Origin of the sequence: Shewanella sp. WXL01 (assembly GCF_012263345.1) — a bacterium.
Lineage (GTDB): Bacteria > Pseudomonadota > Gammaproteobacteria > Enterobacterales > Shewanellaceae > Shewanella > Shewanella maritima.
On record NZ_JAAIKQ010000007.1, the window covers coordinates 115,344 to 166,698 of the forward strand.

The 51,355-nt window shown below is 45.1% G+C and carries 42 protein-coding genes; 24 read left to right on the forward strand and 18 right to left on the reverse strand.

Translation table 11 applies throughout. From position 1 onward, the window contains the following. Nucleotides 1–89: 89 nt before the first annotated feature. From G3R49_RS15290 to G3R49_RS15345, 12 genes are all read left to right on the forward strand, one after another. Nucleotides 90–2,114: a cytochrome c3 family protein gene (locus G3R49_RS15290; RefSeq protein WP_130599689.1), complete on the forward strand. Its 2,025-nt coding sequence runs from the start codon at nucleotides 90–92 to the stop codon at nucleotides 2,112–2,114. 287 nt (nucleotides 2,115–2,401) lie between these two features. Further along, complete coding sequence (locus G3R49_RS15295; RefSeq protein WP_130599687.1) at nucleotides 2,402–2,827, forward strand: rhodanese-like domain-containing protein; 426 nt, start codon at nucleotides 2,402–2,404, stop codon at nucleotides 2,825–2,827. Nucleotides 2,828–2,994: 167 nt separating this feature from the next. After that, on the forward strand, nucleotides 2,995–3,762 hold the full coding sequence (locus G3R49_RS15300; RefSeq protein WP_130599685.1) for an FKBP-type peptidyl-prolyl cis-trans isomerase: 768 nt from the start codon (nucleotides 2,995–2,997) through the stop codon (nucleotides 3,760–3,762). A 148-nt stretch (nucleotides 3,763–3,910) separates the two neighbouring features. Next, the gene (locus tag G3R49_RS15305) at nucleotides 3,911–4,612 is read left to right on the forward strand and encodes a nitrite reductase (protein ID WP_167870270.1); all 702 of its coding nucleotides are present in this window, start codon (nucleotides 3,911–3,913) and stop codon (nucleotides 4,610–4,612) included. A gap of 53 nt (nucleotides 4,613–4,665) precedes the next feature. After that, a complete protein-coding gene (locus tag G3R49_RS15310; RefSeq protein ID WP_130599681.1) occupies nucleotides 4,666–5,370 on the forward strand; it encodes a 4Fe-4S dicluster domain-containing protein in 705 nt (234 codons plus the stop codon). A gap of 3 nt (nucleotides 5,371–5,373) precedes the next feature. Beyond that, nucleotides 5,374–6,321 (forward strand): NrfD/PsrC family molybdoenzyme membrane anchor subunit, encoded by a 948-nt coding sequence (gene nrfD / locus G3R49_RS15315; protein WP_167870271.1) that lies wholly within the window; start codon nucleotides 5,374–5,376, stop codon nucleotides 6,319–6,321. 83 nt (nucleotides 6,322–6,404) lie between these two features. Further along, nucleotides 6,405–6,896 (forward strand): nitrous oxide reductase accessory protein NosL, encoded by a 492-nt coding sequence (locus G3R49_RS15320; protein ID WP_167870272.1) that lies wholly within the window; start codon nucleotides 6,405–6,407, stop codon nucleotides 6,894–6,896. Nucleotides 6,897–6,945: 49 nt separating this feature from the next. Continuing rightward, entirely contained in the window at nucleotides 6,946–8,391 is a 1,446-nt protein-coding gene (gene nosD / locus G3R49_RS15325) for a nitrous oxide reductase family maturation protein NosD (protein WP_167870273.1), read from the forward strand. A 10-nt stretch (nucleotides 8,392–8,401) separates the two neighbouring features. Continuing rightward, complete coding sequence (locus G3R49_RS15330; RefSeq protein ID WP_167870274.1) at nucleotides 8,402–9,424, forward strand: ABC transporter ATP-binding protein; 1,023 nt, start codon at nucleotides 8,402–8,404, stop codon at nucleotides 9,422–9,424. Further along, on the forward strand, nucleotides 9,421–10,266 hold the full coding sequence (locus tag G3R49_RS15335) for an ABC transporter permease (RefSeq protein ID WP_130599671.1): 846 nt from the start codon (nucleotides 9,421–9,423) through the stop codon (nucleotides 10,264–10,266). The genes G3R49_RS15330 and G3R49_RS15335 overlap by 4 nt, the downstream gene beginning before the upstream one ends. Before the next feature lie 194 nt (nucleotides 10,267–10,460). Further along, on the forward strand, nucleotides 10,461–11,744 hold the full coding sequence (locus G3R49_RS15340; protein ID WP_167870275.1) for a winged helix-turn-helix domain-containing protein: 1,284 nt from the start codon (nucleotides 10,461–10,463) through the stop codon (nucleotides 11,742–11,744). A gap of 533 nt (nucleotides 11,745–12,277) precedes the next feature. Beyond that, the gene (locus G3R49_RS15345) at nucleotides 12,278–14,056 is read left to right on the forward strand and encodes a sodium:solute symporter family protein (RefSeq protein WP_167870276.1); all 1,779 of its coding nucleotides are present in this window, start codon (nucleotides 12,278–12,280) and stop codon (nucleotides 14,054–14,056) included. A 655-nt stretch (nucleotides 14,057–14,711) separates the two neighbouring features. On the opposite strand, the gene G3R49_RS15350 is transcribed toward G3R49_RS15345, so the two are convergent. The 3 genes from G3R49_RS15350 to G3R49_RS15360 form a co-directional block, all read right to left on the reverse strand. Next, on the reverse strand, nucleotides 14,712–15,782 hold the full coding sequence (locus G3R49_RS15350; protein ID WP_167870277.1) for a polysaccharide lyase family 7 protein: 1,071 nt from the start codon (nucleotides 15,780–15,782) through the stop codon (nucleotides 14,712–14,714). A 105-nt stretch (nucleotides 15,783–15,887) separates the two neighbouring features. Then, nucleotides 15,888–17,138, reverse strand: a complete 1,251-nt coding sequence (locus G3R49_RS15355; protein WP_167870297.1) for an alginate lyase family protein — start codon at nucleotides 17,136–17,138, stop codon at nucleotides 15,888–15,890. A 94-nt stretch (nucleotides 17,139–17,232) separates the two neighbouring features. Next, nucleotides 17,233–18,171 (reverse strand): polysaccharide lyase family 7 protein, encoded by a 939-nt coding sequence (locus tag G3R49_RS15360; protein ID WP_167870278.1) that lies wholly within the window; start codon nucleotides 18,169–18,171, stop codon nucleotides 17,233–17,235. A 288-nt stretch (nucleotides 18,172–18,459) separates the two neighbouring features. Here G3R49_RS15360 and G3R49_RS15365 point away from each other — a divergent pair, with 288 nt between their 5' ends. From G3R49_RS15365 to G3R49_RS15380, 4 genes are all read left to right on the forward strand, one after another. Continuing rightward, nucleotides 18,460–20,022 (forward strand): polysaccharide lyase 6 family protein, encoded by a 1,563-nt coding sequence (locus G3R49_RS15365; RefSeq protein ID WP_130599661.1) that lies wholly within the window; start codon nucleotides 18,460–18,462, stop codon nucleotides 20,020–20,022. 35 nt (nucleotides 20,023–20,057) lie between these two features. Then, entirely contained in the window at nucleotides 20,058–21,650 is a 1,593-nt protein-coding gene (locus G3R49_RS15370; protein ID WP_130599659.1) for a chondroitinase-B domain-containing protein, read from the forward strand. A gap of 46 nt (nucleotides 21,651–21,696) precedes the next feature. Continuing rightward, nucleotides 21,697–22,521, forward strand: a complete 825-nt coding sequence (locus tag G3R49_RS15375; protein ID WP_130599657.1) for a hypothetical protein — start codon at nucleotides 21,697–21,699, stop codon at nucleotides 22,519–22,521. Nucleotides 22,522–23,162: 641 nt separating this feature from the next. After that, nucleotides 23,163–23,876 carry a FadR/GntR family transcriptional regulator gene (locus G3R49_RS15380; protein ID WP_130599655.1) on the forward strand — a complete coding sequence of 238 codons (714 nt, stop codon included), beginning with the start codon at nucleotides 23,163–23,165 and terminating at the stop codon, nucleotides 23,874–23,876. A gap of 675 nt (nucleotides 23,877–24,551) precedes the next feature. Here the strand turns inward: G3R49_RS15380 and G3R49_RS15385 are convergent. From G3R49_RS15385 to G3R49_RS15395, 3 genes are all read right to left on the reverse strand, one after another. Next, on the reverse strand, nucleotides 24,552–25,178 hold the full coding sequence (locus G3R49_RS15385; RefSeq protein ID WP_130599653.1) for a bifunctional 4-hydroxy-2-oxoglutarate aldolase/2-dehydro-3-deoxy-phosphogluconate aldolase: 627 nt from the start codon (nucleotides 25,176–25,178) through the stop codon (nucleotides 24,552–24,554). 73 nt (nucleotides 25,179–25,251) lie between these two features. Continuing rightward, nucleotides 25,252–26,175, reverse strand: coding sequence for a sugar kinase (locus G3R49_RS15390; protein ID WP_167870279.1), 924 nt, complete (start codon nucleotides 26,173–26,175; stop codon nucleotides 25,252–25,254). Between the two features lie 16 nt (nucleotides 26,176–26,191). Next, on the reverse strand, nucleotides 26,192–26,524 hold the full coding sequence (locus G3R49_RS15395) for a cupin domain-containing protein (protein WP_130599649.1): 333 nt from the start codon (nucleotides 26,522–26,524) through the stop codon (nucleotides 26,192–26,194). A 501-nt stretch (nucleotides 26,525–27,025) separates the two neighbouring features. Between G3R49_RS15395 and G3R49_RS15400 the strand changes: the two genes are divergently transcribed. From G3R49_RS15400 to G3R49_RS15410, 3 genes are all read left to right on the forward strand, one after another. After that, nucleotides 27,026–29,170 (forward strand): heparinase II/III family protein, encoded by a 2,145-nt coding sequence (locus G3R49_RS15400; RefSeq protein ID WP_167870280.1) that lies wholly within the window; start codon nucleotides 27,026–27,028, stop codon nucleotides 29,168–29,170. 4 nt (nucleotides 29,171–29,174) lie between these two features. Continuing rightward, complete coding sequence (locus G3R49_RS15405; protein ID WP_167870281.1) at nucleotides 29,175–31,319, forward strand: heparinase II/III family protein; 2,145 nt, start codon at nucleotides 29,175–29,177, stop codon at nucleotides 31,317–31,319. A 207-nt stretch (nucleotides 31,320–31,526) separates the two neighbouring features. Next, nucleotides 31,527–32,912 carry an MATE family efflux transporter gene (locus G3R49_RS15410; RefSeq protein WP_167870282.1) on the forward strand — a complete coding sequence of 462 codons (1,386 nt, stop codon included), beginning with the start codon at nucleotides 31,527–31,529 and terminating at the stop codon, nucleotides 32,910–32,912. Between the two features lie 732 nt (nucleotides 32,913–33,644). Here G3R49_RS15410 and G3R49_RS15415 read toward each other — a convergent pair. From G3R49_RS15415 to G3R49_RS15425, 3 genes are all read right to left on the reverse strand, one after another. Beyond that, nucleotides 33,645–34,448 (reverse strand): phytochelatin synthase family protein, encoded by an 804-nt coding sequence (locus G3R49_RS15415; protein WP_167870283.1) that lies wholly within the window; start codon nucleotides 34,446–34,448, stop codon nucleotides 33,645–33,647. Between the two features lie 58 nt (nucleotides 34,449–34,506). Continuing rightward, entirely contained in the window at nucleotides 34,507–34,860 is a 354-nt protein-coding gene (locus G3R49_RS15420) for a VOC family protein (protein WP_130599639.1), read from the reverse strand. Between the two features lie 176 nt (nucleotides 34,861–35,036). Continuing rightward, nucleotides 35,037–35,327, reverse strand: coding sequence for a hypothetical protein (locus tag G3R49_RS15425; RefSeq protein WP_167870284.1), 291 nt, complete (start codon nucleotides 35,325–35,327; stop codon nucleotides 35,037–35,039). A gap of 151 nt (nucleotides 35,328–35,478) precedes the next feature. Here G3R49_RS15425 and G3R49_RS15430 point away from each other — a divergent pair, with 151 nt between their 5' ends. The 3 genes from G3R49_RS15430 (at nucleotide 35,479) to G3R49_RS15440 (ending at nucleotide 40,426) form a co-directional block, all read left to right on the forward strand. Next, nucleotides 35,479–37,623, forward strand: a complete 2,145-nt coding sequence (locus G3R49_RS15430) for a TonB-dependent siderophore receptor (protein ID WP_245335382.1) — start codon at nucleotides 35,479–35,481, stop codon at nucleotides 37,621–37,623. Nucleotides 37,624–37,840: 217 nt separating this feature from the next. After that, complete coding sequence (locus G3R49_RS15435) at nucleotides 37,841–39,706, forward strand: putative nucleotidyltransferase substrate binding domain-containing protein (RefSeq protein WP_167870285.1); 1,866 nt, start codon at nucleotides 37,841–37,843, stop codon at nucleotides 39,704–39,706. A gap of 9 nt (nucleotides 39,707–39,715) precedes the next feature. Next, the gene (locus tag G3R49_RS15440) at nucleotides 39,716–40,426 is read left to right on the forward strand and encodes an exonuclease domain-containing protein (protein ID WP_167870286.1); all 711 of its coding nucleotides are present in this window, start codon (nucleotides 39,716–39,718) and stop codon (nucleotides 40,424–40,426) included. Between the two features lie 142 nt (nucleotides 40,427–40,568). On the opposite strand, the gene G3R49_RS15445 is transcribed toward G3R49_RS15440, so the two are convergent. From G3R49_RS15445 to G3R49_RS15470, 6 genes are all read right to left on the reverse strand, one after another. Continuing rightward, nucleotides 40,569–40,895 carry an SMR family transporter gene (locus G3R49_RS15445; protein WP_130599633.1) on the reverse strand — a complete coding sequence of 109 codons (327 nt, stop codon included), beginning with the start codon at nucleotides 40,893–40,895 and terminating at the stop codon, nucleotides 40,569–40,571. 298 nt (nucleotides 40,896–41,193) lie between these two features. Then, complete coding sequence (locus tag G3R49_RS15450) at nucleotides 41,194–41,844, reverse strand: hypothetical protein (protein WP_130599631.1); 651 nt, start codon at nucleotides 41,842–41,844, stop codon at nucleotides 41,194–41,196. A gap of 640 nt (nucleotides 41,845–42,484) precedes the next feature. Then, a complete protein-coding gene (gene pstB, locus G3R49_RS15455) occupies nucleotides 42,485–43,234 on the reverse strand; it encodes a phosphate ABC transporter ATP-binding protein PstB (RefSeq protein ID WP_130599629.1) in 750 nt (249 codons plus the stop codon). 11 nt (nucleotides 43,235–43,245) lie between these two features. Continuing rightward, nucleotides 43,246–44,181, reverse strand: a complete 936-nt coding sequence (gene pstA / locus G3R49_RS15460; protein ID WP_130599627.1) for a phosphate ABC transporter permease PstA — start codon at nucleotides 44,179–44,181, stop codon at nucleotides 43,246–43,248. A 2-nt stretch (nucleotides 44,182–44,183) separates the two neighbouring features. Continuing rightward, a complete protein-coding gene (pstC, locus tag G3R49_RS15465; RefSeq protein WP_167870287.1) occupies nucleotides 44,184–45,089 on the reverse strand; it encodes a phosphate ABC transporter permease subunit PstC in 906 nt (301 codons plus the stop codon). An 80-nt stretch (nucleotides 45,090–45,169) separates the two neighbouring features. Continuing rightward, nucleotides 45,170–45,979, reverse strand: a complete 810-nt coding sequence (locus tag G3R49_RS15470; RefSeq protein ID WP_130599623.1) for a phosphate ABC transporter substrate-binding protein — start codon at nucleotides 45,977–45,979, stop codon at nucleotides 45,170–45,172. 544 nt (nucleotides 45,980–46,523) lie between these two features. Between G3R49_RS15470 and G3R49_RS15475 the strand changes: the two genes are divergently transcribed. Further along, the gene (locus G3R49_RS15475) at nucleotides 46,524–47,720 is read left to right on the forward strand and encodes a potassium/proton antiporter (RefSeq protein ID WP_167870288.1); all 1,197 of its coding nucleotides are present in this window, start codon (nucleotides 46,524–46,526) and stop codon (nucleotides 47,718–47,720) included. Nucleotides 47,721–47,728: 8 nt separating this feature from the next. On the opposite strand, the gene G3R49_RS15480 is transcribed toward G3R49_RS15475, so the two are convergent. The 3 genes from G3R49_RS15480 to G3R49_RS15490 form a co-directional block, all read right to left on the reverse strand. Further along, a complete protein-coding gene (locus tag G3R49_RS15480) occupies nucleotides 47,729–47,920 on the reverse strand; it encodes a DUF2061 domain-containing protein (protein WP_130599619.1) in 192 nt (63 codons plus the stop codon). Nucleotides 47,921–48,100: 180 nt separating this feature from the next. Further along, nucleotides 48,101–49,003: a 1,4-dihydroxy-2-naphthoyl-CoA synthase gene (locus tag G3R49_RS15485; protein ID WP_130599617.1), complete on the reverse strand. Its 903-nt coding sequence runs from the start codon at nucleotides 49,001–49,003 to the stop codon at nucleotides 48,101–48,103. A gap of 118 nt (nucleotides 49,004–49,121) precedes the next feature. Continuing rightward, the gene (locus G3R49_RS15490; protein ID WP_167870289.1) at nucleotides 49,122–49,472 is read right to left on the reverse strand and encodes a hypothetical protein; all 351 of its coding nucleotides are present in this window, start codon (nucleotides 49,470–49,472) and stop codon (nucleotides 49,122–49,124) included. Nucleotides 49,473–49,549: 77 nt separating this feature from the next. Here G3R49_RS15490 and ccoG point away from each other — a divergent pair, with 77 nt between their 5' ends. Further along, entirely contained in the window at nucleotides 49,550–50,977 is a 1,428-nt protein-coding gene (gene ccoG / locus G3R49_RS15495; protein ID WP_167870290.1) for a cytochrome c oxidase accessory protein CcoG, read from the forward strand. Nucleotides 50,978–51,355 lie beyond the last annotated feature (378 nt).

Sequence of the window (51,355 nt, forward strand, 5' to 3'; positions counted from 1 at the left end):
TAGGTTTAGTTATTCCAACAAGTAACAACACAAAGGATGGGTTGTTAGTTAACGGAACAAAAACCAAATAAAAATTTTAGGAGTGAATGATGAAACAATGGAAACACAAGGTAGCTTTAAGCGCGCTATTTTGTTTCGGTGCCATTGCTAACGTAAACGCTGCTGGTGGTAAATATAACAGTATCCCTGAGATGGGTGAGTCAGCCAAAAAAGCGATTGCGGAATATAACGGGACTGAACGCATTAACGGCGTTAAAACCTTACAAGATTATATCGTTCAAGAAGAAGAGTTATTTGACTTCTTATTCGAAAATCACCCGATGTTTAAATACCAACAGTCAGGCAACTTAGTGGGTGATTACCACATCAGTGACCGTGGTGAAGAGTATTTAGATACAGGTAAAAGCCCTGCATATAGTAAGTTAGACGGTAAACCTCGTTCGGTTCAGTACCGTTTAGGTGCTAAGTCTATTCTTGATTACCCAAACAACTTCGTCGGCCCAGAAAAATGTGCCGAGTGTCACGCGACTCAGTATGAGAAGTGGAAACGCTCACGTCACGCTAAAACGATTCGTTTCCCTGGTGAACACCCAGAGGTTGATAACGATATCGAACGTACTATGTACGATACCAAAGATACCTCTATCTTACCTGACGGTATCACTCCAGATGCAATTTACGCGACTGTAGGTACACCTCGTACTAAGTATGGTTTCATTGACGCGTATCTTGTACGTGGTACATACCACATTGAAGGCGGTTTGCTACGTGACGGCACGGGTAAAATGGTTGCCGGCGCTAACCAGTTCTCTCGCGGCTGGGCTGAGTGGTTAACCCCTGAAATGTCGAAAAAAATTAACGATGCTATTCCTGAATTCCCACTAACCATTGAAGACTTCGGTTACTCAGGTTCGCATCAACAAGGTATGAGCTCATACGGTGCTAAATACCGCAAAGAAATGCTGTTCCAACCTGCATCTTCTTACTGTGAAATCTGTCATACCTTTAAGTTTGATTTCCAATCTAAGCAAGAGTTCTTTGACGCACTTGGCGATCCTAAGAAGCTTCAAGAGCACACTATTTCTAAAGGTATTGCTTGTGAAGAATGTCACGGCGCTGGTGGTCACTTAGATGGTGGTACCGGTGGTATTCAATCTAACTGTGAACGTTGTCACCAACGTTTCCAATACGACCCAACCAAGACTGAATACGCAGCTGAAAAAGGCAAGCCTGAGCTAGCATTCGGCGTGAAGATGAAGTCGCTATGCCCTTCTTGTGGTACTGAAGGTTCGCAAATGTATGGTTCTGCTCACTACGAGAAAGGCATGCGTTGTACGACTTGTCACGATCCGCACGAAGTAACAGACGGCTCTTGGATGTCTGGCATTACTAAGCCTAAGTTGAAGAAGCAATGTACTGATTGTCACGAAGCGCAAACCCTAATTGCTAGCAACACCGACACTCACTCAGAGCAAACTTGTCAAAGCTGTCACATGCCTAACATGGGTAGCTGTGAGAACTTCAAAGCAATGCAGTTCCCAGACCATGCTGGTTTCGACGCTGTACGTAAGTCTCACATGTGGAAGATTGACGTAGACCCAGAGCGCAAGACGCTTAACCCACCAGAAGGTGAGCCTCGTACTCAAGGCCCTGACGCTGGTAAAGGTTGGACTGTTGCCAAAGACGAAGATGGTCGCCCATACCTTGACTTAATGTGGTCTTGTGCACGTACCGCGATTTCTGACCACGACGTGGTAGAGAACAAAGGTTGTCACAGCCAATTCCAGTCAGAGCTTGAAACTGGTCTGCACTACAAAGACCAAGTTCAAATCTACGGCGAAGTCATGAAGTGGCAAAAACCAATCAAAGAAGTGTACGAAGAAGTTAGCCAATCAATTGTACGTATCGAGAAACTACTAGAAGTCACTAAGTTAGCGACTGAAGACAAGACTCAAGTACTACTACTGATTGAGAAAGCACAAGACGCAGTTGACCTAATCAAGGCTGACGGTTCTTGGGGTGTACACGGATTCCGCTACAGTCAAAAACGTCTTGATGCTGCGCAAACATACGTAACGCAAGCGCAAAACATCATTGACCAAAACGGCTACTAATTGGGAGTGAAAAAGGACACTGCGCTTAATACCAATCGGGGTAAATAAGTGAGCAGAGATTACGCAGAAAAAATCGCTTAGAACAAGGCAGAAACTGCAGCGAGTTAGTTGTTCTACCTTCAAAGTTTCTAACGAAGTTATAAGCGATTTTAACCAGTAAGAATGTTCACATGCTTATGCTGATTGGTATTACAACTCACCTTGTTGAGCGCACTTGTCAAGGATGATACCCACAACTACCCGGTGCATTGCCACTATGGAATGTATCGGGATTATTGGAGGCAAGTATGAAAAACACTATCAGCATATTACTCGCAAGTTTACTGAGTGTCTGTGGTTTTAGTGTTAGCGCTGGTGGCGGCGGAGATATGCAGCCAGTTCATCAATATGAACACGAATTACAGCACATAGGTCTGCGCCATGCAGAGCTGTTACTAGAAGACCCAAATGTGATGTTTTTTGATGTAAATACCCTAGAACTTTGGGGAGAAGGATATATCCCTGGCGCGATTTTTTTCAATGTATCCGACTGGAAAGCACTGCTGCCAGAAAAGAAAGACACACCTATGGTGTTCTACTGCGCAAACCGCTTATGTAATGCCAGTGAAATTGCCGCACATGAAGCGCTGAAACTCGGCTACACCCAGGTAATGCGGATGCACGAAGGTATTTATGGTTGGCGTTTATCAGGCAGGCCTATTGAGAAGCCTTAAAGCCTAGAACGAAAACCTTAGGACGAAAGCAACAGCCGTGGTGAAAACCACAATAAACATAATAACAACAAGAATATATCCAAACTCCTAAAGCAAAAGTGTTTAGTAAAAAACCATAGAAAAGCTTTAGCAAAAACATTTAGCAAGATTTGTAGAGAGAGCAACTAATGAAAACCTTAATCAAAAACACCTTTAAGTTAACTTGTGTCGCTGCGTTATGTGGCAGCAGCCTATTTGTTCAAGCTAACGAAGTGGATGATGCGTCATACGCTTTGGGCGCATCAGTAGGTAAATACATCTCTAGCCGTATCTATAGTCAGGTTGATCTAGGCGCAGAAGTGAAAGTCGACACTGTGATTGCTGGTGTAGTCGATGCACTTAAAAACGAAACCAAGATGACCGACGAAGAAATTCTGACCCACCTTAATGCTCGTGCCGAAGTGTTAAACGCTGCGAAAGAAGCGCGTACAGCTAAAATCGCCGCAGATAATCTAGAGCAAGGTAAGGCGTTCCTAGCTGACAACAAGTCAAAAGATGGCGTCAACGAAACCGCTACTGGCTTGCAATATGAAGTGATCACCAAAGGCGAGGGTAAAACCCCGCTAGAGTCAGACATTGTCACTGTGCACTACAAAGGCCAGCTAATCGACGGCACTGTGTTTGATGATTCTTTTGAACGTGACGAGCCAAACCGCTTCCCACTAATGACGGTAATTGAAGGTTGGAAAGAAGGTTTAGGTTTAATGCCTGAAGGCTCTAAATACCGTTTAACCATTCCTGCTGAGCTAGCGTATGGCGAAAAAGAGGTCGGCATTATTCCACCTAACTCAACGCTGATTTTTGAAGTAGAGCTAGTAAAGGTTGAAGAGCCTGGTAGCACCCACCACAGCATGGGTGGAATGGGCATGGGCGGTATGGGTTCATTCCACAAGTAAGCAGCAAAACTAGCTTTCTATAAATTAACAAGTGCTGCTAGCGAAACATTGGCACCTCCTCAACTATCCAGCCAATTGTCGCTAGCGAGACACTTCCGCACTGCCTGATGCAGTGCGCCACTTTCACAGGAACAAGCAGGAGATTGGTATGAGTTTACTGGCTATTGCGATGGCAATCACCCTGCTTTGCTTTATTGCTCCACTTTGGGCACACCGTTTCTCCGTGGTGGAACAACAAGATAATGAAGGCCAATCTATCCCTATCCTCCCTTCGCTATCTTGGTTAGAACTGCCGAGTATGCTCACCTTAGTGTTGCTGCTTGTTCCTCTTTTTATTTATGGGCAATTAGGGCGTTTTAGCGAATGGAATCAAGGGTTTGTAGATGAAAATATTGATTACCTTATCGCTGCCGACATTAACAAGAACGCCCGCGAAGTTAGCGAGCAGCCACTAAACAAAGTGGCGCTGCTGAATCTTGCCCATGCCTATGCCGAAGGCGGTAAGTACGGTGAATCGGTCGACACCTTAAACAAATTACTGGCAATAGAGCAGGACGCAGAAGTATTAGGTATGAAAGCCAATGCACTCTATTACCGTGATGGTCGAGATATGAGTATTGAGGTCAAGCTGGTCTTGGCGCAAGCACTCGCACTCGATCCAAATGAAGTTCAATCTTTGCTGCTAATCGCTACTGATGCCTTTTTGAATAAGGATTTTCACAGAGCCATTAGCCATTGGCAGCAATTATTGGACAGCAACAACCTAAGCATTAACCGCGCATCAATTGAAAATGCAATCTTGAAAGCTGAGCAAAATATAGCTAACCAAACCGTGACTGCATCTGAGTAGAGTCATCAAAAAGGTTACAAGAAGTCAGCATTAGCTGACAGATGGAGGATGCTGTGAGTGAAAATTTAGAGAGACGACGGTTCCTAAAATTTTTAGGTGCTGGCTCGTTGATCGTTGCACCCCTAGGGTGTAGCTCTGTCGACGAGGACAAAAACAGCAACCAACCACATTACATAATGGTGTTTGACCAAAATAAATGTGTTGGTTGTGGCGACTGTAAAGTTGCCTGTAATCAAGCAAACAATCTACCCGAAGGTAAATCTCGGGTAATGATGGAGCAGCAAAGTGGCGGCGTTGAAGGGCAGGTTTGTCCACAATGTGGCAAAACTAGCTGCGAGTGTGAACGCAAATATGTTCGTGTGTCATGTCAGCAATGTCAAAACGCACCATGTGTGACAGTCTGCCCAACAGGCGCGGCGCACCGTGATGCTAAGACTGGCATTGTGACTATGGACAAAGCTAAATGTGCGGGTTGTAAGTACTGTATTGCTGCTTGCCCATACGATGCGCGTTACATCAACAAAGAAACTGATGTAGCTGATAACTGTGACTTCTGCCTTGAAAGCAAACTGGCAAAAGGCGAGTTACCAGCCTGTGTGCAGAGCTGTCGTTACGATGCCCTTATCTTTGGTGACGCTAACGATCCAACTTCTTATGTAAACAAGCTTCTTGCTGTAAAAGACTCGGTGCGGATTAAGTCGCACTTTGGTACTCAGCCTAGCCTGCGTTACATCCCAATTGTTAAACAGGGAGTATAAGAAATGGACGGAACTATTGAATTCACTATGGGGTTATCTGATGGCATCGCTTGGCCTTGGCCAATTGCTGTGTACCTGTTCTTTGCGGGTATTTCAGGTGGTGCTTTAGCAGTCGCATTATTTATCCGCTTTTATAAGCAGCAAACCACTAATACGCCATTTTTAAAAGCGGCGTCGTTAGTGTCATTTGCCACGATTGCTTTGGGTATGCTTTGTCTGGTTTTAGACTTAACAAACCCACTGTTCTTCTGGCGTATTTTGGTTTACTACAACCTAAATTCGGTGATGTCTGTCGGTGTAATCGCGCTAACTGCGTATATTCCGCTTACAGCATTAATGGCGCTGTTTGCGCTGGAAGAAGAAATTAAGCAAATACCTTTGCTGCGCCCGTTGGTGCCAGTGATTGAAAAGCTTAAAGGCATTCGTCGCCCATGTGAGTATGCGGTATTAGCACTTGCATTAGCGGTTTGTGCATACACCGGCTTCTTAATCTCGGCGCTAGTTCGCTTCCCGATCATCAATACTTCGGTATTGCCTGCACTGTTTGTGGCCTCTGGTTTATCAGCGGGTGCAGCGGCAGCGAAAATGCTAGCGGTAGGTATCTTCAAAGAAGACTTACACAGTCAAGATATGAAGATCTTACATGGCGCTGAATGGCCAATCATGTTTGCCGAAGCACTGTTCCTATTCATGATCATCATGTCGTTAGCGACTGGTAATGCGGGTGCACAAAGTGCATTTGAAGCATTCCATACTGGTACCTGGTCGATGGTGTTCTGGTTAGGCGTGGTGGGCTTAGGTTTTGGTGGTCCTTTGCTACTGAACTTTGCAACGGGTAAGCAATTTAGTCACTCGTCGCAAGCCTTCTACCTATCTGGCCTATGTGCTGTAGGTGGCATGATGTGCCTGCGTATGTTCATTCTTTACGCAGGGCAAAACTTCGCTATCTAGGTAGTGAGTTAAATGCGTCCCCTCTCACTTTTTAGCCGCTAATTTTGGTGTAAAAAGTGAGAGGTTTTCAACGAGATTTTACTATGAAACACATATTGTTAAGTCTGATGCTGCTATTTACCATCAGCGCCTGCAGTGCAGAGCAGCCACACGAACATGACCATCACCATGTCGGTGCAATAGGTGATCATGAGCGTTGCCATATGTGTGGCATGATGATCACTAAGTATCCGGGCCCAAAAGGCCAAATCATGTTTAACGACTCTGCAAAAAATCCAAAATTCTGCTCAACTCGTGACATGTTCAACTTTGCGCTGCAGCCAGAAAACAAGCGTAAGATTGGTCATTTATATGTACATGATATGGCGAAAACCAGTTGGGAAAAGCCAAGCGATGAGCACTTTATTGATGCAAAAACTGCCTGGTATGTCTATGGCACTAGCCGCAAAGCGGTGATGGGTAGCGCTGTAGCAACTTTTTCTACTGAGCAAGCAGCTACCGAGTTTGCTAGAGAGTTTGGTGGTGTCGTGTTGCGTTATGACGACATTAGCCTAGAGCTATTGGCGGGCAACTAGTCATGTTGGCTGTTTGTGGGGGCCATTCTATGCACGCAAGAGTAGAGCCATGCTTGCAAGAGTAAAACCGTGCCTGCATGAGAGGTCAAATATTAAACTGCAAGCCGTGCTGTGCATTGCCATGCTGGTTTGTGGCTGCCTGCTGTTCACCAGTAAGCTGCATGCTAGCGATTTTTCAACTACAGCAAGCGTAAGTCATAACAAAGCTAACATTAGTGACTATGAACACCAGCCACATCAGCTGCAAGACGATACAACTAAACCATCTGAGCCTAGCTTGAATCCGAGTTGGCAGGTTTGGGTTTCAACTACCGCGCAATTTATCGATGCCCTTGCTAGTGCACCTGATTATAGTGAAATCCACCTCAACAAGGGGTTGTATCTTGGGCAATTTACTATCTCCAGGCCGCTAACCCTGATTGGTCATTTAGCTGAAGTCGATGCCCAGGGCAGCGGCAGCGCCATTACCGTTGCAGCGAGTAAGGTGTCGATTTCTGGTTTAAGCATTCGCAATTGGGGCAATGATTTATATACCAAGAATGCAGGTATTTTAGTACGTGAGGGGAGCGACAACCTTAAGGTTTTTGACAACCAACTCAGTGGTCCAGGCTTTGGGGTATATGCCGAAAAGGTCGCCAAAATTCGTGTGTGTCATAACCGAATTGAGGGCGATGATAGTGCATTTATGCTCGATAGAGGCGATGGCGTACACCTACTTAGGGCAACAGATCCTAAAGTGCAGCACAATCATATTACTCATGTGCGCGATGGTGTGTATCTGGAGTCGGGAACAGGCAGCCTGGTTAATCACAACTATTTCGCGGCGCTTCAATATGGCGTGCATTACATGTATACCCAGGATGATGTCGGCCGTGATAACACCGCAAAAGATGTGGTGGGCGGTTATGCATTAATGAGTTCAAAGCAAATCAAACTGCACCACAACAAAGTCAGCCGAGCCAGTGAGTTTGGGGTGCTACTGAATATGACTAACGACGCCTATATTGAATACAACTCGATAGCGCAAATTATGCCTAAAGACCCTAGTGACGATGACTTATTCTCTCAGGGCAAGGGCATGTTTATTTATGCCAGTCAGAATAATCACATTAAAGCCAACAAGATAGCCGATAGCCAGGTGGGTATTGCGCTTGCACTTGGTGGCGAGAGCAACAAGGTTTATCTGAACCAGTTTTTACATAATCAAACTCAGGTACGTTACATCGGCGAAAGCCGCGTTGAGTGGAGCGAGGACCACCAAGGTAATTATTGGAGTGATTACAGAGGGCTCGATCTTAATGGCGATGGTATTGGCGATACAGCTCATGTACCAAACGACAAACTTGATCGCCTATTTTGGCTTTATCCAGAGGCCCAGTTTTTGATGGGCAGCCCAGTGGTGCAGGTATTGAAGTGGTTAGATAGCCAATTTCAAAACCTGGATAACAACGGCGTAGTAGACAGATACCCGCTGCTAAATGCTGGTCTGCAATAGAGAAATCACTATGAAGCAATCATCCCACGTCAGTCTTAATCAGGTGAGTCATCACTATGGCGAGCGCGCAGTGCTTAGCGATATTGATCTAACCCTAGAAGCGGGTAATACCCTAGCACTGCTTGGTCACAATGGTGCCGGCAAATCGACGCTAATTAAAATCATTTTAGGACTAGTTAGCCCTGTTGCAGGTATGGTTAATGTACTTGGCTGCGAGTTAAACCAAAAACCATCGGCCGCAGCGCTGCAGGCATATCGTGCGCAAATTGGTTACCTGCCAGAAAACATCAGCTTTTATGACAAAATGACAGGTCGAGAGGTGCTGGAATACTTTGCTGCACTTAAAGGTGTGAGTGCCAGTAAAGTCGCGCACATTATCGACGAGTTTGGTCTTGGTTACGCCAAAGATCAGCCAATTAAAACCTATTCTAAAGGCATGAAGCAGCGTCTTGGTTTTGCTCAGGCGATTGTCGCTGAGCCTAAATTGCTGCTTCTAGATGAGCCAACGGTTGGGTTAGACCCACAGGCATCGCAGTTTTTGTATAGCAAGGTGGCAGAGCTGTCTAAAGCGGGCTGCAGTATTATTGTGTGTACCCATGAGCTAAACCTGATCGAGCCACACCTGGATGTCGCCATGTTAATGGGGCGAGGGCGCTGTCTAGCTGTGGGTGACTTACCTAGCTTGATGGCAACCGAGCAACTGCCAGTAATTATTCGCGTGCCAGGTATCGGGCACTGGATTAACGCCCATCCGCAATTGCAGCCGTTTTATTATCAAGGTGAACTGCGTTGTCAGCTTGAGCAAAAAACCGAGCTGGTGGCCTATTTAGCTAGCATCAATCAGTTTGAATTTACCGTGAAGCAGCCTAGTTTAACTGATCTTTACCACAACAAGGTGTCACAACTGCAGCAGTGTAATGATGATGGTATCAGCTTTATTGAAAGTGACAGCAATGCTTTAGTCGATCGGTCTAATGCGAGCTATGGGCATACAAAAGCGAATGGTTCGTTGACTCTAGGAGGCGCAGTATGAGTGTGCAATTACCAAGTCGTTTAGGGCTTATCGCTACCGTTGCTCGCAAAGAGCTAATGGACTGCATCCGCAACCGTTGGCTGCTGGTGATTTTTTGCCTATTTACGTTAATGTCTCTGAGCGTGTCTTTTACTGGCAGCGTGGTGACCGGCAGTTTGGCAATTCCACCGCTTAATAGCGTGATCACTAGCTTATCGACTTTGTCGGTATTCATTATTCCGCTAGCCGCAATCATGCTGAGTTACGATGCTTTTGTGGGTGAAGAAGAGGCTGGCACTATGTTGTTGCTGCTAAGCCTGCCGATTAACCGCACTGACTTATTGTTAGGTAAGCTCGTTGCCCATGGCGGCGTATTGTCAGTAGCCATAATGCAAAGTTTTATGCTGTGTGCAGGTTTATTGCTGGCATTTAGCGACAGTTATCAACTCGCGCCAACATTTACTGCCTTTGCCATGTTGGCACTATCGAGCAGCTTGCTAGCAATTACGTACAGTTTAATGAGCTTTGTGGTGAGTCTTATTTTTACCGAAAAAGCAAAGGTCATCGCCAGCTTGCTGATCATCTGGTTTTGCTTTGCGATGATTTATGACCTCGTGCTACTGACCTTGCTGGTGGCTGATGCAGGTGCAATGTCGCAGTGGTTAGTGAATGTGATGATGCTACTCAACCCTACCGATCTATATCGCGCAATTAACCTGGTAAACATAGATACTTCAGGCTCATTAATGCAGCGCTTACCCTTGTTTAATTGGCATGTTGGTGTGCTAGTTGGCATGTTGCTGGTGTGGCCAATAGTGCTGTCTGGTATTGCTAAGCGGCTATTTAACCGCAAAGCCTTGTAAAACTGTACCATGTTGTAACTAGCTTCATGTTTTTTAAGGAAAGTTTTACCGTATAGACAGTGACGAAGATCACGCGGCCTAATTAATGTAACCGCATATGCCTATAATTGGGTAGGTTGTCACAGCAACTAGCAGCACACTTTACTAATATGCACGGTGGAGATGAGAGTGTGCGCTGTGATGAAGGGTGAGCTGTGATTAAAGTAACGCCATATTTAGACTTTGACCAAGATACCAAAGTACTAAAAGATCGAACGAATAACGCGGTCGTCGAGCTGAGTTATTCAGAGGCTGCTATTTTTGCGTATTTACTGGAGACACGCGACGAAATTGTAACTAAAGAAAAGTTGCTAGAAGTAGGTTGGCCTGATCGCGTTGTTGCTGCCACCTCATTACCTCAATGCATTAGTACCTTGCGTAAAAAGCTTGACCCCTATACTGAAGTTCAACTAAAAACCATCGCTCGCCGCGGTTATCAACTGCATGTTACTGAAAAATCTCACGTTACCATGGTCAGCATGTCTGATCCTAAGTCGATTAAAGCGGCGTTGATAGACGTATCTTTACTAGTTAAGGTGATGGGGATACTGGTGCTATTGGCGATAGTTGCCTGGGTTTGGTACCACAGTGACTATCATAGCGTGGTGAAAAAATCCGCCGTTTGGGATACGTCATCAACTGTGCCGATTACCTTACGTGAGGTAGAAGAGAAATTACCGCTATTTCATACTGGCGCCGAGCAAAATTTACACCCGTCTATGTGGCAAAAGCACATTGCCCCAGAAGCTAATGTAAAAGGCTTGTTTGAGTCGTTTGATGGCTTTGCGCTTGCCGATAATCAGCTGTATTCGTTTGCTGCTTGTTTAGATGTTGAAGACGGCAAGTGTGTTGGCAAGCAACTAATGAATATGGCAATGATTGCACAGGATCCAGCTGGCCTTAACATGATTGAGTTTGATCAGCTAAGACAAATCATGGAAGAGCGTATTCGCTATAACCGTGAGTTGATCCCCGCCGGTAGTGTCGATGATGGGGAGATTGAAGAACATCACTACCACGCGGATGTCTACTTCCCTGTTGCTAATAAGCTGCTGGTACGCGCTGACTTAGGCATTTCTCTGGTGTATGAGCAGCCACTTGGCGGCAAGTTCTATTACTCAGCATGTATTACCGATCAAGACTGTTTAACCACACCGATTAAATATAAGGTTCGCGGTGAGTTTCAACAGTATCGTCAAACTCTAGGTGATTATGAAGTGGATGTGTTCCACGTTAAGTCGCTGCAGAAAAACCTGATCCGCCCTGAGAATGTCAGTGACTCCGCCATGTATTTTTATCGCGAAATCCGCAAACATAACGTGCGCGATGAAGAGATGTTCTTCTATCGGGTAAGCCATACTCACAACTCAGCGGTGTGGATTATGCCATTGTTTGAGAATGTGGTGACCTGGACCCACTACGAGAAAGTCATGCTTTAAACTGTCGTTGGTATTCGATTTTATAGTAAAGCAGTGGTGAAATACCGCTGCTTTGTTGTTTCTGAGCTTAGCTAATCTGCAATGTAAGTTTGTTAGGTATTAATCGCTTTCAATATTCCCACACTATCAGCAACAAAATCAGCGCTTTATGTCTGTTATGTTAATTTGGCGGGCTAAAATTCTGTCGATTATTCTCGACGTCGATTTATAAATACTACAATTAACCTCTTTTTAACTTGCTCGATTTAAGGCATTATTAATTCCAACGTTTTTATTTACAAACCGTACAGCCAACCAAAGCTGTATCTTATTCAATTTTTGTTTGTTTTAATTCGTTGATTTTTATGGTTTTTATTATTTTGCTTGTGATGCTGTTCTGTAGCTGAATCTGGGCTAGAAAATCCAAACTGTGGCAGAGATAGTTTTGGTAAGTATCTGTTATGCGTTTGATCACACAATTGCTATATTGTAGTACAATTGAAAGCCTGTTTTGGATTATAGTCCACTAAAGCATCAAAGATTAAGGTTGAACGATGGAACTTAACACGATTGTTGTAGGGGTATACTTCTTATTCCTCGTGGGTATTGGTTGGATGTTTAGATCATTCACCACCAATACCAGTGACTACTTCCGTGGCGGCGGTAACATGCTGTGGTGGATGGTAGGTGCAACTGCGTTTATGACGCAGTTTAGTGCTTGGACCTTTACTGGTGCGGCTGGTAAAGCTTATACAGATGGCTTTGCCGTCGCTATCTTGTTCTTAGCCAACGCCTTTGGCTACTTCATGAACTATGTTTACTTCGCCCCTAAGTTCCGTCAATTACGCGTAGTAACCGTTATCGAAGCCATTCGTATGCGCTTTGGTAAAGCCAACGAGCAGGTATTTACCTGGACTGGCATGCCAAACAGCGTTATCAGCGCGGGCATCTGGCTAAATGGTCTCGCAATTATCGCTTCAGGAATCTTTGGTTTTGATATGACCACCACCATTATCCTTACTGGTTTAGTGGTGCTTGTGATGTCGGTAACTGGTGGCTCATGGGCGGTTATCGCATCTGACTTCCTACAAATGCTAGTGATTATGGCGGTAACCATTACCTGTGCGGTTGCGGCTGTCATTCACGGTGGCGGTGTTGATAATATCATCGAAAACTTCCCTGCTGAGTCATTCATTACCGGTAACGACCTGAACTACCTAAGCATTTTTGCGCTTTGGGGTGTGTTCATCTTCCTTAAGCAGTTCAGCATTACTAATAACATGCTTAACTCATACCGTTACTTAGCTGCAAAAGACTCTAAAAACGCTCGTAAAGCAGCATTGCTTGCTTGTGTGCTAATGACTATGGGTCCAATCATTTGGTTTATGCCAAGCTGGTTTATTGCTGGTGAAGGAGTGAATTTAGCCGCTGCATATCCTGATGCAGGTAGTAAAGCCGGTGACTTCGCTTATTTATACTTCGTAGAGAAATACATGCCTGCAGGTATGGTTGGTCTACTTATTGCGGCTATGTTCGCTGCGACCATGTCATCAATGGATTCAGGCTTAAACAAGAACTCGGGTATCTTTGTTAAGAACTTCTACGAGCCAATTCTACGCCCTCAAGCGGCAGAAAAAGAGCTGGTATTAGTGTCTAAGCTAACCTCTACCGCCTTTGGTATTGCGATTATCTTAGTTGCGCTATTTATCAACTCGCTTAAAGGCTTAAGCCTGTTTGACACCATGATGTATGTAGGTGCCTTGATTGGTTTCCCTATGACGATTCCAGCTTTCTGTGGCTTCTTTATCAAGAAAACGCCTGACTGGGCGGCATGGGGCACATTGGTTGTTGGTGGTATCGTATCGTTCGTCGTCGGCTTTATGATCACTCCAGAGATGATTCAATCTACCTTTGGTCTTGAGCATGAGTTAACAGGCCGTGAGTGGTCTGAGCTTAAAGTTGCGCTTGGTCTAACAGGTCACATGATCTTTACCGCAGGTTTCTTCTGCCTATCGACTCTGTTCTACAAGCCGCTATCTGACGAGCGCCAAAAAGATGTAGATAAGTTCTTTGAAAATCTAGCGACGCCGCTGGTTGCTGAATGTGACGAGCAGAAGAAGCTAGATAACAAGCAACGTAAGATGCTAGGTACACTGATCTCAGTAGCAGGTATCTTCATTATGGCAATGTTCTTCCTGCCAAATGACTTCTACCCAAGCCTGATCTTCGTATTGTGTGGCTCGATTGTTCTGTCGGTTGGTTTACTGCTGATTAAAGCAGTAGACGACAAAGTTGAAGAGCAAGCTGATGCTGCAGCTAAGGCAAATGCGTAGACCTTAGCAAACGTAAAAGATGGTCGATTAAACAGTTAACCCTGTTACCCTGCAAATAAAACGACCTGAAAAAGCCACTTGGTGACCCAAGTGGCTTTTTTATTGTTGTACGTTCCGTACTTGGTTAATGGGTTCATTAACTCTAGATAGTTGCACTCAGCTTACGGCCTTTGTAACCGAGCTAGCTGATCACGCCTGCAGCGGGCTTATGTGCAGGTACAACCACGAGACGCCGTGAACCCATCCATGGGGGCTTAACCAAGACCAAAAACGTCCCTGTTAAACAGCCAGTTCGGCGTCCATGCCTCTCGCTCAAAACGTTTCACAAAGTGAAACTTCGCCTTGTCTTGGATACTCGCTGTTGTACCTACACTCGATAATTTCATCTCTTCGATTTTATGATTGAGATAGCTATATAGAGTGGGCTATCAAGAACGGCTTGCTTGAACGACTTGATTAGCCATCTACCGCATGGATGCGGTAGCTGAGCTTCCAGGGGATGGATTTACAGCGTGCTAATCAAGGTTCGAGTGAGATGTGTTTACGATGGGACTGTGAGTGCTTAGTCGGGTTTGCAGGCGGCAACAAAAAGAGCACCCTGAGGTGCTCTATGATTTAGTTCTGCAGCGATGTAACCACTGCTACTAAGTCAAAGCTATTGCTTCAAATCTAACTCGTAAAAGCTGACTTGGGTGTAGTCACCAGCTTCAATACCATTGTTAGTACAGCCTGTGCCCCAGACTGGGTGTTTAGTGCCTTGGTTACACTGGTTGTAAGCACCGACTTTAAAGTACATCCAGTCGTTGCCATAGCCTTGGTCGAGTGGGTGACCTGGATAAGGCTTGCTTAGGTCGGTTTTAAATACCTTAGTTTCAGCGGCATCGGTACCTGGATTTTTTACAAAAGTCAGGGTCATGATGTTATCTGCCACAGTCACATCGTAGCTAAATAACTCACCTAATTTAATGCCGTTGTCTGGGTTTGCATCGGCCTTGGTTAGTTCTGCCGAGCCCCAAATTGGGATTGGCACATCGTAGCGGTCATTAATGTCTTTCGGGAAGATTTCATAGTTCCAAAACAGTGAGCCATGCTCATGGTTTGGTAGTTTACGGTAGTAAATCTTTAGCGGCTCAACCTTGCTTGAACCATGGATTTGACCCACAACCACAGAGTGGGTTGGGAACTTACTGTCGTCGCCACTGGTGCTTACCCAATCAACGCTTAAGGTAGCACTCATTTGGCCGCCAACTGCGCCGTATTTGTCTTTATTTGGGTTGGCTGCCACAACAAAGTTATTACTTGGGTGCTTTGGTCCAATCTCGGTTTTTTCACCGCGTAGCATGATGCGTAGCTCAGAGCGCGCATTACTGCTGTTTTTGGTGGTTGGCGCAGTGTTCGGTGAGGTCATCACCATGGCGCCATTTTCTGGGTTGGTGTAAAACCAGAAATGGTTGGTATAAGGGTGAGTCTTGTCGTTGAGCTCATCAACTTCAATTTCCATTACTTGACCTTTGCGTGCAGGCTTGTGGTCGGCAATTGGCAGATTGATTTTCATTTTCGATAAATCAAAGTTCTGCGCAGGAGCAAGTGTGGCATCGAGCTTTTGTGTCAGCTTGGCTTTATAAGCCGCTTGTTGCTCTACGAGTGTATCAGCACTTGTTGCCGTGCTGACTGCACAGCTTGCTAGCAGTGCTAGAGATAGCATTGAAGGTTTAAACTTGGTCATAGGGTCCTCGTAATCTTGCAGTTCTTGTGAGCCGCAGTTATGTCTCAGACAAATCTAATAAAGGCGCCAGTTTGCGAATTGATTAGCAAACTGGCGCCCTAATGGTTATTGCTTTTGCAGTAGCAGCTCGATGTCGCGCTGCTCCCAAATTTCAGCGAGGTTTTTGTTCACTGTAAATTGGCTAAAGTCGGTATCTTGTGCCAGCTTGATCCATTCAGGCTTATTGAGTGACTCTCCTGCTTTTAAGTACACGCTAGTCATACGCTCAACGCGGCGGCGCTTGTCTTTTTGGCTATATGGCCAAGGTTTTTGTGCATCGTGGTAACTTGCCATTAAGCTGATGCCTTTCTCTAAAGAACCACCTTGGTCGTTTTGATAGTTCCATAGGTCAACGTTAACCTTTTCGCCTAATTCAGCGATGCCAACTAACGGCACTAGGCTGAAGTAGTGGTAATGGTAGGCGCGAGTACGTGCTATTTCGTGTGGCTGTGAGCCGTCGGCAGCAAACTGGGTATCAACCCGCATCTTGCCTTTTTGTACCATGACTTTAGTTAAGTGTTCATTACCTAAGAAGTAGCTAATGCCAGCGATTTGATAGTCATACCAGGTGCCATGGTTGTTGGGCGCGGCAGCTTCGCCTTTAGGGCCGCCAGCGAGATCGGCTTCAAGCATCCAGTCTAGATAATCGCTATACCACTGTTTAATTTGTTTTTCGTCATTGTCAGTCCAGTGCTTTGACTGAGATAAAATTGCAATAGCATCCAGTAGACGATCGGCTAGTGTCCGGGTATCAATAATACCGCTGCGGCGGCCATCTGCCCGGCCTGGCACACCTTGGCCGTAATTAACATTCGGATTCATCTTAGTTTTTTCATTGATAAACCAGGTGCGGATAAACTCGATGCCTTGCTTGGCATAGGCTTCATCCTGACTAAAGTAATAAGCTAGTGCGATGGCACGAGTGGAACGGGTGAACTTACCAATGCGCTTGGAGTCGGTTTCATTGGTTTTCGATGCCGGGTTAGTTTTACCGTCATGGCGGATCCACGGCAAGCCATCTGCTTTAGTTTCATCTGGCCACCAGTAAGGGCTGATACTGAGGTAATCATTCTTGCTGCCACTTGGTGGTGTCATGCCTTTATTGGTTACGCTAAAAGGCGCTTGCTTCATAGCGATATCGGCTTCTTCAATAAGGCGCTGATAAGCCTGACGCATGTTGTCACTGGCTTTGTCTGATTGCAGTACCTGCCTGTTATGCTTGAGTACATCTTCGTCTAAGAATACAAAGTCGGCCGCGTAAACACCTTGGCTCAAGCTCATAGCGGCAGTTAACAACGCAAGTGGTGTAGCTTTCATTCTGATCACGATTTAGTCCCCTAATTTTAAAAATTGGGTCAGAGTAAAATGTTAAATTTTGACGGTTTACTCTGACCCAAACTGTCAGTTCCTGCTATTTGTGTTCTATGTTGATCTTGTTGAACGACACCTCAAATATCTGGTTTTGATATTGGGTGTCTGGCTTGATTTGCGGATAGATCCCCGCTTTGAAATAGAAGGTCTCGTTAAGCCAGTCTTTGGTTAAGGTGTATTTATTACCGTCGTTTGCTTCTACTGGCACACCCCATGGCAGCTCTTTACTCGTGGTGACACCATTAATGGTGGTTGATACAGTAATTGCTTGTTTGTCGGCGTGGATGTCATAGCGCCAGTTGTCGTGGGCTTTGACTGTGCCAAGGTCAACACTAAATGACTGGCAGTCACTACAGGTTTCATTATTAGGTTCAAACTTGTCATTGAAGATCACCCGAACCGGTGTGTTTTCCCCTTCCCATAACAGCTTTACCAGTGCTTGCTTGATTTCATAGCCGTGGATTTGCCCGAGAATAACTTTAGGAGCAATGCCGCTGATTTGTGGGTACTGCTCAATTTGCAACTCGCTACTTAAAGTATGGCTGTTATTAATAGCCCAGTTTTGATTGCTACTGCTGCAGCGATTACTCGTTTGGTAGTTGTATAGCTCTCTTAGCTCTGAGCGCACATAGTTAGAATTAGTCGTGGTTGCCCCTTTATCACCCAGGTTGACGTAGAAGTGCGCGCGCTTGTCATTGCTGTCGACCCAAAAATAGTCGAGGCGAGTGTCGTTAGATAAGGTTTGCTTGCCTGAGCAGTCAGCAGGGATAAGCTCTGCGGCGCTATCGCCACCGCTGCCGTAAAAGTCGTCGCGACTAATTGGCAGGGTTAACTTCCATTGCTCAATATTCCAATCGCATTCTGGGCAGGTGCCTGGAGAAGGTTCTGGTCCAGGACTAGGTTCTCCACCGCTGGAACCGCCACATCCATATAAAGCAAAACCAAGAGTAAGGAATACTACTGTTGTCGTTTTTCTCATGTTGTTAATCCTGCGCTTAACTTGTAAATAAATAATACAATATAGATCTTGAAAATTGCTCGGTTTTGCTTCAGATTTTGTGTGATCCAAATCATAAATACAATTTGTCGTTTTGGTTGGATTTCTCGCTATATTTATAAGCCGTTGATTTTAATAGTGTTTAAAATCCTGTTTCAGCTGTAAATAAAGTGTTATCGAAAAAAGTCAAAAAAAGTTGCGCTGTATCACAGATAAAACGAGCTAAAAATAAAACAATAACATAACACAAATAAGGGGAGCGTTTATAAGATGAAGATTAGCCTAATTGCCGGTTTAGTTGCCGTAGGTTTACTAGGCGCCTGCTCAGCACCACAGCAATATGCTGAAGTTGAGAAGGGAACTGTAGTTAACCAGGTTGCAGTTGAGTCAATTGTTAAACACGACAAAGCAGTGGTGAATGCCAGTGCAATTCCAGTTGTAGATAGTGCAGCACTTAAATCTAAGCTGACTTCACTAGCTGATGGAGAAGAGCTAATCCTTGAGCCTGGTAAGTACCCGGACCTTGGTGTGTTGAAAATCAAAGCCAACAACGTTGTTATTAAAGCTAAAGAGCCAGGTAAGTCTTGGTTTACTGGTTTGGTACAGCTAGTGCTAGAAGGTGACAACATTACGCTAGATGGTGTGGTGTTCTCTGAAGGTGGCCCAGCAGAGCGTATGGGTGGCATTCGCTTTAAAGGTAACAACAATACCCTACAAAACTCGACATTCTACTTCTTTAATGACAAGTACAAGTACGAGCCAGATGCGCGTCGTGACGAGTATCCAAAGTACCTTTGGATTGCGATGTGGGGTAAGAACAACAAGATTTTAAACAACACTTTCCAGGGTAAGCATAAGCGCGGCACCTTGTTAGGTATTCAAAAAGAAAAAGGTGACGAAACTGCTGACAATCACGTGATTAAAGGCAACCTTTTCTACGACCACAAGCACAATCAGTATGAAGAGTTTTTCTACAGCGATGCTATTCGCTACAACTCAAATAGCTGGGAAGTGATCCGTGTAGGTGACTCTAAGAGTTCTATCTACCCATCTAAAACTCTAATTGAAGACAACCTGTTTTATGAGTGTGACGGTGAAACTGAGCTGGTTTCATTAAAGTCTGGTGGTAACAACATCCGTGGCAACACCATCATGAATAGTGCGTCGATGATCTCCCTGCGTCACGGTACTTACAACACAGTTGAAAACAATATCATCCTAGGTAACAGCAAATACCGCTCAGGTGGTATCCGCTTGTACGACGAAGGCCATGTTATTCGCAATAACTACATTGAGCGTGTAATGGGTACAGGTAACGTACGTGGCGGTATTGCAATCAACACTGGTATTACCGATGTTCAAAATGGCGAGCGTTTAAGTACTGAAGTGAAGGGTAAAGGCTTAAACAAGCAAGCAACACCATACAAGGTAACCATTGAGAACAATACTGTTATCAACTCGCGTCAAAATATTCTTTATTCAGACAAGGTACATCGCGTCAGTATCTACGATAACAGCAAAGTGGGCATGATTTACGCGGGCACGGACATCAAGTTTAAGAACAACCTGTCGTACGCAAAAATCAAGAAAACCCTTGCTGTAAAAGGTAACGACGAGAAAGCCAAGCTAGTAAACCCTACTTACGAAAACGAGCTGTACTTCGGTAAAACCAAAGGCTTAGAGCTTCCTAGCCAAGGTATTAGTACGGCAGAACCAGAGCTGAAAGTAGGCGCAAATGGCCTGATTGAAGCTGTGGGATATGACGGTGGTGCTAAGAATTTGAAAGTGCTAACCATGGCCGACACTGGCGCTAGCTACACAATTCAAAAATAACTTAAAAATTAGATAATAAAGATATAGGACGTTGTATGAAACTTAATAAATTATCGCTATTTATTAGTGCTGTATTCGCTGTTTCAACCCTTACTGCTTGTGACTTTTATGATGAGCCAAACTCAGGTGGTGACAACCCTGAGCCACCAGAGCCTCCTGTAGGTGACCTTGTACCTGACTATGTTTATGACGGTGCAGCGGCAGATCTACATGCATTTATTAATGCTGCAGAAGATCAAAATGATGATGAAAAGCTAGTTATCTTGCTAGATAACAGCGTGAGTTTCGCCAATATGGGTGATCTTGTGTTAGACAACGAGCTGCCAGTTATCTTAATCGGTGGTGACGCTGATTACGATGGCCAAGAAGGTTCTGTGTTTGGTGACCCAGCCACTATCGCAGGTGGTGACACCTGTGTGGTGATTTCTAATGACAATATGCAACTACGCAATATTGTATTCAAAGATACAGTGCCTACGTGTAAAGACAGTTCAACCACAACTCTGATCAATGTGGGTACGTCGAGCTCGATGGGAAGCGATTATGACACTGTAGAGAGCAAGCCAAGTGGTGTGGTGTTATCTCAGTTGACCATTGACGGTGAAAACCTAGAGTCAAAAGGTCATGACGGTGACCATACAGATTGGATCATGGTGCGTGGTAACGGCACGCAAATTGTAAATAGTCTATTCACAAATAAGCCAAACGAGAAAGGCTCAATCATTACTGTACAAGGTACCAGCTCTTCTCATAAGGATGTTGTGATCAGCCATAACCACTTTGATAAGTATGCCGTAGGTAATACTTTTAGTGGCACCAATGAAGCGTTTGGTATCCGCATCGGTACCTCTAGCTCTTCTAAAACTGATTATGTCACTAACACGACTATTAGCGAAAACTTGTTCACTGACGTGAATGCATCTCGTCGCCTAATTTACGTTCGTACCTCTGGTAACACTATCGAGAACAATACCTTTGAAGCATCAAATGGTTTCATCTCGCTAGAGGGTGGTGTGGACAACACAGCTAGCAGCAACGTGATTATCAATGACGGTGCTGGTGATGATAGCGGTAAGTACGAAGCGGGTATTCGTATTATCTCTCAAGGTCACACAGTGACTAACAACTACATCTACAACGGTGGCCGTTCTAAGACCGGTAACGAAGTGGGTTCAATCTCAATCCTTGATGAAGAGTTAGATAGCCTAGAGAAATCACTATCTACTGTTGCTAACAACACCATCATTAGTTCTAAGCAACCTTTCATCTTCGGCAAATCAGGCAACTGTACTGCTGACTCTGAAGTAGCGTTTAAAGACAACTTAATTGCTAACGGTGTCGACGGCGTAACATCAAGCGACTACGGCATGCGTGATGACTGTGTACTAGCTGACACATCAACTTGGGAAGGTGACGTATTTGCGGTAACTACGCTAGCGAAAGAAGGCAACTATGACGTGGTAGCTGGTGAGCGTGACAACTTAGGTAACGGCAACGCAGAAGTTGCTGAGACAGCTGAAGGCAACAAGGTTTACCTAGCCACGGCCGAAGGTAACGTTGCCGGTAAAGGTGCATCAAACCTAGTTAAGTTAACTGCTGAGCAAGTAGGCCCAGACGCTGCAGAGTAATCTGCAGTTTCATATAAAGATTGAGTTGAATTTAGGATAAAACAAAATGAAAAAGTATCTTGCATTAGCAATCTTGGGCGCACTTAGTTTCAACGCTCAAGCAGATGATGATTACGTAAAACCGGGTACCAGTAACGTAGCGATTAAGTGGGAACACAAACTTTTAGATGGTCGTACTACACGCCCTAAGATTGAGTTTGGTCACCGTATGCGTAACGGTTTTAAATTTGGTTTTGAGCAAGTTTGGGAATACGACCGCTCTGAACCTGAACTGTCTCAAGGCTTCGCTCCTAAGCAGTATGAGCTAACGTTCAAGACTGACTATGAGCACCGTTTTGGTGACAATAACGAACAGCGTGTAGGTGCAGTTTTAGATTATCAACTAAAAGAAACGGCTAAAAACGTACGTGTTGGTGCTTACTACGGCTACAAGTTCAGCAGTGACTTTAACGTTAAAGTACGTGCGCGTTATAGCCAAAACATCGATCGCATGTCGATTAAAGACAATGTGGAAGATAGCTACTACCGTGATGACCTAAACAAAGAAATGCGTTATGACGCATGGTTCACATACTACTATGGTGATTTCCGCTTTGTTTACACGTTGATTTACTTCAACAAGTTGTCATCTGAAAAAGATAGTAACGGTAACGAGAAGCACGTGTTTGATAACAACAAACAAAGCAAGTTTGAGCATGAATTTGCTGTTAACTACCGCTTCCCAAATGCGAAGAAGCACACAATCTACGGTAAGTACAAGTACAAGTCTGAGCTACTAAAAGACAGCCACAAAGCTGAAAATAACGGCGGCTACGACTGGTATGGTAAAACTGATACCGCTATCGAATTTGGTTACAAGTACAAGTTCTAAACCAAAATCGATACATAGTTACAGCTAAGCGAGGTAGGTAATCCCCCTAGCTGCCGCCTCGCCAGGCTGTAAACGAGTTCTCCCTTAAGTGCCGTATCGCGAGTAGCAAGTACTCAAGCTACGGCACTTTTCGTTTCATAGGCTGCTATTACGGTATCAGCAAAGGTTTGCGACTAGTAGATTCAATTGAGACAAGCAGGGGCGAATAAGTGTGAGTCAGGAATGAGTTTTAATCTTTATATATCGCTATTATACTGACCATAAATATTATTACTTGTAAGATTCAAGTAACGCATAAGCGAACAAATACCACACACGATGGTATATAAGAATATAAAGATGAGAGTAAAAGACAGGGTTAAAGACACTGTCTGGAGATTGAGTCACTAGCCTGCTTTGGTTTCATTATAGTTAGCTGAAATTAAAGTAAAATACTTGGCTGAGTTTAATTGCTTACACAGTTGGCAAAGCCACAGTAGTTCAGGGTTTAGTCGGTTTTTATGGCTAATTTGCTAGCCAAAAGACACAAGATTATTGCACTGAAATTGCTATTCACACCCATCTGCTCCAGTAGTTTATCAATAACATCAGTATTGTCTTTTGTATTAATTAACGTGTAATACAAGATGGATAGCCAGTATATGAGCACCCAATTTACACCTATCGGCGGGTCAAAACGGAGTCTGCATGTGCAAGTTGCCTGTGAAATGGCGCGAAGCATTATTTCAGGTGACCTGCCTCAAGGCGATATTATTCCTGGTGAGATGGAGCTTTGCACCCAGTTCGGTGTTAGCCGCACAGCACTGCGTGAAGCAATTAAGTTATTAACTTCTAAAGGTTTGCTAGAGTCTAAGCCAAAGGTCGGCACCCGTGTGCGACCACAAGAGCACTGGAACTACCTAGATTCACAATTACTCGATTGGCTGATTGATATGGATAAAACTGAGTATCTGTATCACGAGTTTTTAGCACTGCGTAAAGCCATTGAGCCTGAAGCATGTGCCTGTGCCGCTCGTAATGCCTCGGTAGAGCAGCGTATGCAGCTTTCTGAACTGTTCCAAAAGATGGATAGCATCGCCAAAGGTTTTGATCAGGACGAGTGGGTTGATGTAGACCTTGAGTTCCATAAGCTGATTTTCATCTCAACTGGTAATAGCTTTTTCTTGCCATTTGCCAACGTGCTTTCAACTATGTTTAAGAGCTTCTTCCATCACGCCTCTAAGCGCGGAACAACTTGTATTGAAGAACATAGAGCAATCTATGAGGGCATTATGGCGGGGAATGCAGACAGAGCGCGTCAAGCTAGCCTAGACCTGCTAACTGCAAGTGACCATGAGCTAGAAGCGATTCAATAACGCAAAGCGCTATACTCCCAGTGTAGATTCAAAGGCCAGTGTCTAACGACATTGGTCTTTTTGCATTCAGCGGCTGAGCAAATGACACCGTCGCAATCAACCTACGGTAAATCTAATCGTGCCTAATGCCGCCATTGCTGTACCTCTAGCCCAAATCTAGCTAGGAACTTGTGGGGCACGCGAGCATTTGAGCTCAGTTAATGTCGTCATCAACACCAAGTTTACTCTGACCCAATTGTTAAAAGCTAATCTGTTTAACCTAAGTTTGGTGGTGATTTGTATCTTTATAGATGATTGGTCTAGTTGTGTTCTGCTTTAAGTTCAGTGGCTTATGTCTAATTGATTAGGTGGGTGATGGTGATACTTTGGTGTCTATATCGATTGGAAAGCCTGGATTGATGAGGTTTACTCTGACCCAAACTTTAATGGGGTGATTTTGTGGCATAAAAAATCCCCGAATTCCGTATCAGGGATATAAAAGAGTGCCACTTGCGTGGTAGGGTTTTATCGTTATTGTTATATCCGCTAGGCTGAAGTGCCGCAGCCTGGCAGGAGCATATCTTTACTGGTTGTGACTACTCTGGTCGTAGCCTTTGGGTCTTACTTTATTTTTAGCGTTTAGTTAACGGCAAGAGTGTTAATTAAACGCTAAATATGCCAATGAACGGCTAAGAGTTAGCTGTTTAGCGCAGCAACTGCTTCACGTACTAGCGCACCAATCTCATCCCACTTTTGGTTGTCGATTAGGTTTGCTGGCACCATCCAAGTACCGCCACATGCAACTACGGCGTCGATGTTTAGGTAATCGTTAACATTCTTTGGTGACACGCCGCCAGTAGGCATAATGGTAACTGGGTAAACTGCGGTTAATGCTTTTAGCATGGCCACGCCGCCTGATGGCTCAGCTGGGAAAAACTTTAAGGTATCTAGCCCCATTTCCATTGCTTGCTCAACCAAAGATGGGTTGTTTACACCTGGAATGATTGGCATGCCGCGTTGCTGACAGTATTTAACCGTGTTCGGGTTAAAGCCTGGGCTCACGATGAAGTCAACGCCTGCGTCAATCGCCGCGTCTACAGTTTCTGAGTTAAGGACTGTGCCAGCACCAATTAGCATGTCTGGGTAAGCTTCACGCATGTTCTTAATTGCTTGGGCTGCAGCTGGTGTTCTGAAAGTGATTTCAGCACATGGCATGCCGTTTTCAACTAGTACTTTACTGAGTGCAACTGCATCGTCGGCATTCTTGATGGCGATAACAGGGATCACTTGTAACTGCTTTAGTCTTTCGTTGAGCGTGCTCATTAAGTTTCCTTATAACTGTACTTCAAATAGTGAGTATCAAAATGGTTGGCGTACCTAGTTGCTATTTGTCGGCTTAAGCTTGTGGCATCAAGGCTTTATCTATGATGGCGCCTTTATGCTGGATAACAATGCCTGCTAGTCTGTGACCGGTTTGCGCTGCGATGCTGGCGTCGCCGCCAAGCAGGCGTTTTGCCATGTAACCTGCGGCAAATGAGTCACCGGCTGAGGTGGTGTCGACCACTTTTTCAACTAGGGTTGCTGGAACGCTTATTTGGCTTTCTTGAGTGGCAATAATGCACTCTTGGGCACCTCGCTTAATCACAACTTCAGTGACGCCAGCTTCAAAGCTGCGGGCTAAACACTGGTCGATTTCGCTATCACCAAATAAGGCTTCTTCGTCTTCAAATGTCAGTAATCCGATGTCGGTTAGGGCTAACATTTTTAGGTAATTTTGTTGCGCTTGCACCTTGCTGTCCCAAAGGCGTGGGCGGTAGTTGTTGTCGAATACCACTTTGCCGCCGTTGGCTTTGCACTTAGCAAGTACGTCGAATAGCACCTGCCGGCTTTGCTCGGTCAAAATCGCCAAGCTAATACCCGACAGGTAAAGCACGTCGAACTGGCTTAACTCGTTTAGCAGCTCTTGACTAGCTTGTTCTAGCCAGAATTTTGCTGCGGCTTCGTTGCGCCAGTAGTGGAAGCTACGCTCGCCGGTTTCGTCTACCTCAATGGCATATAAGCCGGGCAGGCGATCTTCCATTACTTGAACGTGCTGAGTGTCTATGCCTTCTTGTTGCCAAGTACTAAGCATTTCCTGGCTGAAAAAGTCCTGGCCTAACCCGGTAAAGTAGCTAATCGACATTGCCTCACCTTGAGTAAGACGCGATAGGTACACTGCGGTGTTAAGGGTGTCACCACCAAAATTTTGAGCCAATTCACCGTCGCGTTGCTGTAACTCGACCATGCATTCGCCAATAATCCCGACTTTTAACATAGACATAGTGCTCCTTTACCCGTTACAGAAAGTCTTGACGAGCAGGGTTGAACATATCGATTAAGATGCTGTCTTGCTCTAGTGCAACAGCGCCATGTAATACGTTCTTAGGTGCAATGTAAGCGTCGCCTACTTTTAGGATTTTCTTCACGCCATCGATTTCTGCTTCAAAGCTACCAGCAGCGACGTAACCAATTTGGTCGTGGATGTCGTGCGTATGAGGATGACCAATTGCGCCTTTGTCGAACTTAACAAATACCGCCATTAGATCAGGTGTGTAACCAATGATTTTGCGTGATAGGCCGTCACCTAGATCTTCCCAAGGCGTGTTGTCATTTTCAAAAAATGGATTCATCTTTTCTCTCCTGTGAAATGCCACATCGCGTTATTCAAATGAATAACGACTTCGACGAACTCGTAGGCACTGATTTTATTAGCACTTTGTTAGCCTTCAACTTGTCATAGTGATGACGGGTCGTTGGCTTTTATTTGCAGCTATTTCAGCCTGCTTTGCTTTATTGACCATGCTCATCACCATTGACGCACACGATCTTTATCTATTTTGTTGAACCTAGTGTACACGCAAAATACGATTATTTGTAATACAAATCTCTTCGCTCTGTGATCTGCTTCCAATTTGTTCAGTACTGAATTTATTGTTGTGCTTTTATGTTGTTGATTTGTAATTAAAACTTGATTTTGTGCAGTTTTGGCTGCTTATACGTTTGGGTCAATATGTTGTTAATGTGTGCGTAAATGTCAGTGATCCAAGTCTATAATTGGTTTTTATATGCTGTAATTTGACTCAATTTGTATTATTTTAGATGCAATTCGTAGTTTCCAGTTTGAGGTAAACATGTCGCAAGCCATAAAAGCGGTACTTTTTGAAGAGTCAGAAGTCGCGTCAATCGCGAAAGAGTTAGGCACAGACAGCCTAATGGGTAAGAGCCTAGCTAAGTTGATTGCAGATACTGACGCATTTATTGCATTAGGTATCGACGTTCCTGGCCACAGTGAGGCCGGTGGTTATGCGCACAACCGTCATAAGCAAAACTATCAGTACATTAACCAAGCAGGTCGTTTATTCTTGGTTACTGGACAAGAGAAGTACGCCAAGTACGCTGGCGACTTATTACTGGCTTATGCTGACAAATACCTGAAACTAGACTTCCATAAGCAGTTAAACACTAACCCGCCTGGTCGTTTGTTCCACCAAATTCTGAACGAGCATGTGTTCTTATTGAACATCAGCTTAGGTTATAGCTGTATTCGCCATTACCTAAGCGCTGAGCAGCAACAAACGATTGTTGATGGTCTGTTCCAGCCAATGCTAGACATGTTCACCGAAAAGTATGATTTCGACTTCGACCGCATTCACAACCATGGTATTTGGGCTGTTGCCGCTGTGGCGATTTGTGGTTTAGCTATTGATAAGCCTGAATACGTTGAAATGTCGATTCATGGTCTTAAAGGCGATGACATTGAAGGTGGCTTCCTAGCGCAGATCAGCAAGTTATTTGCACCATCTGGCTATTATATGGAAGGCCCTTACTACCACCGCTACGCGATTCGCCCGCTATGTTTGTTTGCCGAGGCGATTCACCGTCACCGTCCTGAGTTAGACATCTTTAACTTCAACGGTCAGGTTATTGGTAAAACCATTAAGGCAATGCTTGCTACGGCGTACCCTAACGGCGTATTCCCAGCACTAAACGATGCATCATTGACGATGGACATTTGTGACGCTGGCGTGATTGTTGCCCTTGGTTTATACGCTAAGCACTATGGCATTGACGATGACATACTAGGCATGGCGAAAATCCAAGACACAGTTTGGGTTAACGGTTGTGGTCAAGCGCTATCAGAGGCTTATGCAAGCAATAACGCTGAGCTAAACCCATGCTGGCCAAGTGTTGAGCTAAACGAAGGCCCTAATGGCGATCGTGGCGCGCAAGCCTTTATTCGCATGCAGTCTGACAACGGCGATGTAAATCAACTAGTGATGAACTATGGTCAACACGGTATGGGCCATGGTCACTTCGACACACTAGGCATTAGCTTCTTCAACAATGGTCAAGAAGTGCTGCGTGAATACGGCTTTGGCCGTTGGGTAAACGTAGAGCCTAAGTTTGGTGGTCGCTACCTTGATGAAAACAAGTCTTACGCGCGCCAAACCATTGCTCATAACGCGGTTGCTGTTGACCAAAAATGTCAAAACAACTTCGACGTTAAGCTGGCTGACAGCCGTCATGGTGAGCCGCACTTCTTTAGTGGTGATGATGCCAATGTACAAGGGGTAAGTGCATTCTGCCGCGATTTCTATGAAGGTGTGGATCAGCAACGTAGCTTGCTACTAATCAAGCATGAAGCCTTTGCTAAGCCAATCTTGGTTGATCTGTTCCGCTTAATCAGTGACGAACAACATCAGTATGATTATGCCGTGCAATATGCAGGTCAAATTGTGCGTACTAACTTTGACTACCAAACCCACAAAGAGCTAGACACCTTAGGTGATAACTTTGGTTACCAACACCTATGGAATGTGGCGCAAGGTAAGGTTGCAAATGAGTCAAATACCTCGCTAGTAAGCTGGCTTCAGGGCAACAGCTATTACACCTGGTTAAGTGCATCTAGCAGCGATGATGAAATCATCTTTACTCGCTCGGGCGCTAACGACCCATCATTTAACTTACGTAGCGAGCCAGGCATGGTGCTACGTCGTCACGCGAAAGACACGCTATTTGCTAGCGTGCTTGAAACCCACGGCTACTTTAATGAAGCCATTGAGGCCAGCACTGAAGCTCGCGGTCAGGTAACTGCAGTGAATGTTATCGGCACTAACGAGCAAGGCTCGGTGATTGAAGTGGTAACCGCTGAAACCACCCTCACAGTAATGGTGAGCAATCAAGTTGGCGTAACTGCGGATACTGAAAACAGCGTGACATTCAACAATCAAACATTCCAATGGCAGGGTTACTTTGCCGTTGAAGCAAGAGGTTAATTCCATGAGCTATCAACCATTATTAATGAGCTTCGATGAAGCTGCCGAGCTGCGTACCCATTTAAATACCGATAGCTTACTTGGCCGCTCAATCGCGACAGAAGTGGCTGCGCTTGAAGCCTACTTGCCAATTGGTATCGAAATTCCGGGTCACGGTGAAGCGGGCGGTTATGAGCATAACCGTCACAAGCAAAACTATATTCACCTAGACTTAGCTGGTCGCTTGTACCTGATCACTGAAGATGAGCGTTACCTTGAGTACGCTAAGACAATGCTGGTTGAGTACGCCAAGGTGTACACTAGCTTTGAGCTGAACACCAGCCGTGACTCAAACCCACCGGGTCGTATCTTCCACCAAACGCTTAACGAGAACATGTGGATGCTGTACGCATCATGTGCATACTCGTGCATTCGTCACAAGCTAACTGATGATGAAATCACTCTGATTGAAAACGACTTGTTCCGTCCTATGATTGACCTGTTCGTTGACACTTACGCTCACGACTTTGACATCGTACATAACCACGGTCTTTGGGCTGTTGCTGGTGTAGGTATTTGTGGCTATGCAATTAACGATCAAGCTAGCGTTGATAAAGCACTTTACGGCCTAAAAGGTGACAGCGTATCTGGCGGCTTTATTGCTCAGCTTACTCAGCTGTTCTCGCCAGACGGTTACTACATGGAAGGTCCTTACTACCACCGTTTCTCACTGCGCCCAATCTACCTATTTGCAGAAGCCATTGAGCGTCGTCAGCCAGAGATTGGTATTTATGAGCTGAAAGATCAGGTAATTAAAACCACCACTTACGCGGTAATGTCGACGGCATTCCCTAATGGTGTGCTGCCAGCGTTAAATGACTCTTCGAAAACCATGGATATTAAAGACGAAGGCGTTCTTATCGCAACTAGCGTGTGCTTTAAGCGCTACAGCCAAGACGACAACTTAAAGTCGATGGCAGTACATCAAGATAAAGTGTGGGTTCACGGCTCCGGTGCGGCGCTTTCTGATGGTGTTGCCAATGCGGGTGAGCTAGCTGGCTTTAACTGGGGTAGCTTATACCTAACTGACGGCGCAGAAGGCGACCGCGGTGGTGTGTCTATCTTGCGTCACCGTGATGTAAACAAAGACGATACCATGGCGCTGCTATGGTTTGGTCAACATGGTAGTGATCATAAGCTGCACTCAGCGCTTGATCACGGTCACTATGACGGTCTGCACCTAAGCCTGTTCAACCACGGTCAGGAAGTGACTCACGACTATGGTTTTGGTCGCTGGGTAAACGTTGAGCCTAAGTTCGGCGGTCGTTATATTCCAGAGAACAAGAGCTACGCTAAGCAAACTGTTGCACACAACACGGTTGTGGTTGACGGTAAGAGCCAAAACAATGGCGACACTGCAACGGCAGAAGCGCGTTGGGGTGAGTCTCACTTCTTTGTGGCAGGCGAGCAAGCTCAAGGCATGAGCGCGTTTATTCGCGATTACTACCAAGGTGTTGATCAGCAGCGCTCGGTGATCATGTTCGAAATCGAAGGCATTGCTAAGCCTGTGGTGTTGGATCTATTCCGCCTAACCAGCGAGCAGCCACACAGCTACGACTATGTTATGCATTACACAGGTCAAATCATCCGCACTGACTTTGACTACCAAACTGAGTCAAAACTTAAGCCGCTTGGCGAGTCTGCAGGTTATGAGCACCTGTGGAATGTAGCAAGTGGTAAGGTTGAGCAAGGTAGCCTAGTAAGCTGGTTACACGGCCAAAGCTACTACTCTATGGTTAGCAGTGCCCAAGGTGGTGAGGTGATTTTCGCCCGCACTGGTGCTAATGACCCAGACTTTAACCTACGTAGTGAGCCTGTGATCATGTTGCGCCAGCATGGCACTAACCACTTATTTGCTAACTTGTACGAGACTCATGGTTACTTCAACGAAGCGATTGAAGCCAGTACTGATGCTCGTGGTCAAGTGGCAAGCGTAACTGTGCTTGCCCACACCGACGATGCATCTGCAGTAGCGCTTGAGCTAACTAGCGGTAAAGTTGTGCGTGTATTTGTGTCGAACAAGGTTGGCGTTAATGCCGACACTGAATCTAGCTTAGTGGTTGACGGCGAATGCGTTAGCTTCAAAGGCGAGTTCTTTATCGAGCAATAGTGTAAGCCCTGCGAGAGCAGCACAACCCTTGATCAGGCTTGCCTATTGCAAGTCTAATCAAAGGTAAAACATCGTTAAGTTAAGCCTGAGTTATGCTCAGGCTTTTTGCGTAGTTACACTGTGCTCAGAAGAATTTTAAACTGCGAAATTCATGGGAGTTTGCGGTAAATTTTAGCAGTGGCAATTTAGACCAAATGGAAGCGGAAAATGCAGCAGTTTTTGCAATTTAACAGCCCTTACGTGCGTAACAATATCAGCCTGGCCTGGCCGTTAGCTTTGAATGCATTATTAATGCAGTCGATGCTGATGATCGACACCTTGCTGGTGTCGCCATTAGGTGAAGTTCCGTTAGCCGCCATGGGTATTGCAACCACCATTATCGCTTTCATTTTGGGCATTCAAATGGCGCTAGCTAATGGCTCGCAGCTGGTAATGAGCCGCGCGGTTGGGTCAAACAGCCAACAAGCGATTGCTAAGTCATTTTGGGCTGGCATGACTATCAATATGGCCGTAGCTGTGTTGTTCTGGATATTGCTAGTGATGTTTGAGCAGCCATTGGTTGCCATGATCACCGACAATGCTCAATTGCAGCTAGAGGTGCTGAGCTATTTGGTTTACGCCAAGCATGTGGTGGTGGTGAACGCGGTGACTCAAGTTTGTATTGCACTGTTTAATAGCTTGGGCAAAACCAAGGTAGCGTTTAAAGGCTATTTGCTTGAACTGCCCATCAATGCGCTGCTGTCTTATGGTTTTATTTACGGCGTGAGTTTAGCGGGCTTGCAAATCATTCCTGAGCTCGGCGTGGTTGGCGCTGCAGTGGGCAGTCTTGCCGCCATTGTGGTGCGCTTTATCTTCTTGGTCTGGTATGCCCGCAGTCTTGAGCGAGAGTTGTTGCAACTGGCTGTTTCGGCTGCCGATGCGCTTGAAAATACCCGTAAGCATTTTATCGAAATCTTCCCAGTGGCGGTAAACGTCACTATGTTGGCGATTGGTATTAGTGTTTACCAATTGCTGTACTCACAGCTATCAATCAATGCTTATGTGGCAATTACCCTGGTGTTGCCATGGTTACGGGCTGGCTCGCAGTTTGTGACTTCTTGGGCGCATTCATCGGCAATTTCTATCAGTCAGGCGATTGGCTCGCGTAAGCTAAGTGAAATTGAAACTAACGTGAATGTAAGTATTCGCTTAGCAGTGGTGATCTCTATCTTAACCATGCTGCTTTACTGGCTACTGAGTATTTGGATAAGCGATGTTTACCCTGAGATGACCGAAGAAACTTATCAGGCGTTAGCTATCATCGCGCCGCTGTATATTCTGCTGCCGCTGATCCGCGGCTACAACACTGTTCATGGTCATATCCTGCGTGCTATGGGTAAAACCACAGCTGTATTTAAAATCAACTTCACCGGCCAATGGGTGGTATCAATTCCACTTTGTGCGCTACTGATTTTGTATTTTGATGCCTCAATATTCTGGGCGTTTGCTATCCAGCCATTTGAAGAGATCATCAAAGCACTGCCATTTAGACAACTGGCAAGAAAAACCGTGGCTGAGTTCAGCGAGCAAGATGCCCAGAAGTTGAGTTATTAAGCACTTTTTACCAGAAAGCCCATTACCTGAGACACGTCTCACTAGAACCTTGATTAGCACGCTGTAAATCCATCCATGGTAGCTCAGCTACCGCATCCATGCGGTAGATGGCTAATCAAGTCGTGCAAGCAAGCCGTTTTAGGTTTTTTAAGTCCACAAGTATGGTTACGGATTTATCTTTTTATCTGCCTAAAATAAGCAAATGAATCAGCAGGCTACCTATTTACTCCATTGGAATTGCCGAAATGCGTTGAAGAAAATAGCGTGAGCCTGACAGGACGTCAGGCTAGCTTTCGTTTGGGCAGGGATGCCCTATCGAAAGCGGTAGCTAGTTTCGAATAAGCATGAGGGTGATCAATTCCGTAGGGGCGGCGCGGGGAGATGCAAGAGGGGGATTGCTGTTGATCCCCCTCTTGCTCGGGTGTGGGATGAAATCCCACGACTTTTTGCAACGGCAAGTTACGGCTAGGAAATAGCATAGACAACATAAGCCCGCTGCAGGCGTGATCACCTAGCTCAATTACCAAAGCCGTAAGCTGAGTGCAATTATCTAGCTAGTTTAAAGAGAAAAATGCTTGAAACACTGATGACCGATCATCGCAGGCAAAGTACATCAAAGAGTCTGGGGGCGGCGCCAGCCAAAAAAGAAAGGAGCCGTGCCCCTAGTAGGCGATGAGAGGTAACCTAAAAGGGGACGGCAAAACTGGTGTAGCTTGTAAAACCTATTAGGGATTAACCCTTAGAAACAATGGCGTAACCACGAACCTGATCGCCGTCTACTGTTGCCATAGCTTCAAGTAAGTTGTGGCTGCTGATCCACACCCAGGTTTGGTATGTGTTAGACACATCCATCACCAGGAAAGAATCTGATGTTGGGTGGTATGCGCCAATAGGTGAGTAGTGGCCAGCACCGCGCTGCTCTAGCGGCGCACGTGAATAGTTCACCACAACAAAGTTATCTGGGTCTGCAAGGCCAGCGATTAGCTGCTTCTTAATGTAAGAGGCATAAACGCAGCTGTCTTTCTTGTCTAAGTCAATTGGTTCAATAACGGTTTTGAAGCCCATTTGGATACCAAGTGCTTCAAAGTCAGTTAGCTGCATACCATAGTCACCCTTAGGGTGTTTCTCGGTTGGCTTACCAAACATTTCAATGCGAGGTTTAGGGCTGACGTTTGATACTGACTCTTGCGTATAGCGGTGGAAGAACGGGCTCCAACCATCTTTAGGGAAGTACTCAAGCTCAGCTTCTGTCATGCGGCTTGGGTCTAGTTCAATGCTGTCACCATTTGGGGTAACAGACAGAGCATTGGCTACCATTGCCATAGAGGCAATGCCACAAAATACCTTGTTAGATTGACCTTCAAAGTGCGGTGCTAGCGAGAAAAAGTCTTGGTTGTCGACTGAGTTCATTAGGCGGGTTTGGCCTTCTTTACTTGCCCAGTCTAATACTTTGTAGCTTGCCATAGTCAGCGGGCTTGCTAGTGCGCCTAGCATTAATAAACCTAAGCCAGCTGATTTTAAAAATGTGTTTTTCATGCTCTCATCCTTCATACCAATTAATTTTGTGGTGATCTTTTGCTACAACGAGCGCGAGTTATCTTGGGTCGTATTGAATAAACGACACTTTGCTGCCGCTAGGTTCTACAAGCTCACAAACGCTGCCAACGCGTGGAATGTCATAAGACTCAACTTCCATCGCGCCGTTACGAATGGCTTTTTGTTTAGCAAGGTCGACGTTGATCACCTTAATAAAACTTTTCCAACCTTGGTTTACGTCTGACTCAACAATGCCAGAAGATGGCATTGGCTCGCCGACTCGGGTCAGCAGAGCGTAACGTTTACCATTGCGACCGCGTAACTTACGTACATTGACCGCGAAGGTTGAAGTGTAAAACTTGAGGTTTTCCTCAAACTCATTGGTATGGAGTTCGTGCCAATCAAAGTTCATAAGTGCTCTCTCATCTTTGCTGTGAACGGCTGTTGCTCCAATGGGCTAAGCATCCCACAGAGCGAATTACTAAACGACATTAGCCTTATTAGTAATCAATTTTTAACAATTACTGATATGACTGAAATAACGTCGGTTTTTTACTTTTGACAAATCACTTTCGAAATCGAGCTGGCTTAGTCAGCTGTCTTGCTTTGCATAACCAGCGCGCTATTAAGCGCTTGTTGCTGTTGCTCTGCTTGTATGCGCTGGCAATGTGATATCTGGCTACGCTGCATAATGAGCGCTGCATCATCTCCAAACGCATGCTTGCTGTATTGATAACTTTGCAACGCTGCGTCTTGGCAGCGGCTTAAGTTTGCCCGCTCAAAGGTATCTTGCGGCATCTGTAGTCCAGATTGTGGCTCGCAGCCACTCATAGTTATGACAGCCAGTGCAACAACACTGATATTTAGTTTGAATGGCATCGGCTAACCCTTGTTGGTGGTTTATTGAACAATGATGGCAATTCAGTGATTACTAAAACACGTTAAGAGACTTAGTAAGGGTTAGTGAACCTGGTTACGGCATACTCGCGCGATTGATTGTTAGTTGAACAGCCCTTGCGGAGTAAAAAGCATGTATAAGTTAAGTGCGCTTGCTGTAACGATTTCTTTGACAATGGCAGCCAGTAACGGGGCTGCCCATGAAGGTATGCATGAGCATCACAAACATCATGATCATCACCAGGCTTTTGTAGAGACCATTAACGTTCATGGTGTGCGTCATGTGAAGCCCAGCAATAGCTCTGCAATGAAGCTAGACATGAGCCAGCTGGACACGCCAGGCTCAGTGTCTGTGTATGGCGCAGATTTAATTGAAGCCCAAGGCGCGGTGACTTTAGGTCAGGTGCTACACAACGATGCCAGTGTGTCTACTGGTAATGTGCGTCGTGGTCGCGAGCGTTTTTACATGCGTGGCTTTGTGTTAGAGCCGGATCAAAGCTACATGCGCGATGGTCAATTCCACCTTTCTCGTTACGCTCAGCCGATTGAGCTTTATGAACGTATCGAAGTGCTAAAAGGCCCATCTGCGCTGCTGTATGGCAAATCCACGCCCGCAGGCATGATTAACCTAGTAACCAAGAGTGCAAAAGCAGAGCGTCACTTTTCGTTAGAGCAAGAGTTTGGTTCATTCGGTTACCATCGCAGCATGGCTGACTTTGGCGGAGCTTTGAATGCAGCAGAAACGGTTCGCGGCCGCGCGATTATCTCAAAAGCGGGGCAAACTGGCTGGCGCAAGTACAAAGATGGTAGCTACGCCGAACAAGACCGCCTAGTGGGCGCATTAATGCTTGAAGCGGATTTGAGTGACGACACGATAGTTAGCTTTAACTTTGACAGCACCAATGATGATGCTGGCATCGACATGGGTGCTCAGCATGAGCAGAACCCTGAAACCGGTAAGTGGGAGCGTGTTGGTAAGCGTGACTTTATTTGGGATATGCCTTGGTCTAAGCGTGAGTCTAGCGTTGAGAACATGGGCGTAACCTTAAACTCAAATTTGTCTGATTACTGGACCCTAACCGCGGGTGCTAACTATCAAGTACATGAGCGTCAAACCACCGAAAGCATGTACGGCAAGATAGGAAAAGTAGGTGGCAGTTTAACGACTGGTAAATACAAACTACGCGGGCGTGATACCTTTGAAAAATTTGACGTTTCAACCGTATTTTTAGATTTCAAGGGCGAGTTCCATACAGGCAATTTATTCCACAATGTGCTGCTGGGAAGCAGTGTTGTGGATTATCGCAAGACTGGTATGCAAAAGAAGGTCGCTATTGCCGGTGAGTACGATATTAATGACGCTATCATCATCGACAAGCCAGCGGATTTGGACTATCGCAAAGGCGAGGCAATTAGCGAGGTGAGTCGTGTCACCAATGCGTTATATATACAAGATCTCATTGAGTTTAATGAGCAATGGCACCTGTTGGCAGGTTTACGCTTTGATCGTGAGCGCAATAATAAAGCTACCCACTTCAACGTGCTACCAAAGCTTGCCGTTATGTATCACCCAACGCCAGAAACCACAGTGTACGGTACCTACAGCGAAAGCTTTGAGCCGACTGACCCAATCAGTAACAGCGCTGATATCAACGATAAGAAGCAGTTTGATGCGATGCGCGGAAAGTCATTAGAGATTGGTGTTAAACGTGAGTTCTTTGACGGTGGTTTATTGGTTTCTACCGCGGCATTTGATATTGAGCAAACTAACAAGCTTGTGACAGAGAAGTTTGATGCTGATGAAAACGGTAAAACTCAAATTACCACAGCTGCAGGTAGGGTGAGACATCAAGGTTTAGAGCTAGCGATGGAAGGGTATCTGTCTGACAGCTTATTGATTAACGCATCTATGATGTACCTTGATGGCAAGATTATCAGCGACCCTAAATACGCAGGTAAACGCTCCAAGGATACAGCAAGGTTTAGCGCATCAAGCTGGCTGAGCTATCAGCTTAATGACGACACCAATCTGCATTTAAAGGCCACTTATGAAGGTGATCGTTTTGGTGATACACCAAATAAGTTCAAGAAAGATGGTTACGTTAAAGTGGATGTAGGCATGAGCTATCAGCTTAAATTTGCCAATGATCAGCAAGCCATTATTCGCGTCAATGTTGATAACCTATTTGGTACCGACTACCTCACCGGTGGCTGCATGAACAGTGCAACCAACAGTGCTGGGCGCAGTATTAAAGCTTCGCTGCAGTATCAGTTCTAAGCTAGGCGCATGGCGAAACTTCGCAGAATCAAAAAGGCTTCCACTCGGAGGCCTTTTTAACTTTTGGGTCAGAGTAAAATCTGGGTCAGAGTAAAATGTTAAATAGTGGCGTTTGTCCCATACTAAAAGCGCGACAAAGTCATAGTTGTTGGTCGAGGTTTGAGCTATGATAATTAATCATACAAATACATCTAGTGTTACGAGGTAAGTGGCGACCATGGATGAATCTTTAATTCCTAATATCGTTGATTTTATTGGTCAAATTGACCCTTTCGATCAACTTCCCGCCCCAGTGTTAAAAGATGTTGCCTCGTGCACCAGTATCACTTATCTAGGTCGTGGTGAGCAGATTGAGTTTGGTGACGATAACACCGAAAAGTACCTGTATATCATCCGCACAGGTTCCATGGAGCAGCGCAGACCTGACGGCGTGTTACGCTCGAAAATGGGTGAAGAAGACCTATTCGGCTTTACCTTTTTAGAGCCACTAAAAAATGCCCTGGACGGTTACAAAGCGACTGCCATTGAAAATACCTTGTTGTATAAGGTGCCACACTCCAAGTTACTCAAGCTGACTAAGCAATATCCTCAGTTTAGCGAGAGCATTTCTGCAGGCGCGCAGCTGCGTTTGCGCTCGGCGCTGAATGTGGTGTGGTCTAATAAAGAAAAGGGCTTGTTCCTTAAAAAAGTCTCTGAAGTCGCCCGTGGTCAGGCTGCTGTGGTCGATATTGATATGAGCATTCAGGACGTTGCTAAAGAGATGCGAAATGCTTGCCGTAGCTCGACGGCAATTATCAAACAGGACGGTAAAATTGTCGGCCTTATTACTGACCGTGATATGACCAAGCGAGTGATTGCCGATGGCATGGATATTAGCTTGCCAATCAAAGCGGTGATGACGACCCCAGCAATTACCATCGACCCTGATGATCTCATTCTCAAAGCCGCTTCTTTGATGATGCAATACAACATTCGCAGTTTACCTGTGGTGCGCGGCAATGATGTACTGGGTTTATTAACGTCATCGCACCTGGTGCAAAAGCACCGTATGCAGGCGATTTTCTTAATTGAGAAGATTAAATATACCGACACCCCAGAAGGCCTAGCTGAGTTAACGTCTGAGCGCCAAGCTATTTTCGAGGCATTGGTTGAAGGCCGGGTGGATTCCGAGATTATTGGTCAGGTCATGGCGATGATCATGGATGGCTATAATCGCCGATTACTGCAAATGGCAGAAGAGCAGTTCGGCGCGCCGCCGTGTGATTATAACTGGATTGTGGCTGGTTCCCATGCGCGTAATGAAGTGCACATGTTGTCAGATCAAGACAGTGCCATTATTTTACAAGAGGGTGCTACTGAAGCTGATAAAGCTTATTTTCAGCAGCTAAGTGAGTTTGTTACCCATCATATGGATGCCTGTGGTTATCCCAACTGTACTGGGCACTATATGGCGTCTAACCCTAAGTGGTGCCAAACCTTGAGCGTATGGAAAGAGTGCTATCGCAAGTGGGTGACGAATCCGCAATATGGCATGTTGATGAATGTCAGCGTATTCCTTGAAGTGCGCAGTTTACATGGTAATGCCGAGTTATCTGAAAGCTTACAAAACCATTTACACAGCTTAATTAATGAAGATAACCAATTCTTGCCGTCATTGGTCAATGATGCGGTGCGTACTCAGCCGCCCTTGGGTATTTTCAACAAGCTGGTGCTGGAAAAAAGCGGCAACAACACCCGAGTTTTGAATATTAAAAAGTATGCGTTGACCCTGATTGTCGATTTAGCGCGTATATATGGCCTCGCGGTTGGCTGCTCTAAGACTGGCACCCGTGAGCGCTTTGAATTTGCGGTGGAGCAAAAGCTGCTCAATGAAGATGACTTTAAAGATGTGATTGAGGCGTTTTACTTTTTAACCCAGCTGCGTTTTAACCATCAGTTGTCGGCGCTGCGTCAAGGGCTACAGCCAAATAACCATATGGAGCCGAGCGCCATTAGCTCGTTTGAGCGCAAGCATTTGAAAGATGCGTTTCGCATTATCAGTAATATGCAAGAGGCGGCTAAGCTGCGCTTTAGTAGCAAGTAGGAGTTGGTGATGCTTAGAAACTGGCTTAACTCATTTCATCCATTATCGCGATTGGCTCGAGCGCGAAAAGCCTATTTGCAGGCACATCCTGATATGCCTGAGCACTTAAAAGCGCTTATTAATCAGCCATTACCTGAGTTAAATTCTCCCGTTGCCGATTTAACCTATTTGTCGCTAGATATTGAAACCAGCGGCTTTGATGCCAGCAAAGACCATATTCTTAGTGTTGGCTATGTAACTATGCAGGGCAAGCATATCGAGTTGTCGAGTGTTGCCCACACCTATATCAAAGGTGTTGTGCGCCCTGAAACGGCGGTGATAAACCATATTGTGCCGCAAATGCTCCGTGATGCACGCAAGCTTGATGAGGTGATGGATCATTTGTTTGAGCAAATGCATGGTAAGCAGTTACTGGTACATGGCAGACAAATTGAGCAGCAATTTATCGATCACTATGTGATGCAAAAGTATGGTCTACCGCCGTTGCCACTGCTGTGGCTGGATACCTTAGCAATAGAAAAATCGATGACGTTAAATCGGCAAAACCAACAAGATGGTGATTTTAGGTTAGCATCTGTTCGTCAGCGTTATGGTTTGCCTGAGTACCATGGGCATAGCGCCTCGGTTGATGCGATTGCCACTGCAGAGCTATTTATGGCGCTGGCGGTGCAGTTGTTTGGGCAGTCTAATGGTGAATTTAAGCAGGTGTTTAAGCCCTAAGCTGAGATCTTAAAATTGGGTCAGAGTAAAACTAAGGTTTACAGCTACCACCAAGACCGTTGAGAGCTAGTCAGATACAACAAAGCCCAAGCAACCGCTTGGGCTTTGCTGTTTAAATTCGATTATTTGGGGCTTATTCATATTAGTCTTGAACAGGGTTGTAAATATTGATCATCGCAACCCCTATGATGACCAAAACCATGCCGATAATGGTCTCTATATTAGGAATTTGACCGCGAAGCATGCCCATGAGTGAGATCAGGATTATTCCCGCCCCGCACCAAATAGCATAGGCAATAGCGGTTGGAATGTTTGCTGTAGCCAGTGATAGGAAGTAAAACGCACTTGCGTAACCTAGGGCGCAGCCCAAAGAAGGTAAAAAGCGAGTAAAGCCAGCTGTTACGGGGAGAAGACAGGTAGCAATCACTTCCGATACGATTGCAATACTAAGGCAGATGTAGCTGTTCATTTAACCTTTACCTTTTTAAAAAGGCTCCAACCATCCTGTTGGAGCAAATAAGAAGGAGTAATATGATGAGATGAACAAGCAAACACATATGTTATTAAACATCAAAGCTAATGTTTAATCGTTGCTTGGCCAACACTCAAACGTAAGCATAAGGTTAATGGGTTTACTAAACATCATTAGGAGTGTTTATGGCGGATAAGAAAAAGGCCGGGCTTATCTCTATAAGCTCGGCCTTTCTGTAGTGAATCATTATTAATCGCCACTAACTCTATTAGTGTTCGCTTAAGCTAAGTTTGTATTACTTGCTTAGGCGAATATATTCTTGCCAATCAGAGATTTCGGTTGGGTCGCCATAGGCTTTCATCCAACGAATAAAGCTTTGCGGACAACGAGTGTTGAGGTTTAGCTGACACCAGGCATCGAGTGCGGCTTGGGTGGTATAGCCCTCTTTATAAGCATTATAAGCTTTGTCGGCATGACGCCAGAAAACATGGTCAATGCGACCACGTTCAGCCATAAATGGATGGTCTGCTTTTGGCTGTACGTGTTTGCGAACCTGGGTACTGAGGTCGATTAGTACACGTTGTAAGATGTCTGCACCAATTTCATTGAGTGTCATTTCATCGATTTTGTCGATGTCTGCGCCCACTAGTAGTTTTACGCGCTCAATTAAGTAATCCAGGTTGCTGCTAACCGCCATGTCGTAGGCAAAGCCATCTAAACGCGCCAAAATGCGGTCAAGGTACTCTTCTTTAGTGAACTGCTTGTCTTTAATTGCCTTGTTGAAGTCTTTAACGTGAGGGTGTTTGCTCACTAACTCCTTTTGTAGCAGCGGGTAATCCTTTAAATGCTCTTTGGGTAGCAGGCTTAATAGATCGACTAGCTCTGATGAATTGACGAGCAGAGTGCCTAACTCTGCTTTGGCATTCGCTGAGAGTTTTGTTGTCATGTACACATTCCCGTAAATATAGGTTTTGTGGCGTTTCTAAAGCTATCTCTATGAATAATTGCCAAAGCCTTGGCTTTTTACTAATAGCTACTAAAACACTCGGTGTTTTTTAGTTAATTTTCACTGTATACACTGGGTTTCATCATATTTATGCAGGCTATGTGCAAAACATTTATGTTGACGCCGTAGTTTTTCGTGTTCTTAAACTTCTGTTGAGATACACCATGGAGCCATGGAAGGCGGTTTTTTTCAACCCCTGCCTAAATTCCCACGCAATGAGTTCGCAAAATCACTTCTGCAAACCCAGTATTCAGCATATTTAACCTGATAATGTTATCAAATATTGTCACTGAATGAATGTATCAATTGTGTTATTACCATAAAAGCGCCTAGGTGCGTGACTAAACATGCAATTCGTTTAACGTATGGTGTCTTGAATATTATTTAGCCGTTAAGTCATTAATTTATTGAGAACTTAAATATTGCATTCCTGTAGCATTCGGTAAATTTTACTAGCAAACTCTGGTGTGATGTATGCCATTAGCCGCAATCGGTATACTGAAGAGGATGCGTGGAGCAACAAAAATCCCCAGCCTGAGCCGGGGATGTTGATTTAAAGCTAGTCTTAGGGCGTGATGAGTTAGCCGAATTCACCGCTTACATAACCCTGAGTGCGGCTATCGACCGGATGATTGAACAGAGTATGAGTATCAGCATGCTCAACTAACTCACCCATCCAGAAAAACGCGGTTTTATCAGAGATTCGCTTTGCCTGATTCATCGAGTGAGTGACGATAACAATAGTGAATTTCTGGCGCAGTTCATCCATTAATTCTTCAATCTTATGAGTTGCTATTGGGTCAAGTGCGCTGGTGGGCTCGTCCATTAAAATCACTTCTGGTTTCATTGCAATGGCGCGGGCAATACACAGACGTTGCTGCTGACCACCTGAAAGCCCGAGAGCTGACGTGTGTAGTCGATCTTTTACTTCATCCCATAACGCTGCGCCACGCAGTGACTCTTCAACCGTTGCATCAATGACCTTTTTATCTTTTTCGCCTTGAGCACGAAGGCCAAAGGCGACATTTTCAAAAATGCTCATTGGAAAGGGGTTAGGCTTTTGAAACACCATGCCTACACGCATTCTTAGTTGTTTTACGTCGATGTCTGAGTAAATGTTTTCATCTTCAAATAGCACGTCGCCATTAATTTTTACCCCTTCCACTAAGTCGTTCATCCGGTTTAAGGTGCGCAGCAGTGTTGACTTGCCGCAACCTGATGGACCAATTAACGCCGTGACTTGTTTGGCTGGGATAGGCAATGAAATGTTTTTAAGCGCATGGTTGTCGCCGTAAAAAAGGTCGAGATTGTTAACTTCAAGCTTGTTCATTTTTAATTGCCCTAGTGTGAGTGTTTATCAAAGCGTGCAGCAATAAGTTTGGTTGCTAAATTAAGTAGCAATACCAATACGATTAGAATGGTTGCGGTTGCGTAGGCCTGGTCCCATTCGTGCTGGGTAAATAGCTCTTGGGTTAATTTATAGAGGTGTACCGTTAGCGTTCGGCCTGACTCAAACACGCTGTCGGGAATTTGCGTTACCATGCCTGCGGTTAAAAACACGGGTGCAGACTCGCCAATCACGCGGCCAGTACTCAAAATAATTGAGGTCACAATACCGGGCAGTGCGCTGGGTAAAATCAGCCGCCAAATGGTGTAAATTTTGGAGCTGCCTAAAGCAAAGCCTCCTTCACGGTATGCCATCGGCACAGCGAGTAAGGCTTCTTCAGTGGTACGGATGATCACAGGTAATATTAAAATTGATAACGTCAGTGCACCCGAGATAATCGAAAAGCCCAGACCTAACACTGTGACGAAGAAAGTCATGCCGAACAGGCCGTAAACAATAGAGGGGATACCCGCTAATGACTCGATGCAAAATCGAATCGCTTTAACCAATTTGCTGCCAGGTTTGGCGTATTCTGTGAGATAAATCGCGGTCATAATGCTGATCGGTGCAGCAATAGCCAGCGATAAGGCAACCATATATATGGTTGAGACAATCATCGCCCAGATACCTGAAGCTTCACCTATACGGGTATAAGCGCCAGTAATAAACTCCCAGCTCACATGGCTTAAACCGTTTGACAAAATATGCCATACCACCCAAAGCATAAATATGATGGTTAAGCCCGCTGCAGCCCAAACGCCAGCAAGTAAGGCGCTGTCTTTACGTTTTCTCGCCAACTGCTTTACTGACAGCTTGCCACTGCTTGTGGCATTTGCTGAGCTGCTGGTTTGGTTTGATTGTATTGATTGAGTATTAGTTGAAGACGCCATAATTAGTGGCCTCGCTTACGGTTTAACATGAGCAAACCTGCATTAAGTAGGACAATGAATGTCAGCAGCACTATGCCCGTTGAGTATAAAGCGCTGGCATGAATGCCAGTTGCATAAGACATTTCCATAGCGATGTTCGCGGTGAGGGAGCGAGCTGGCTCAAGCAGTGAGCCTGGCATGGCAGGGGCATTGCCCATGACCATAATAATCGCCATCGTCTCACCGATAGCGCGGGCGATACCCAGTGCTATGCCTGTGTAAATACCACTTCTGGCGGCGGGTAAAAGCACATTAAAAATACTGTAAATATGCGATGCGCCCAACGCTAAGGCACCCGCTTTATAACTTGGTGTGAGCGCGCGAATAGAAGTTTCTGAAATAGTAATAACCGTTGGCAGGATCATGATTGCCAAAACGATAATGCCAGCGAGTAGCGTATTACCGGCTGGGATATTAAAAATACTTTCAATAGCTGGCACAATGACAATAAGGCCAAAGAAGCCATACACCACAGACGGGATACCTGCGAGTAACTCAACCGCTGGGCGGACAATATCAGCCAGCCATTTAGGTGCGATTTCTGCTAAGAAAATCGCAGTGAGCAGCGCTACAGGCACACCAATTATCACAGCGCCTGCAGTTGAGATGAGTGAAGCGACAATCATTGATGAAATGCCGTAAAGTGCAGGCGGCAACCACTCTTTGCCAAATAAGAAGTTGAAAATACCTGCCTCTTTAAATGCAGGTATTCCTTCATAGAAAACAAACCAGCCAATGGTGATGACTGATATCACACCAACCATGGCGCTGATCAGAAATAGCCAGTGAAATACTGACTCTACCCAATCGATTTTTTTTGCTGGAGACAAGGACTCGCTCGTCATCTCCAATTTGCTAGCAGCTTCCATTTTCAACCTCTTTAAAACCTGCGTGGCGATTAAACACAGCAAAGAAACAAGTGTCTTCTTTGCTGTGTTTTCAACAGTGACTATTGAACGCGGATATAGCCTTCATTAGCGACGATACTCTGGCCTTCATTCGACATGACATAATCGATGAATTTAGTTGCTGATTGCGGCGCGTCGTTGTTCTTTAACACGATGAATGGACGGGCAATTTGGTAGTCGCCAGATGCGATATTGGCATCTGATGGCTTAACGCCATTGACTGACAGTGCTGTTAGCGAGTCATCAACACTACCAAGTGAGATGTAGCCAATAGCATATGGGTTGTTGGCAACAATGGTTTTGATCATTCCGTTGCCGTTACCAACTTGAGCCGTAGGCACAATGGCTGAAACCTTGTGGCCGTTTACTGTGCGTTGTAGCTTCATGATGTCTTCGAATGCGCCACGTGTACCAGAGCCGTTTTCACGGGTAACAACAACGATAGGGCGAGCTTCTCCGCCAACTTCGCTCCAGTTTTTAATTTCACCGCGATAAATTTTTGAGATTTGCTCTTGAGTTAAATCTTGTACTGGGTTGGCTTTGTTGACTGCCGCAGCGATACCGTCACGAGCAATAACAATTTCTTTAGTGCTATCCGTTAGCTCACCATCTTTAATGTTACGAGATGACATGCCCAGCATGCTGGTGCCATCTTTTGCTGCGCGGATACCAGCTGATGAGCCCGTGCTTTGTACTTCAACTGTTGCTCCTGCTGATGCTTGATAGTTTTCAGCCAGTACTTCCATTACGTGGGCTACCGAGGTTGAGCCTGAAACCGTCACTGTTTCAGCATTCGCTAGTGGCGCAGTGATTAAACCTACTGCAGTTAATAAACCAATAACCTTTTTCATGGTGCTTTCTACTCTTTAATCGTGGATTTTCAGTTGAGGGTTTGTGTTCAATCTTTTGTTCAAATAAGTACGCCCTTGTTTGGGCAAGCGCATTAAGGCAGACAAATATGACAATCAGGTTACAGTGGTTTGGGAGTAACTCTGGGTAATAAAAAGCAAATTTAGATAGGTGTTAACACTCTGTATTTAAACTGTTTTGAGTATGATCTTTGTGGCAGCTTGTGTTACTGGAGTTATGGTCAAAACTTAAAGTGAAATACTGATTGCAAGTTATTGCGTAGTTTGAAGTTGTTTTGGCTTGAGCTGGTGCGCAGGTGTGGTTAACTAAGTTTTAATTAAGTTTGGATTAACTCTTGGTCTGTGGATTTTGTGTATATTGCAAACTAAAGATGCAACATAAAAATTTTTATGAAGTTTTTATGACACAAGCGCTTGTTGGCACTAATGCGATGTGCCGTTTTAACGGAATCGCAAAGCTTACCTCACGATATTCGAATGGAGACCATCCGCTAGAGATACAAGATAAACATATACAGGAAACACTATGACCATTGAACTGATGATGATTTGTATGGCAGCGTTAACCGTTATTGGTATTTTGCTGCACCATCCTTCTCGTACTCTTGGTATTCCGTCGTTGCTGATTTTTATGGGGGTCGGTCTGGCACTGGGCAACGGTGAGTTTGACTTTGTATATGATGATCTTGCACAAACCGCTTTAGTGGGTGGTTTAGCATTAAATGTCATTGTGTTTGTCGGTGGTCTGAATACTTCTACTGCAAAAATTAAGGTGGCCTATAAAGAGGGCGGCGTGCTTGCTTCTCTTGGCGTGCTATTTACCACGATTATCTTTGCCGGCATTTTATATCTGTTACTCGATTTTGATTTCATCATGTGCCTGCTATTTGCTGCGGTTGTGTCTTCCACCGATGCCGCAGCGGTGTTTTCAATTCTTGAGTCGAAAAAGCTAAAACTTAAAGAGCAAACCGACACAGTATTAGAGTTCGAGTCTGCCACCAATGACCCTGTTGCGATGCTAATGGTGATCTTGTTGACCGAAATGGTGTTGTCGTCGACTCAGTCTTTATCTCTTGTTGATGTTTCAACGACGCTATTTATGCAAGTTGTAGTTGCGGTTGTGGTTGGGCTTAGTGTGTCGCGCTTAGCTGTTTGGCTGCTCAACAATATCAGTCTGTCTGAATACGGTTTAATACCAGTATTTGTACTGGCTAGCTTCATTATTGCGACTTATGGTGCTGAGATGTTAGGCGGAAATATTCTGTTGGCGTCTTATATTGCGGGAGTAGTGATCGGTAACTTTATTAAGCGTGGGCAGCAGGTCAACTTACATTTCTTCAATAGTTTATCCTGGTTGGCGCAAGCGCTAATGTTTATTGTGCTTGGCTTGCAAATCTTCCCACAAATGTTGATGTCGGTGTTTTGGGTATCACTCGTACCAGCACTATTGCTTATTCTGGTTGCGAGACCTTTAGCTGTGCAGCTGTGCTATCTACCTTTTACCAAGGCAACTTGGCGTAAGCGTTTGTTTATTTCTATGGTGGGCTTAAAGGGGGCTACACCAATTGTATTTGCGCTTATTCCTGCAGCGGCAGGTGTTCCAGATGCAATCAATATTGTGCATATGGTGTTTTTCATCATGATTTTTTCAGTGTTTATCCAGGGCGGTGCTATCGGGCCGTTAGCAAATAGGCTGGATTTGATTCAACCTTCGAAACCATAACTCTATTTTTATGCCGCAAGTGGAAGCTGCTTTGATTCTGCACGCTTCCATGCTTTCTCGTGAAAATAAAATACTACTGTGTTCACCGCTGGCTCAATGAGTGCTACTGCGCCGCCTAATACCCAGCTGCCAGTTAGTAAATAAGTAATAGTGAAGGCTACGCCGAAATGTAACATGGCAAAAGTGATTGTCTTTTTCATCTTGTTTACTCCTCAATTTGACTTATTCAAATGATAATCATTATCAATTGGTTGGTAAAGTAGATTTTGTCGATAAGCTTAATTGAGTTGTTCGGTTAATAAAAAATGCCCACTCGTTGGAGTGGGCATTATCTTAAATCGGATTGGTAAGGGGCGCGCTCTTAGGCAAGAGCTCTAAAATCAATAGTGCCAAGGGAATTTCGAGAAGTCCTGATCGCGCTTTTCCAAAAAGGCATCGCGGCCTTCTTGAGCTTCATCTGTGCCATAGGCTAGGCGAGTGGCTTCTCCGGCAAATAACTGCTGACCGACTAGGCCATCATCTGGCAAGTTAAAACCGTACTTAAGCATACGCATTGCCGTTGGCGACTTGCTATTGATCTCTTTTGCCCAGTTTAACGCTTCGGTTTCCAGCTCTGCATGTGGGATTGCGCGGTTAACCATACCCATATCGAATGCTTCTTCTGCGCTGTAATTAAAGCCGAGGAAGAAGATTTCACGGGCGCGCTTTTGACCGATCATCTTAGCTAGGTAAGCACTACCATAACCTGAGTCAAAGCTGCCTACGTCTGGGTCGGTTTGTTTAAACACCGCATGCTCTTTTGAAGCCAAGGTTAAGTCACACACCACATGTAAACTATGGCCGCCCCCAACTGCCCAGCCAGGCACTACTGCGATGACCACTTTGGGCATGAAGCGGATAAGTCGCTGCACTTCAAGAATGTGTAGGCGACCCATTTTAGCCACGTCAGGTTGGTGCTCACCTTGGCCTTCATATTTATAACCATCTTTACCACGAATGCGCTGATCGCCACCTGCTGAGAATGAATATTGACCTTTCGCTGACGGGCCATTACCAGTTAACAATACGCAGCCGACATCTGACCATTGGCGGGCATGATCTAACGCGATATATAACTCATCGACTGTTTTTGGGCGAAATGAATTAAGGCAATCAGGGCGATCGATAGCAATACGCACAGTGCCTTGGTCTTTAGCGCGGTGGTAGGTGATGTCTTCAAACTCAAAGCCTGGGACAACATCCCAAAGTGCAGGATCAAACGTATCAGAAACTTGGTGGGTCATAAAAAGCCTAACCTTGTGTGCTCAATTATCTATGGCATCAAAGGCTAGGCTGATTTACTGACTAGGTCAATGCTGGGACAAAAAACCGTTAACTTGAACTTGCTGTATCAAGGCATGCTTATAGCTTGTCGCAAATGTAGCGCAGGTTGTCTAAGCTAAATACACCATGGCGTGCTTTTGAGCTCTGGCAATACTCTGCTTTAAAGTCGTCTAGCGTGTTGCCGTCTGTGAGCACTTTTTTCATTTCAGCTAACTCTTGACCATTTAAGCGATTGGCGAGGTCGGCTTCTAACTTTGGAATACGACTATCAAGCTTTTGGATCTTAGTGCCAGTTGCCTTATTGATTTTACGCTCTATTGATTGGTAAACGTCTTGCACATAAGCAATAGGCTCATCGAGTTTATTGGTTTCCGTTGCGAGGTAATAAAGAATACCTGCAATTATGGCTAAACCTATCCAACCTCTCATTTTTTTGTCCGAGTTAGTGATAGAAAGGTATATACTATTCCAGTTTCTTTACAATGTTAATGTAGTAAGGCTGTAAAATGAGTACAGATTCGAATTCAAAGGATTATTCGAAGCACAACCGCATTAAGATTCACCAACCTGATGCTGCAAAAGCTGACCGCTTCAATCCACGTAATCGTATATATGTGCGCGCAGTTGAAGGATTATGGACTAACGTGCGTCGCCGTATGGGCTGGGTTGCCATGCTGTTCTTCCTTATTCTTCCGTGGATCCCTTGGGGTGACCGCCAAGCCGTTTGGTTTAATTTAAGTGAGCAAAAGTTCCATGTGTTCGCGTTAACTATCTGGCCGCAAGATCTTACCCTGCTAGCTGCACTGTTTATGATTGCTGCTTTTGGCTTGTTCTTTGTTACCACTTACTTAGGCCGTGTTTGGTGTGGTTATACATGCCCGCAAACTGTGTGGACCTTTATCTTTATATGGTTTGAAGAGAAGTTCGAGGGCGCACGTAATAAACGTATCAAGTTAGACAAGATGCCATGGTCGTTCGACAAGCTATGGCGTAAAACGGCAAAGCACACCTCGTGGGTATTAGTTTCACTACTAACTGCAATGACCTTTGTGTCTTACTTTGTGCCAACTCGTGAAGTGTATGCGGATGTCTTTACCCTAAGTGCTGACATTGATATCTATTTCTGGGTGCTGTTCTTTACCGCTGCAACCTATGGTAATGCAGGCTGGATGCGCGAGATTATGTGTTTGCATATGTGTCCTTATGCGCGTTTCCAATCGGCAATGTTCGATAAGAATACCTTTATTGTCGGTTATGACGCCAAGCGTGGTGAAACGCGCGGACCGCGTTCTCGTAAAGCCGATCCTAAAGAATTAGGCTTAGGCGACTGTATTGACTGTGACTTATGTGTACAAGTTTGCCCTACTGGTATCGATATTCGTAATGGTCTGCAGTATGAGTGCATTAACTGTGGTGGTTGTATCGACGCATGTGATACCACTATGGAGCGTATGGGTTATGCCAAAGGTTTGATTAGCTACACCACAGAGAACAAACTCGATGGCATAAAAGAGAAGGTACTGCGACCTAAGCTAGTCGGTTATGGCGTGGTGCTTACAGTTATGATCCTCGTGTTCATCTACGCCAGCGCCACTATCTCACCTGTGCGTATGGATGTTATCCGTGACCGTAACGCACTATATAGAGAAAACAGCCAGGGTAATATTGAGAATACCTTTACTATTAAGCTACTCAATAAGACTGAACAACAGCAAGTATATAGCTTGTCGGTAGCCGGGCTTAATAATGCTCAGTGGATTGGTCCAGAGTCAGTGACGATTGATGGTGGTAAGATCATGACATTACCTATTAGTGTTGCGATTGACCCGGTAGAGCTTAAACGGAGTATTTCTGACATCTATATTGAAGTATCTACTGAAATAGAAGGTGAGAAAGTCGAGATTAAGCAAGAAACACGATTCTTCGCGCCGTAGGTTAAAACCGCATAAGCGGCATTATTGTTGAAAAAAGGGACTGAAAAGTCCCTTTTTTAGTGGTTTCGCACAAAAAAACACCTCTCAAGCATGTTTTTGCAAAAAACTTCAAAAAAGCCCTTGCGCAAAAATCTAAGCTCCCTATAATGCGCTCCCACTGACACGGCGCAGCGGCCAACACCAAGTGTAGGTGGCAAGCTCGACAGTGTGATTTGAAGGTATTTAAGCCACTCAAATCAAGGCGAAAAGAAAGTTTGAAAAAACACTTGACGCCAACGCGGGAAAGCGTAGAATACGCAGCCCTGACCCGATGAGCCAAGCGCGAACGGGATGCTCTTTAACAATATGACAAGTATATCTGTGTGGACATTCACAGAG

Excerpts from the sequence above, each read along its gene's own strand:
- G3R49_RS15290 (WP_130599689.1), top strand. The coding sequence starts at position 90 with ATGAAACAATGGAAACACAAGGTAGCTTTAAGCGCGCTATTTTGTTTC.
- G3R49_RS15295 (WP_130599687.1), top strand. The coding sequence starts at position 2,402 with ATGAAAAACACTATCAGCATATTACTCGCAAGTTTACTGAGTGTCTGT.
- G3R49_RS15300 (WP_130599685.1), top strand. The coding sequence starts at position 2,995 with ATGAAAACCTTAATCAAAAACACCTTTAAGTTAACTTGTGTCGCTGCG.
- G3R49_RS15305 (WP_167870270.1), top strand. The coding sequence starts at position 3,911 with ATGAGTTTACTGGCTATTGCGATGGCAATCACCCTGCTTTGCTTTATT.
- nrfD (WP_167870271.1), top strand. The coding sequence starts at position 5,374 with ATGGACGGAACTATTGAATTCACTATGGGGTTATCTGATGGCATCGCT.
- G3R49_RS15320 (WP_167870272.1), top strand. The coding sequence starts at position 6,405 with ATGAAACACATATTGTTAAGTCTGATGCTGCTATTTACCATCAGCGCC.
- nosD (WP_167870273.1), top strand. The coding sequence starts at position 6,946 with ATGCTTGCAAGAGTAAAACCGTGCCTGCATGAGAGGTCAAATATTAAA.
- G3R49_RS15330 (WP_167870274.1), top strand. The coding sequence starts at position 8,402 with ATGAAGCAATCATCCCACGTCAGTCTTAATCAGGTGAGTCATCACTAT.
- G3R49_RS15335 (WP_130599671.1), top strand. The coding sequence starts at position 9,421 with ATGAGTGTGCAATTACCAAGTCGTTTAGGGCTTATCGCTACCGTTGCT.
- G3R49_RS15345 (WP_167870276.1), top strand. The coding sequence starts at position 12,278 with ATGGAACTTAACACGATTGTTGTAGGGGTATACTTCTTATTCCTCGTG.
- G3R49_RS15350 (WP_167870277.1), bottom strand. The coding sequence starts at position 15,782 with ATGACCAAGTTTAAACCTTCAATGCTATCTCTAGCACTGCTAGCAAGC.
- G3R49_RS15355 (WP_167870297.1), bottom strand. The coding sequence starts at position 17,138 with ATGAAAGCTACACCACTTGCGTTGTTAACTGCCGCTATGAGCTTGAGC.
- G3R49_RS15360 (WP_167870278.1), bottom strand. The coding sequence starts at position 18,171 with ATGAGAAAAACGACAACAGTAGTATTCCTTACTCTTGGTTTTGCTTTA.
- G3R49_RS15365 (WP_130599661.1), top strand. The coding sequence starts at position 18,460 with ATGAAGATTAGCCTAATTGCCGGTTTAGTTGCCGTAGGTTTACTAGGC.
- G3R49_RS15370 (WP_130599659.1), top strand. The coding sequence starts at position 20,058 with ATGAAACTTAATAAATTATCGCTATTTATTAGTGCTGTATTCGCTGTT.
- G3R49_RS15375 (WP_130599657.1), top strand. The coding sequence starts at position 21,697 with ATGAAAAAGTATCTTGCATTAGCAATCTTGGGCGCACTTAGTTTCAAC.
- G3R49_RS15380 (WP_130599655.1), top strand. The coding sequence starts at position 23,163 with ATGAGCACCCAATTTACACCTATCGGCGGGTCAAAACGGAGTCTGCAT.
- G3R49_RS15385 (WP_130599653.1), bottom strand. The coding sequence starts at position 25,178 with ATGAGCACGCTCAACGAAAGACTAAAGCAGTTACAAGTGATCCCTGTT.
- G3R49_RS15390 (WP_167870279.1), bottom strand. The coding sequence starts at position 26,175 with ATGTCTATGTTAAAAGTCGGGATTATTGGCGAATGCATGGTCGAGTTA.
- G3R49_RS15395 (WP_130599649.1), bottom strand. The coding sequence starts at position 26,524 with ATGAATCCATTTTTTGAAAATGACAACACGCCTTGGGAAGATCTAGGT.
- G3R49_RS15400 (WP_167870280.1), top strand. The coding sequence starts at position 27,026 with ATGTCGCAAGCCATAAAAGCGGTACTTTTTGAAGAGTCAGAAGTCGCG.
- G3R49_RS15405 (WP_167870281.1), top strand. The coding sequence starts at position 29,175 with ATGAGCTATCAACCATTATTAATGAGCTTCGATGAAGCTGCCGAGCTG.
- G3R49_RS15410 (WP_167870282.1), top strand. The coding sequence starts at position 31,527 with ATGCAGCAGTTTTTGCAATTTAACAGCCCTTACGTGCGTAACAATATC.
- G3R49_RS15415 (WP_167870283.1), bottom strand. The coding sequence starts at position 34,448 with ATGAAAAACACATTTTTAAAATCAGCTGGCTTAGGTTTATTAATGCTA.
- G3R49_RS15420 (WP_130599639.1), bottom strand. The coding sequence starts at position 34,860 with ATGAACTTTGATTGGCACGAACTCCATACCAATGAGTTTGAGGAAAAC.
- G3R49_RS15425 (WP_167870284.1), bottom strand. The coding sequence starts at position 35,327 with ATGCCATTCAAACTAAATATCAGTGTTGTTGCACTGGCTGTCATAACT.
- G3R49_RS15430 (WP_245335382.1), top strand. The coding sequence starts at position 35,479 with ATGTATAAGTTAAGTGCGCTTGCTGTAACGATTTCTTTGACAATGGCA.
- G3R49_RS15435 (WP_167870285.1), top strand. The coding sequence starts at position 37,841 with ATGGATGAATCTTTAATTCCTAATATCGTTGATTTTATTGGTCAAATT.
- G3R49_RS15440 (WP_167870286.1), top strand. The coding sequence starts at position 39,716 with ATGCTTAGAAACTGGCTTAACTCATTTCATCCATTATCGCGATTGGCT.
- G3R49_RS15445 (WP_130599633.1), bottom strand. The coding sequence starts at position 40,895 with ATGAACAGCTACATCTGCCTTAGTATTGCAATCGTATCGGAAGTGATT.
- G3R49_RS15450 (WP_130599631.1), bottom strand. The coding sequence starts at position 41,844 with ATGACAACAAAACTCTCAGCGAATGCCAAAGCAGAGTTAGGCACTCTG.
- pstB (WP_130599629.1), bottom strand. The coding sequence starts at position 43,234 with ATGAACAAGCTTGAAGTTAACAATCTCGACCTTTTTTACGGCGACAAC.
- pstA (WP_130599627.1), bottom strand. The coding sequence starts at position 44,181 with ATGGCGTCTTCAACTAATACTCAATCAATACAATCAAACCAAACCAGC.
- pstC (WP_167870287.1), bottom strand. The coding sequence starts at position 45,089 with ATGGAAGCTGCTAGCAAATTGGAGATGACGAGCGAGTCCTTGTCTCCA.
- G3R49_RS15470 (WP_130599623.1), bottom strand. The coding sequence starts at position 45,979 with ATGAAAAAGGTTATTGGTTTATTAACTGCAGTAGGTTTAATCACTGCG.
- G3R49_RS15475 (WP_167870288.1), top strand. The coding sequence starts at position 46,524 with ATGACCATTGAACTGATGATGATTTGTATGGCAGCGTTAACCGTTATT.
- G3R49_RS15480 (WP_130599619.1), bottom strand. The coding sequence starts at position 47,920 with ATGAAAAAGACAATCACTTTTGCCATGTTACATTTCGGCGTAGCCTTC.
- G3R49_RS15485 (WP_130599617.1), bottom strand. The coding sequence starts at position 49,003 with ATGACCCACCAAGTTTCTGATACGTTTGATCCTGCACTTTGGGATGTT.
- G3R49_RS15490 (WP_167870289.1), bottom strand. The coding sequence starts at position 49,472 with ATGAGAGGTTGGATAGGTTTAGCCATAATTGCAGGTATTCTTTATTAC.
- ccoG (WP_167870290.1), top strand. The coding sequence starts at position 49,550 with ATGAGTACAGATTCGAATTCAAAGGATTATTCGAAGCACAACCGCATT.